General features: G+C 46.4%; 51 protein-coding genes (2 of these 51 cut by a window edge). 27 read left to right on the top strand and 24 right to left on the bottom strand.

Annotated features, from left to right (window positions below):
- The 4 genes from upp to DXN04_RS11470 all read left to right on the top strand — a co-directional run.
- Nucleotides 1-551 carry the 3' portion of a uracil phosphoribosyltransferase gene (gene upp, locus DXN04_RS11485; protein ID WP_116853503.1) on the top strand. It extends 103 nt beyond the left edge of the window, so 551 of the gene's 654 nt are visible here — the last part of the coding sequence; its start codon lies off the left edge, out of view; the stop codon is at nt 549-551.
- A 309-nt stretch (nt 552-860) separates the two neighbouring features.
- Nucleotides 861-1,880, top strand: coding sequence for a PorP/SprF family type IX secretion system membrane protein (locus tag DXN04_RS11480; RefSeq protein WP_116853502.1), 1,020 nt, complete (start codon nt 861-863; stop codon nt 1,878-1,880).
- Nucleotides 1,881-2,167: 287 nt separating this feature from the next.
- Complete coding sequence (locus DXN04_RS11475) at nt 2,168-2,947, top strand: EI24 domain-containing protein (protein WP_116853501.1); 780 nt, start codon at nt 2,168-2,170, stop codon at nt 2,945-2,947.
- Nucleotides 2,931-3,647 carry an SAM-dependent methyltransferase gene (locus tag DXN04_RS11470; protein WP_116853500.1) on the top strand — a complete coding sequence of 239 codons (717 nt, stop codon included), beginning with the start codon at nt 2,931-2,933 and terminating at the stop codon, nt 3,645-3,647. Before DXN04_RS11475 ends, DXN04_RS11470 begins: the two co-directional genes overlap by 17 nt.
- A gap of 37 nt (nt 3,648-3,684) precedes the next feature.
- On the opposite strand, the gene DXN04_RS11465 is transcribed toward DXN04_RS11470, so the two are convergent.
- Entirely contained in the window at nt 3,685-4,065 is a 381-nt protein-coding gene (locus tag DXN04_RS11465) for a hypothetical protein (protein ID WP_116853499.1), read from the bottom strand.
- A 79-nt stretch (nt 4,066-4,144) separates the two neighbouring features.
- Nucleotides 4,145-5,521 carry a M20/M25/M40 family metallo-hydrolase gene (locus tag DXN04_RS11460; protein ID WP_116853498.1) on the bottom strand — a complete coding sequence of 459 codons (1,377 nt, stop codon included), beginning with the start codon at nt 5,519-5,521 and terminating at the stop codon, nt 4,145-4,147.
- Between the two features lie 249 nt (nt 5,522-5,770).
- Here DXN04_RS11460 and bshA point away from each other — a divergent pair, with 249 nt between their 5' ends.
- A complete protein-coding gene (bshA, locus tag DXN04_RS11455) occupies nt 5,771-6,919 on the top strand; it encodes an N-acetyl-alpha-D-glucosaminyl L-malate synthase BshA (protein ID WP_116853605.1) in 1,149 nt (382 codons plus the stop codon).
- A gap of 50 nt (nt 6,920-6,969) precedes the next feature.
- Here the strand turns inward: bshA and DXN04_RS11450 are convergent, their stop codons facing one another.
- The 7 genes from DXN04_RS11450 to porU all read right to left on the bottom strand — a co-directional run bounded on the left by DXN04_RS11450 (nt 6,970) and on the right by porU (nt 16,873).
- Complete coding sequence (locus DXN04_RS11450; protein WP_116853497.1) at nt 6,970-8,454, bottom strand: murein hydrolase activator EnvC family protein; 1,485 nt, start codon at nt 8,452-8,454, stop codon at nt 6,970-6,972.
- 22 nt (nt 8,455-8,476) lie between these two features.
- Complete coding sequence (locus DXN04_RS11445; protein WP_116853496.1) at nt 8,477-9,307, bottom strand: DUF4292 domain-containing protein; 831 nt, start codon at nt 9,305-9,307, stop codon at nt 8,477-8,479.
- Nucleotides 9,308-9,323: 16 nt separating this feature from the next.
- On the bottom strand, nt 9,324-11,144 hold the full coding sequence (locus DXN04_RS11440; protein WP_116853495.1) for a tetratricopeptide repeat protein: 1,821 nt from the start codon (nt 11,142-11,144) through the stop codon (nt 9,324-9,326).
- A 3-nt stretch (nt 11,145-11,147) separates the two neighbouring features.
- Nucleotides 11,148-11,591, bottom strand: coding sequence for a dUTP diphosphatase (dut, locus tag DXN04_RS11435; protein ID WP_116853494.1), 444 nt, complete (start codon nt 11,589-11,591; stop codon nt 11,148-11,150).
- Between the two features lie 28 nt (nt 11,592-11,619).
- A complete protein-coding gene (gene ispF / locus DXN04_RS11430) occupies nt 11,620-12,120 on the bottom strand; it encodes a 2-C-methyl-D-erythritol 2,4-cyclodiphosphate synthase (RefSeq protein WP_116853493.1) in 501 nt (166 codons plus the stop codon).
- Nucleotides 12,121-12,228: 108 nt separating this feature from the next.
- Nucleotides 12,229-13,359 (bottom strand): type IX secretion system outer membrane channel protein PorV, encoded by a 1,131-nt coding sequence (gene porV, locus DXN04_RS11425; protein WP_233525567.1) that lies wholly within the window; start codon nt 13,357-13,359, stop codon nt 12,229-12,231.
- Between the two features lie 166 nt (nt 13,360-13,525).
- Nucleotides 13,526-16,873, bottom strand: a complete 3,348-nt coding sequence (porU, locus tag DXN04_RS11420; protein WP_158568975.1) for a type IX secretion system sortase PorU — start codon at nt 16,871-16,873, stop codon at nt 13,526-13,528.
- Nucleotides 16,874-17,222: 349 nt separating this feature from the next.
- Here porU and DXN04_RS11415 point away from each other — a divergent pair, with 349 nt between their 5' ends.
- On the top strand, nt 17,223-18,773 hold the full coding sequence (locus tag DXN04_RS11415; RefSeq protein WP_116853490.1) for an SUMF1/EgtB/PvdO family nonheme iron enzyme: 1,551 nt from the start codon (nt 17,223-17,225) through the stop codon (nt 18,771-18,773).
- A gap of 56 nt (nt 18,774-18,829) precedes the next feature.
- Here DXN04_RS11415 and bcp read toward each other — a convergent pair whose 3' ends face one another.
- Both bcp and DXN04_RS11405 read right to left on the bottom strand, forming a co-directional pair.
- A complete protein-coding gene (gene bcp, locus DXN04_RS11410) occupies nt 18,830-19,291 on the bottom strand; it encodes a thioredoxin-dependent thiol peroxidase (RefSeq protein ID WP_116853489.1) in 462 nt (153 codons plus the stop codon).
- On the bottom strand, nt 19,288-20,976 hold the full coding sequence (locus tag DXN04_RS11405) for a peptidoglycan DD-metalloendopeptidase family protein (RefSeq protein WP_116853488.1): 1,689 nt from the start codon (nt 20,974-20,976) through the stop codon (nt 19,288-19,290). The genes bcp and DXN04_RS11405 overlap by 4 nt, the downstream gene beginning before the upstream one ends.
- A 54-nt stretch (nt 20,977-21,030) precedes the next feature.
- Between DXN04_RS11405 and DXN04_RS11400 the strand changes: the two genes are divergently transcribed.
- Entirely contained in the window at nt 21,031-22,083 is a 1,053-nt protein-coding gene (locus DXN04_RS11400; protein ID WP_116853487.1) for a sensor histidine kinase, read from the top strand.
- A complete protein-coding gene (locus DXN04_RS11395) occupies nt 22,080-22,772 on the top strand; it encodes a LytR/AlgR family response regulator transcription factor (protein WP_116853486.1) in 693 nt (230 codons plus the stop codon). The genes DXN04_RS11400 and DXN04_RS11395 overlap by 4 nt, the downstream gene beginning before the upstream one ends.
- Nucleotides 22,773-22,826: 54 nt before the next feature.
- On the opposite strand, the gene DXN04_RS11390 is transcribed toward DXN04_RS11395, so the two are convergent.
- The 4 genes from DXN04_RS11390 to DXN04_RS11375 form a co-directional block, all read right to left on the bottom strand.
- Nucleotides 22,827-23,624 (bottom strand): TerC family protein, encoded by a 798-nt coding sequence (locus DXN04_RS11390; RefSeq protein WP_116853485.1) that lies wholly within the window; start codon nt 23,622-23,624, stop codon nt 22,827-22,829.
- Nucleotides 23,625-23,759: 135 nt separating this feature from the next.
- A complete protein-coding gene (locus DXN04_RS11385; protein WP_116853484.1) occupies nt 23,760-24,317 on the bottom strand; it encodes a TerD family protein in 558 nt (185 codons plus the stop codon).
- Nucleotides 24,318-24,325: 8 nt separating this feature from the next.
- Entirely contained in the window at nt 24,326-25,051 is a 726-nt protein-coding gene (locus tag DXN04_RS11380) for an HAD family hydrolase (protein ID WP_116853483.1), read from the bottom strand.
- Nucleotides 25,048-25,722, bottom strand: coding sequence for a TerD family protein (locus DXN04_RS11375; protein WP_116853482.1), 675 nt, complete (start codon nt 25,720-25,722; stop codon nt 25,048-25,050). Before DXN04_RS11375 ends, DXN04_RS11380 begins: the two co-directional genes overlap by 4 nt.
- A gap of 143 nt (nt 25,723-25,865) precedes the next feature.
- On the opposite strand from DXN04_RS11375, the gene DXN04_RS11370 reads away from it, so the two are divergent.
- The 8 genes from DXN04_RS11370 (at nt 25,866) to DXN04_RS11335 (ending at nt 32,880) form a co-directional block, all read left to right on the top strand.
- Nucleotides 25,866-26,783, top strand: coding sequence for an ATP-binding cassette domain-containing protein (locus tag DXN04_RS11370; RefSeq protein ID WP_116853481.1), 918 nt, complete (start codon nt 25,866-25,868; stop codon nt 26,781-26,783).
- Between the two features lie 12 nt (nt 26,784-26,795).
- Nucleotides 26,796-28,088 (top strand): phosphopyruvate hydratase, encoded by a 1,293-nt coding sequence (gene eno, locus DXN04_RS11365; protein ID WP_116853480.1) that lies wholly within the window; start codon nt 26,796-26,798, stop codon nt 28,086-28,088.
- Between the two features lie 186 nt (nt 28,089-28,274).
- Nucleotides 28,275-28,544: an FtsB family cell division protein gene (locus DXN04_RS11360; protein WP_233525566.1), complete on the top strand. Its 270-nt coding sequence runs from the start codon at nt 28,275-28,277 to the stop codon at nt 28,542-28,544.
- Nucleotides 28,545-28,775: 231 nt separating this feature from the next.
- A complete protein-coding gene (locus tag DXN04_RS34765) occupies nt 28,776-28,925 on the top strand; it encodes a hypothetical protein (protein ID WP_158568973.1) in 150 nt (49 codons plus the stop codon).
- 55 nt (nt 28,926-28,980) lie between these two features.
- Nucleotides 28,981-29,628 carry an endonuclease III gene (gene nth / locus DXN04_RS11350; RefSeq protein WP_116853478.1) on the top strand — a complete coding sequence of 216 codons (648 nt, stop codon included), beginning with the start codon at nt 28,981-28,983 and terminating at the stop codon, nt 29,626-29,628.
- A 6-nt stretch (nt 29,629-29,634) separates the two neighbouring features.
- Nucleotides 29,635-30,348, top strand: coding sequence for a YqjF family protein (locus DXN04_RS11345; RefSeq protein ID WP_116853477.1), 714 nt, complete (start codon nt 29,635-29,637; stop codon nt 30,346-30,348).
- A gap of 109 nt (nt 30,349-30,457) precedes the next feature.
- Nucleotides 30,458-31,684, top strand: a complete 1,227-nt coding sequence (locus DXN04_RS11340; protein ID WP_116853476.1) for a nucleoside permease — start codon at nt 30,458-30,460, stop codon at nt 31,682-31,684.
- 2 nt (nt 31,685-31,686) lie between these two features.
- On the top strand, nt 31,687-32,880 hold the full coding sequence (locus tag DXN04_RS11335) for a Gfo/Idh/MocA family protein (protein ID WP_116853475.1): 1,194 nt from the start codon (nt 31,687-31,689) through the stop codon (nt 32,878-32,880).
- Nucleotides 32,881-32,952: 72 nt separating this feature from the next.
- Here the strand turns inward: DXN04_RS11335 and DXN04_RS11330 are convergent, their stop codons facing one another.
- Complete coding sequence (locus tag DXN04_RS11330) at nt 32,953-33,534, bottom strand: DUF6134 family protein (RefSeq protein ID WP_147319900.1); 582 nt, start codon at nt 33,532-33,534, stop codon at nt 32,953-32,955.
- A gap of 87 nt (nt 33,535-33,621) precedes the next feature.
- Nucleotides 33,622-35,475 (bottom strand): 2-oxoacid:acceptor oxidoreductase subunit alpha, encoded by a 1,854-nt coding sequence (locus DXN04_RS11325; RefSeq protein WP_116853473.1) that lies wholly within the window; start codon nt 35,473-35,475, stop codon nt 33,622-33,624.
- Between the two features lie 272 nt (nt 35,476-35,747).
- On the opposite strand from DXN04_RS11325, the gene DXN04_RS11320 reads away from it, so the two are divergent.
- The 4 genes from DXN04_RS11320 to DXN04_RS11305 all read left to right on the top strand — a co-directional run bounded on the left by DXN04_RS11320 (nt 35,748) and on the right by DXN04_RS11305 (nt 38,808).
- Nucleotides 35,748-36,488, top strand: coding sequence for a Bax inhibitor-1/YccA family protein (locus tag DXN04_RS11320; RefSeq protein WP_116853472.1), 741 nt, complete (start codon nt 35,748-35,750; stop codon nt 36,486-36,488).
- Nucleotides 36,489-36,659: 171 nt separating this feature from the next.
- A complete protein-coding gene (locus tag DXN04_RS11315; RefSeq protein WP_116853471.1) occupies nt 36,660-36,971 on the top strand; it encodes a peptidase associated/transthyretin-like domain-containing protein in 312 nt (103 codons plus the stop codon).
- A gap of 182 nt (nt 36,972-37,153) precedes the next feature.
- On the top strand, nt 37,154-37,828 hold the full coding sequence (locus tag DXN04_RS11310) for an RNA polymerase sigma factor (protein ID WP_116853470.1): 675 nt from the start codon (nt 37,154-37,156) through the stop codon (nt 37,826-37,828).
- A 5-nt stretch (nt 37,829-37,833) separates the two neighbouring features.
- Nucleotides 37,834-38,808 carry a FecR family protein gene (locus tag DXN04_RS11305; RefSeq protein WP_158568971.1) on the top strand — a complete coding sequence of 325 codons (975 nt, stop codon included), beginning with the start codon at nt 37,834-37,836 and terminating at the stop codon, nt 38,806-38,808.
- A 55-nt stretch (nt 38,809-38,863) separates the two neighbouring features.
- Here the strand turns inward: DXN04_RS11305 and DXN04_RS35590 are convergent, their stop codons facing one another.
- The 7 genes from DXN04_RS35590 to DXN04_RS11265 all read right to left on the bottom strand — a co-directional run bounded on the left by DXN04_RS35590 (nt 38,864) and on the right by DXN04_RS11265 (nt 49,819).
- The gene (locus DXN04_RS35590) at nt 38,864-40,231 is read right to left on the bottom strand and encodes a 2'-5' RNA ligase family protein (protein WP_262512455.1); all 1,368 of its coding nucleotides are present in this window, start codon (nt 40,229-40,231) and stop codon (nt 38,864-38,866) included.
- Between the two features lie 21 nt (nt 40,232-40,252).
- Nucleotides 40,253-41,509: a kynureninase gene (gene kynU, locus DXN04_RS11290; RefSeq protein ID WP_116853468.1), complete on the bottom strand. Its 1,257-nt coding sequence runs from the start codon at nt 41,507-41,509 to the stop codon at nt 40,253-40,255.
- A gap of 604 nt (nt 41,510-42,113) precedes the next feature.
- Complete coding sequence (locus DXN04_RS11285; protein WP_116853467.1) at nt 42,114-42,899, bottom strand: TIGR00266 family protein; 786 nt, start codon at nt 42,897-42,899, stop codon at nt 42,114-42,116.
- 232 nt (nt 42,900-43,131) lie between these two features.
- Nucleotides 43,132-46,671, bottom strand: coding sequence for an efflux RND transporter permease subunit (locus DXN04_RS11280; RefSeq protein ID WP_116853466.1), 3,540 nt, complete (start codon nt 46,669-46,671; stop codon nt 43,132-43,134).
- 18 nt (nt 46,672-46,689) lie between these two features.
- The gene (locus DXN04_RS11275) at nt 46,690-47,796 is read right to left on the bottom strand and encodes an efflux RND transporter periplasmic adaptor subunit (RefSeq protein WP_116853465.1); all 1,107 of its coding nucleotides are present in this window, start codon (nt 47,794-47,796) and stop codon (nt 46,690-46,692) included.
- Between the two features lie 34 nt (nt 47,797-47,830).
- Nucleotides 47,831-49,195: a TolC family protein gene (locus DXN04_RS11270; protein ID WP_158568969.1), complete on the bottom strand. Its 1,365-nt coding sequence runs from the start codon at nt 49,193-49,195 to the stop codon at nt 47,831-47,833.
- Between the two features lie 15 nt (nt 49,196-49,210).
- Nucleotides 49,211-49,819, bottom strand: a complete 609-nt coding sequence (locus tag DXN04_RS11265) for a TetR/AcrR family transcriptional regulator (protein ID WP_116853463.1) — start codon at nt 49,817-49,819, stop codon at nt 49,211-49,213.
- Nucleotides 49,820-50,106: 287 nt separating this feature from the next.
- On the opposite strand from DXN04_RS11265, the gene DXN04_RS11260 reads away from it, so the two are divergent.
- The 7 genes from DXN04_RS11260 to DXN04_RS11230 form a co-directional block, all read left to right on the top strand.
- Entirely contained in the window at nt 50,107-50,730 is a 624-nt protein-coding gene (locus tag DXN04_RS11260) for a DUF502 domain-containing protein (RefSeq protein WP_116853462.1), read from the top strand.
- Between the two features lie 2 nt (nt 50,731-50,732).
- A complete protein-coding gene (locus DXN04_RS11255) occupies nt 50,733-51,680 on the top strand; it encodes a zinc dependent phospholipase C family protein (protein ID WP_147319899.1) in 948 nt (315 codons plus the stop codon).
- Nucleotides 51,681-51,911: 231 nt separating this feature from the next.
- The gene (gene serC, locus DXN04_RS11250) at nt 51,912-52,982 is read left to right on the top strand and encodes a 3-phosphoserine/phosphohydroxythreonine transaminase (protein WP_116853460.1); all 1,071 of its coding nucleotides are present in this window, start codon (nt 51,912-51,914) and stop codon (nt 52,980-52,982) included.
- A 132-nt stretch (nt 52,983-53,114) separates the two neighbouring features.
- Nucleotides 53,115-54,356, top strand: a complete 1,242-nt coding sequence (locus DXN04_RS11245; RefSeq protein ID WP_116853459.1) for a DUF1015 domain-containing protein — start codon at nt 53,115-53,117, stop codon at nt 54,354-54,356.
- A gap of 148 nt (nt 54,357-54,504) precedes the next feature.
- A complete protein-coding gene (locus tag DXN04_RS11240; protein WP_158568967.1) occupies nt 54,505-55,578 on the top strand; it encodes a tetratricopeptide repeat protein in 1,074 nt (357 codons plus the stop codon).
- Between the two features lie 12 nt (nt 55,579-55,590).
- Nucleotides 55,591-57,324: a phenylacetic acid degradation protein PaaN gene (gene paaN / locus DXN04_RS11235; protein ID WP_233525565.1), complete on the top strand. Its 1,734-nt coding sequence runs from the start codon at nt 55,591-55,593 to the stop codon at nt 57,322-57,324.
- A gap of 19 nt (nt 57,325-57,343) precedes the next feature.
- Nucleotides 57,344-57,671: the 5' portion of a YceI family protein gene (locus DXN04_RS11230; protein WP_116853457.1), read on the top strand. The gene runs 335 nt beyond the window's last position; only the first 328 of its 663 coding nucleotides appear in the window; its start codon is at nt 57,344-57,346; the stop codon falls past the right edge of the window.

The following is a 57,671-nucleotide window of genomic DNA, read 5'->3' as shown; positions in this document are numbered from 1 at the left end:
TGGAACGGGTGGGTGAAGTTGCTGCCTATGAGATCAGCAAGACATTGGAATACGAGGAAAAGGAAGTGCAAACCCCCTTGGGAATTGCCAATTGCCGGGTGCTGAAACAACAGCCAGTACTAGCTACCATCCTGAGAGCGGGTTTAGCCCTGCACCAGGGATTGGTTCATTATTTTGACAAGGCCGACCATGCTTTCATATCGGCATACCGCAAGCATAATCATGATGGTTCATTCGATATCAACCTGGAATATGTATCCAGTCCTGTCATCGAAGACCAGATAGTCATCATATCTGATCCTATGCTGGCTACAGGTGCGTCGCTGGTAAAAACTATCGAACATCTGCAAAGCATTGGAAAACCAAAACACATTCACCTGGTGGTAGCAATCGCCTGCACCGTAGGGATCGAATATGTACAACGATATGCGGACAATAACCTGACCATTTGGGCCGGGGATATTGATGATGAGCTCACCGCCAAGGGATACATTGTACCTGGATTGGGTGATGCAGGTGACCTTGCCTTTGGAAATAAACTACAAAATTAAGATCTTACTAAAAATAGTAACAGAAGAGTAACCGGATCTGCCACTACAGGTCCGGTTAGCATTGATTCGAGCGGCTACAGGAAAGAATTCCGGGCCATCTGGTCCGGGTGTGCAGCAATACAGCCAAAATAAGTCAAACCCCGGTTGCCCGGTAGTTTTGTAAGGGAAAAATAAAGTTAATAAACCAATAATTCTGAACGTCTTAGAGGTTTCTCAGTGTTAAAGTTATATAATTTTAATTTGAGATATGACGAGCTTTGTGTACCTTCACATGTAGGCACGAGAAACCCTATACATAAGTATTGCTCTATGAAAAAAGTGTTGCTGTTTTTAACGATCACCCTTTATCTGATGAACCCCGCCAGGGCGCAGGATCCCCATTTTTCGCAGTTTTTCGCATCTCCAATGACGCTGAATCCTGCAATGACGGGTCTGTTCTCCGGCGACTACAGAGTATCCGGTAACTACCGTGAACAATGGCGAAGCATCTCCACCCCTTTCACTACAGGAACTGCTGCAATCGACTTCGGCATTCTCAAGAATGTGATTTCCTATACTGATATCTGGGGCGTAGGTTTGATGGCTATGTATGACAGAACCGGTGGCGGTGCACTCACCTCTACCTACCTGAGCTTTAGTACTGCTTATCACAAAGGTCTGGATCCGGAAGGAAACCATACCCTCGCCGTAGGTGTACAGGCTACATATGTATCCAAACGCCTGGATCAAAGCAAACTGGTATTCGAAAATCAGATAGACAATAATGGTTATAACCCGTCTATACCCAGCGGTGAAACCATTGCAAACCCGAACATCTCTTATCTGGATCCAAACATTGGGATCCTGTATAACGGTCTGGTCGGTGAATCTTCCAACATTTACGCCGGTGTCTCCTTATACCATATCACACAGCCAACTGAAACGTTCATGCAACAGAACAACAACAGGCTGACATCACGCGTAACTGTACATGGAGGAGGTTCCTTCCCTGTAAATGGTACTAACCGCATTCACGCATCCGCCCTGTATATGAAACAGAGCACTGCAAGCGAGTTTACCTTTGGTGGTGCTTATGGCTTTGACCTGAGCGGCGGTATGGAAGAAAATCCTACTGTATTCTACCTGGGTAGCTGGTACCGTCTGAAAGATGCGATCAATCCTTATGTAGGCCTGGAAATCGGTGGCTTCACCGTAGGTCTGACATACGATATGAACGTATCTTCACTGAAACCCGCTTCCAACTACCGCGGTGGTCTGGAACTGTCAGTGATCTATATTCACAGAAGGAATGATAGTAACAAGTATAAGACCATGTGTCCAAGATTCTAAGTCTGACATAAACCAAAATAAAGAGACCTGCCTGCTATAAACGGGCAGGTTTTTTGTTTTTCAGGACATCCCGTTGATTCATTTTTATGCCATAAATGCTTTTGATTATGGCTACTGGCGACAGCAGCCGATTGGCCGGATTCATCACTATTTTCAGGGATTTTATCCCAATAATCCCCGCTATTTCGCACTCAGCTTAATTTTTTAGGGTTTTTATCGTGATTTTTAGTTATTTACAATCCGATCAATGCGAATAATGCTATAACTAATTCAAAAACACTAGAATTTTGTTTTCATTCAGAGAAGTACTGGCGGCCGTACAGGCTTATGGGAAAGCACATCAGTTTATCATGCAGCACAAGTTATGGAAATGGATACTGATACCTGGTATCGTGTACTGCATACTCTTCATGACGGGGATATATTTTGTGTGGGGATATTCGGGGGACTTTGTTGAATACCTTTTTAACCTGCTTCCGGTGAAAGTCTGGATCCAGGACCTCGAAAGCAGCTGGATCAGTTTCTTCTTTATCCTGCTGGGACTCTCCATCCGGTTCATGATCTTACTACTCTGTTTTTCTTACTACAAATACCTCTTCCTGGTATTGGGTTCTCCCCTGTTTTCGTACCTCTCCGAAAAGACGGAAGCACTCATGGACAGGAAAGAATACCCTTTCAGCTGGCAACAGTTTATGAAAGATATGGTAAGAGGCATCGTGATGTCAATCCGTAATAGCCTTAACCAGACTGTGTGTGTGATAGTACTGATCATCTTGTCCTTTATCCCGATTGTAGGATGGATCACGCCATTGTTTGCCTTCTTTATTGAGGCATATTTCTATGGCTTCTCCATGGTAGATTATAGCTGTGAAAGACACAGGCTCAATACGAAACAAAGTATTCAATTTATACGCGCACACAGAGGTATTGCCCTGGGCAATGGTATGGTGTTTTATTTATTGATGTTCATTCCTGTATTAGGATGGATCATGGCTCCTTCCTACGCGGTGATTGCTGCAACTATTCATTTATCTGATAAACGCCTGTTACATGGAGCAACCTGGTAAAGTATACCTGATTCCCACTGTGCTGAGTCCCGAAGGACTGCACACTATTCCGCCATACGTTACAGCGGCTGTACAAAAGATCAGCGTATTCTTTGTGGAGAATGAACGTACCGCAAGGAGGTACCTGAAGGCACTGGACAGAAGTATTAATATTGACAACCTGCAAATCCTGTTAATGCAGGGTCCTGGTATGAACCAGGTTTCCGATTCAGAACAGGCTAAGAAGTTCCTGCTGGAAGGAAAAGACATAGGTATCATGAGTGAGGCAGGCTGTCCTGCCATTGCAGATCCCGGACACCGGATCGTATTAGCTGCACATAGTATAGATGCTCCCATCATACCAATGGTAGGGCCCAATTCAATGCTGATGGCATTGATTGCATCTGGTATGAACGGACAGAACTTCCAGTTTGTAGGTTACCTGCCAGTGAAGCCAGGCGAGCGTGTAAAAGCGATTAAAGACCTGGAACTGGAATCGATAAAGAAACACCAGACACAGATGTTTATCGAGACACCTTACCGGAATAACCACCTGGTGAGGGATTTGCTGAGTACCTGTAAAGAGACAACGCTCCTGTGCATTGCGGCTGATATAACAGGGCCGGAAGAGTTTATTAAAACGAAGACTGTCAAAGACTGGAAAAAGCAGTTGCCGGAGCTGCATAAGCGACCGGCGATCTTCCTGTTCCTGGCACAATAAAAAAAGCGCTTTTACCTTCGGTAAAAGCGCTTTTTTTCTATTGATAAACGGGATCTTTTATTGACAACACGCTATCCACGATAAAATTGCTAAAACCCCTCCAGGGTAAAGCACCGAGATATTCCTTGTAATGCAGCTCCACAAATTTCCCACTGCTCCGCATTAACTGCTCTGCCACCCTATCATTCGTCACAGAAAACCGGAACTCATTTGACTGTAAAGCGCCTGGCTGCCTGGAGCGATAGCCACTTTGTATGAGCCGGCCTTCATAGGTTTTGAATACATAACCTTTCTCAACAAAGTAGTTCAGCTCACCGGCTTTTACACCCCGGCCAAACACGAAATAATACCTGTAACCTACTACCCCCGCTATCAGCAACACCACCACTGCTATTACAGTAAAAAGGAACCTGCCCATAGTATGTGTTTTTATTAATGAACTTCCGGGCGAAGCACCTGGCGTGCAAATGCCAGCCAGATGATTCGCCTATAGTTATTTAAAGTCCGTACTCATCAATCAGGTATAACAAACCGGCCATGCTGAATGCTCCCAGTTCCAGTTCACGTTTGTTCACCGCAGCGAATACATCGTTTGCTGCGTGATGCAGGTCGAAATATCTTTGTGAATCCGGCAGCAGTTCGCCCATTGGCACACCTATAGCTTCTGCAAGCTGGCCTACATCCACACCACCACCTTCTTCTGTGAAATCAGTCACTTCGTAAGGGCGGAATAAAGGTGCCCATGACTGGATCTTTGCTTTCTTTTCCGCAGGCATGGTAAATGCAAATCCACGGGGTGTAAATCCACCTGCATCGCTCTCTAAAGCGAAGATATGCTGTTCATTTTTCGCTTTGGCTACTTCTGCATATTTTTTACCACCACGGGTACCGTTTTCTTCGTTCGCAAACAATACTACCCTGATCGTGTGCTTTGGACGAATACCCAGCGCCTTGAAAGTTCTCAGTATTTCAATTGCCTGTACACAACCGGTACCATCATCATGTGCGCCTTCATTTACATCCCATGAATCCAGGTGACCACCTACGGTGATAATCTGTTCAGGGTGTTCACTCCCTCTCAGCTCAGCGATCACGTTGTGACCAATGGTATCAGGCAGCATCTTTGCATTTGTGCGGAGGTATACTTTCAGGTCCTTTTCATCTTTCAGGCGGTTGCTGAGCAGGTCTGCATCTTCAAGGCCAATCGCTACTGCAGGGATCTTCGGATAAGCCTCGTCATAGCTCATGGCACCGGTATGAGGGAAATTGTTCGCCCCGTGCGACATAGAGCGAACGATCACCGCCGTAGCACCATATTTAGCTGCAGCACTGGCACCACGACCCCTGTATTTCACCGCATCTCCATAAGATTCGAAGGTGTGGATGAAGGTGGGATTGAAATGATAATTATAAAACACGATCTTTCCTTTCACCTGGTCTTTCTTTGCTTCCAGGTCATCGAAAGATGCGACTTCTATTACAGGAGCAGTGACACCGGCAGGACCGCTGCCTACTGAATTACCAAGGGCCAGTACAGCCAGTGGTGGAATGAAGTCACGGCGACGGCTGATGATACGGGCTTCTTCCTTCGCACCTCTTACCCAGTGAGGCACCATACACTCCTGTAAGTATACGGTATCAGCACCGGCTTCTTTCAGGGCCTTTACACCCCATTTTTCGGCTTTCACCATACCGGGGGAACCGGCCAGGCGGCCACCTACTTCAGAGGTTAATACTTTCAGGTTAGCATATGCCTTACTGTTGGTCAGGATTTCGTTGGCAATATGGCGAAAGGCCAGGGAATCGTCCTCTTTCTGTTGCGCTAGCGCCGGTAAAGTACAGCTAAGCAATACCGGCAAAATGTATCTTCTCATAAACATATAAACACTGTCAATTTAAGGGCTAAAACTAATCATTAGTCCCTGTTAATTCAAAATTAACATAGATGGGCGGCTGTTTCCATGGGAGGAAATACTTCAATATGACCAGCGGCAGACACCGTTAATCCCAAATTCCCGATATGTCATCCTAAAATGTTATAATTTTGTAGACCTGTAATAATGTAAGCCGTGTTCTGCAAGATGCGCTCTGCATTCGGTGTTATCCATTCTAAAAAAACAAACATGCGTATAGGAATAGTATGTTACCCTACTTATGGGGGTAGTGGCGTACTGGCAACGGAACTTGGAAAAGCCCTGGCGGACAAGGGGCATATGGTACATTTTATCACGTATCAGCAACCTGTAAGGCTAAATGCCTTCCATGCCAATATATATTATCATGAGGTGCAGGTACCTACCTACCCTCTTTTTGACTTCCCTCCCTACGAATCAGCATTGAGTAGTACCATGGTGGATGTAATTCTCAATCAGCAGCTGGATCTGCTGCACGTGCATTACGCCATTCCACATGCTTCTACTGCTTACCTCGCTAAGCAGATTGTGAGTAAAACCGGTCGTGTCGTGCCGTTTATCACAACCCTGCATGGTACGGATATCACGCTCGTAGGTAAGGATAAGACCTATGCACCGGTGGTGACCTTCTCTATTAATGAGTCTGATGCCATCACTGCGGTGTCAAATAACCTGAGAGAGGAGACCTATAAATCTTTCCAGATCGAGAAGGATATTGAAGTGATCTACAACTTTGTTGATACTGAGCGCTTTAAGCGCCGGGAAGCGGAACTGAAGCATTTCAGGGATGCGATTGCTCCAAATGGGGAGAAGGTTTTGCTGCATGTGTCGAACTTCAGGAAGGTGAAGAGAGTGCCGGATGTGATCAAGGTGTTTGCCCAGGTTAGGGAGCAGGTGCCGGCTAAGTTGCTGCTGGTGGGTGATGGACCTGACAGGCCAACGATTGAGTGTATGTGCAGGGAGATGGGCCTTTGTGGAGATGTAAGGTTTGTGGGTAAGCAGGAGCAGCTGGAAGACGTGATGTCTATCTCTGACCTGTTTTTACTGCCTTCGGATTATGAGAGTTTTGGATTGGCAGCGCTGGAGGCCATGGCGGCAGAGGTGCCGGTGATTTCTTCCAATGCAGGAGGATTGCCGGAGGTGAATATTCATGGGGAGACGGGGTATTTGAGTCCTGTAGGGGATGTGAATAGTATGGCGAAGCATGCAATAGAGTTGCTGACGGATGAGAAGAAGCTGGCGAGAGTGAGGAAGGGGGCTTTGGAGCAGGCGCAGCGGTTCCATATCAGCAATGTGATACCGCAGTATGAGGCGCTGTATGAAGAGGTGATTAATAAGACGCTTGTATTAGCAAAATAAAGAGCAATAAAAAAGGCCGGCTGTAAAACAGCCGGCCTTTTTTATTGCTTTTATTTCCTTCTGATCCAGGATTCAGGATTCTGCCTTACTACCCCTTTATAGATTTGTAATTCAACTTCTCCCAGGTTCTCCAGTTCATTTGTACCGGCAGTACCAATTACCTGCCCGGTCGTTACCCTATCCCCGGACTTCACGTTTACTGACTGCAGGCGTACATAGTTTGTAAAGTACTGACCATGTCTTACAATGATGAGAGATCCTCCTCCAGGTATCACTGCCACTTTTCTCACTTCACCCGTAAAGATTGCTTTCACCGGCGCTCCTTTGCTACAACCGATGATGACACCATCATTTTCTACTGTGATCCTTTCCATCACCGCATGTTGTTGTTTACCGAAGTGACCGATGATATTGCCGGATGCTACCGGCCATGGTAATTTACCCCTGTTATTTTCAAAGCTTTCTGACAGGGCCAGTGCTTCTGGTGTTGCTTCCAGGACGTTTTCTGTACGAACTGGTTTATCATCATCTGCCGGTGCCGGCGGCGGAGTCTTCACCACTTCCGGCTTAGGTTCCGGTGCGGCAGCTTTAGGTTCTGTCTTTGCCGTATTATTGTCAGCGGCCTTATTGGCGGCAGCTGCTGCAGCGGCAGCGGCGGCGGCTTTACGGGCAGCTTCTTCCCTGCGTTTCTTCTCTTCTGCTGCTTTACGTTTTGCCAGTGCTTCCTCTTCTGCTTTTTTACGCTCCAGTTCTATTTCACGACGGATTACTGCCTGGATAGCAGCCTGCACTTTCTGGGCATCCTTCTTATTCTTGTTGATGTCCGCTACCAGTTCTTTCTCTCTTCCTTTCAGTCCGGTCAGCACCTCATCCTTTTCCTTTTTATCAGCTTCGAGAATGGTGCGTTGTTCCTGCTCTGTCTTCAGGGTACCTGAGCGCTTTTCTTTCTGCTCACGCAGGCTTTCAATCTTCTTGTTCAGCAATACCTGGGTAGACAGGATATTGTCTGCCTGCCGGCGACGATAATCACGGTATTGTTTCAGGTATTGATAGCGCTTGATCGCGTCGTTGAAAGTCTGTGCAGAAAAGATGAAGTTCAGCATGTCGTAAGTGCTACGGTTCTTGTAGGCATATACGACCAGCTGAGCGTATTGTGACTTCAGGGTATCCAGGTCTTTCTCCAGGGTCTTGATGTCACGATAAGCAGTATTGATATCTCCGTTGATGAAGTTGATTTCTTCGTTGATACTATTGATGAGGCGTGAACGCAGGGAAATCTTTTCTTTCAGTGCTCTCAGCTGACTGAGGCTTTCCCTGGTAGATTTCTTCGTTTCTTTCAGGGCCTGGTTGGCTTCATCGATTTCCTTCTGCAGCTCTCTTTTTCTATGCTCAAGTTCTTCCCGCGATTGAGTGGGAGCCTGTGCGTGGAGCAAGGCCGGTAGTAATCCTATTGCTAATACTAATGGGAGAAACTTCTTCAGATTCAGCATGATGGTTTTAAAGATAACTGCAAAATAGCAATTTACAAATTTCATGTACAATACTGCACATTACTAACTATTCCTTTGTATAAGCTGCAGGCATTGAGAACGGATAGCTGACAGGCTGGTCAAAGTCAACTTTGTTAAATTCCATGTTGATCTTCGTTACGCCCTTAGCTTCTACAAAAACGCGGCGGCGGGTTGCAAACTTATGTCCCCCCATGGTTTTATATTCTCCGTAGGTCAGCTCGCATGAGCGCCCTTTCTCCTTATCCTTGTCCATTACCTTGCTTTGCTGCAATACATAGTCATCAGCAAATACGTTGAACAGGCTTGTAAAGACTTCACTTTCACAGCTGAATGAAATCACCGCCGGTGTCTTTACTACCTGGAAGATGGAATCTGTCAGGAAGATCGGATTGCCGACGATCATGTCTTGCAAAGTTTTGAAATCGAACGGGATATTGAGGAGATCCTGTGCGTTTTTCATATCGCGCAGGTATATTTTCTTATCCATTTTATTGACAGCCTTGAGGCTATCCGGAGTAATGATAGCACGTGCTACTTCACCGATGATGGGTGCTGATACAGAGATCCAGATCAGGCTATCCCTGGTCATGCGGATATTGGCAGTTACTTCAGGGGGCGACTTGGTATCTGATTCGTAATCTACTTTCAGCTTAGCGGAGAAAGTTTTGTAGGCAATGACGTTGCTCTGGATTTTACCCAGCAGGTCTTTATTGAATGCCGCAGCTTCAGCGTTGCCCGCGCTATCTGCTACCGGTGTATGTTTTGAAGTATCTGTAACAGGAAACGACGTACCGGCTATCTTCCGCGTATGCCTGCATGAAAACAATCCCGTGCTTACAATACCTAATGCTATAAGTGCTAATGTTTGCTTCATCATGATCTTTTGTTATCCCTTATTCACGTTCTGTTGCCAGTATGTACCGCTTCTCTGCTATTTTGCGGGCAAGGCCTATGGAGTTAGCACCTTTTTCCTTTGCTAAACGCCAGTATTCCAGGGCTTTGTCCACATCGTGGAGGTTAAAAAGTATATCGCCATAGTGCTCCAGCATACCTGGATTATCTTTCCCCTGCGGCGTTTGCAGTGCTTTTTCCATCCATTGCTTAGCCAGTTCGTACCTGCCCATCCTGAACATGACCCAGGCATATGTATCCATGTAGTTAATACTTCCTGGTTCCAGTTCCAGCGAATGGCGGGACATCGATTCTGCTTTCGACAATTGTTCACCTCTCAGTGACAGGTAATAGCTGTAGTTGTTCAAAACGGTGGCATCATCCGGCTTCAGTACCAGCGATCGGTCGTAACTGCTGTCTGAGTCTTCGTGCTGTCCTGTGGCATGATAAGCATCTCCCAGCAGGGAATACACATCCGCCCTCATACTTTTGTCCACATTACCGTTGATCAATGCCTCATTGAGTGCCTCGATGGATGCCGGATAATTCTGTAGCAAAAAGTTGGCCACCCCTTGAAAATAGTGCCCCATAAATTCCTTCGGGAAGCGTTGAGCCACCAGATTACTCACTTTCAGCAAGTTAGCCGGGTCTTCTTTCCGGCTATAAATCCACATCAGCTGGTACCATACGCTATAACGTGTGGAATCGAGTGCCACTGCTCTTTTGTAATCATACAGTGCACTATCCAGCATATTTGCCTGGGAGTACATATCTGCCTGCAGTGCATAGGCTTTGGCCTCTTCGGGGTGAGCTTCTATGACCAGCTGGGCGAGTTGTAATCCTTCCCGCAGTTTGGTGGTGTCTGTACCCTGCATTTGCAGGTATGGATATACGTAAGATACTTTTTCGTCTATGCTGTAGTCCGGATTTGCAAAGGCGCGGGTGAGGTAGTTCCAGTACTGGGCGTGGTCCCCGTTCTTTTTGGCGTTGTTAGCCAGTGCGATCAGTGCCCTGGGGTTTGCTGAGTCCAGTTCAAGGCTGCTTTTGTACAGTGCTATGGCCTCATCCATCCGGTCGTTGGCGTTATAAATATCTGCCAGCAGCAGGTAATATCTTACTTCGCCGGGGTATTGATTGATCAGTTTGTGAATTTCTTCTGCCGCATCGTCTACCCGATCCAGTTTGAGCAGTAACCTTTCCTTCTGGATAGCCAGTTCTTCTACAAGACCGACTTTCTTTTCCAGTTGGTTGAAAACAGCCAGGGCTGCTTCAGGCTGTTCTGCTTTGGTAAGAAACATCCCTTTGTTGTAGAGATACTCATCGTTGTCAGGGTATCGGATAGCCAGCTTGCCGTATACGGCAGATGCGCTGTCGAACTGTCCTGCTATACCAAAGGCATCGGCCAGGGTGATCTGGAACCATTTGTTGGTGGTGTCCATGCTGGCTGCTCTCTTGGCAAAACCCAGCGCATACCCGGGATTGCGGACTTCGATGAACAGTCTTGACAGCTCGTAATAAGCGGTGGGATTGGTCTTGACGAGGCGCAGGTAGTCGGAGAACTGGGTAATAGCGGTACGGTAATCACCTAAGATCTTGGAGCGTTCTGCAGCGAAGAACAGGCTGTCTGCCCGCTGCTGCAGGATCGTAGGATCCTTGATATATACGGTAGTATTCCTGGTAGTAGCAGGTTTACCCGTCTTACAGGCACTTAAAAAGCCCAGCCCCAGCAATAAAAATAACAACGCGCCGCCAAAACGACTAAAGTCTGGCAGGCAGGTTGCGCATTGTGTGGCAGTTGCATTCTTTTTAAGGGACCTGTGCATTTATTATGATTTTCCGGTATGTCCAAAACCACCGGCACCCCGATCTGTTTCAGTAAGCAGCTCTACAGCTTCCAGATTAGCCTGGATGTATGGCGCGATGATCATCTGTGCGATTCTTTCACCGGGGGCTACCACCTGAGGTTCATTGGACAGATTGATGAGGATGATTTTTATTTCACCCCTGTAATCGGCATCTATTGTACCAGGTGTATTCAGGATAGTCAGGCCCTGTTTAAAGGCCAGACCACTGCGGGGTCTGATCTGTGCTTCATAACCTGCGGGCAGTTCCATGAACAGGCCGGTTGGCACCAGGACCCTTTCGAGGGGTTGCAGGGTGATGGCTGTTTCAAGGTTTGCTCTCAGGTCCATGCCCGCCGAATCGGCAGTGGCATATGAAGGGAGTGGATTCGCAGATTTGTTAATTATTTTGACTGTAATAGCTGCCATTGGACAAAGATATTACTAATTATCTGGTTTAACGAGTATAAGGCACTTCCTCCTTCTCCAACAAAACGGTTGCGTAAGCGACTACTCCTTCTTCCCGGCCTACAAAACCCAGCTTTTCAGTGGTGGTTGCCTTGATGGATACCTCCTCGGTAGTCAGTTTCAGGATATTGGCAATTACTTCCTGCATTTGAGGTACATAAGGTTTGATCTTAGGTGCCTGCAGGCAGAGTGTGCTGTCGATATTTACCACCTGGTAGCCTTTCTCAGCAATAAGTTGCTGGGTGCGCTGTAACAGGATCTTGCTGTCTATACCTTTGTATGTATTGTCCGTATCAGGGAAATGAACACCGATATCGCCCAGACTGGCGGCTCCCAGCATGGCATCGCAAATAGCGTGCAGCAGTACATCGGCATCGCTGTGGCCCAGGGCCCCTTTGTGGTGAGGCACTAAAACGCCGCCCAGCCAGAAATCTCTACCTTCCGTTAATTGATGAAAATCAACGCCTAATCCAATTCTCAGTTTTGCCATAGTTGTCGTTAATATAAGTGGTTCTGGGTGCAAATTAAAAATCCCCCGGAAATATCCGAGGGATTTATATATTTTAAAAAAATATTAACTATTTCAATATCAGCTACCTTACCAGGTAGCTTCGTTCGTGTCGGCCTTGAAACCGAGGTCAAACACCAGCGAGAAGCGGAGTGTGTTGGACAATGGGTTACGCTGGATCCCATTTCCTGAAGGTACCAGGTAAGAGAAGTTCAGGCCGAACATATTATACTTTACACCGATACCAGCAGTTACATACTTGCGGTTACCCTTGTTTTTGTTTTCGTAGAAGTAACCGGTACGCACAAAGAACTGATCGTTGTAGGAATATTCACCACCTGCAGATACGCTCACTTCCTGCAGTTCTTCAGACATACCACCCGGCGCATCGCCAAAGGAGGAGAAGATACCGGAAATAACGCTCTTGTTCCTGTAATCGCCGGAACTGTCTGGTGTAGGCACCAGCAGTTTGTTGATGTCGAGGGCAAGCATAATCTTATTCATCTGGTCCAGGCCAAATGTGTAGGAAGTACCCAGGCCCATGTTGGTAGGAATAAAGTCCTTATTGGTCGCAGAAGAGGTGTAAGAGATCTTGGTACCGATGTTGGTAAAGGCCGCACCTACGTTCCAAGTATTTTTCACCCCGTCGTCCTTTTCAAAATCTTTGGTATAGAACAGGGATAAGTCGGTCGCAAAAGCGGTACCGGCCTTGATCACCTGACCGTTTACGTCGCCGCTGGCCAGGTTCGAATAGATATAACGTGCAGCGATGGCCACAGAGAAGTTGTCGGACAACTTACGGGAGTAACCTGCATCCAGGGCATACTCACGGGGGCGGAAATCGGACGTTGGTGTACCGTTAATATCAGTAAAGTTGATGGTACCGAGGGAGAAGTAACGCAGTGAACCGGAAACGGTCTGGAACTCATCCAGCTGGTAATAACCTGCTAAATTGGCAAGAAATACATCGTTCACCAGTTCTTTCAACCAGGGAGTGTAGGTAACAGAAATGGCAGATCTTGTAGTGGCAAAAGGCAGTTTAGCCTGGTTCCAGTAGATTGAGTTAGCATCAGGAGACGTGGCAACACCGACATCACCCATAGCACCAGCCCTCGCATCAGGAGAGATGCGCAGGAACGGCACCGCTGTATTGATGGTGTTGGTACGACCATCCAGCTGGCCGGTGGTAATTTGTGCTGCGGTTGATAAGCTAAGAAACATGCAACAGGTGAAAATTACATTTTTTAGTGTTGCCGTCTTGTTCATGCAATTATACATGCAATAGTGTTTAGAACGAGATGTAAAAATAAATTCAAATTTAGAATAAATCTTAAACAGGGGCCTGGCTAGGGATTTGCGAATCTAGTCTATTCTTTTGATGCATAGGTCAATATAAGATCACTTTTCCACCTAAAATCTTCCTCTTGCCATTAGCATTTACCATGATGTTATAGAAATAGATCCCAGGCGGCATCTTGGCTCCGGCATCGTTCCTGCCGTCCCAATTCGCCCCTAGATAACGGCTACCCGCTGCATTTATTGTATGTCGGATAGTTTTTATTTGCTGCCCTGCCAGCGTAAAGATCCTGATAGTGATATCGAGATCCTCACCCTGCTGATTATGCTCAAGCGTAAATTGTGTCTGGTCATGAAAGGGGTTTGGGTAGCATCCGGCATCCTGGAAGAGCGCCTGCGATGACTGAACCACTTTGAACCGTACCGTGTAAGTACTGGAATTGTTGTAGGTATCCCATACTTTGATTGTAAGCGTATGTGACCCGGCGGTCAATCCATACAGTGGGTAGGTGACAGTACCCGACTGATAGCTGTCCGGCGAAGCCTCAAAAAAGTTGTTCAGTATATAATACTGATTGTTGTCTTCATCAAGGGTGGCTACTATATCATGACCAATACCATTTCCCGTGGTATTTATGCCATGAAGATCGTAAAGCTGTAGGTATAATACCGGGTTTTCACTGGTAATATCTCCGTTGACAAAACCACTGCCATTGAGATAACCACTAACAGTGGGGCCTTCTGTATCAGTATCCGTTTCCGTAGCACTGCCTGTAACCTGGAATGCGGCGTACAGGCCTCCTGCCGTGGTAGTGCTATCCGTGGCGAAATAGCTAATACTTCCTGCCCCTGTGGTATAATCAATATCCAGCGGGACTATAAAGGTACCGGAAATCCTTCCATTTTTTATCGTTTGCTGTCCACTAAATAAAATATGCTGCTGCAAATAAAAGCTGGTTTTCGTACTTCCGGCATCATTTGCAAGGGTATACTGCGCTGATGGTTTATCGTACACAGTGGTGTACATTTTACCATTATAATCATTGACTACATTGCCCTGCGCATCTTCGATGTGTGCCATGAACGTGTATTTTCCCATAGCCTTCATCGTATCGGCGGCATTCCCATTTACATCCAGCAGGGAATCTGTTACAACATGATATTGCGGGAAGGCCAGTGTCAATGCAGGATCTCCTAACAACTGGAACTTCCGGTTATTAGGAATATCGCTATAGGTGCTGTAGGTCAGGTTCTTAGCCTCCATGGCTGCGGTGCCAAGTGTAGGCATCCTGCCATCGATGCCAGGTGTCAGGAGCTTCGTCAGGTAGTTGGCGTTCAATACCTTGTTTGATGCTGCAAATACTGCTCTCGTGGTTGTCATCAATGCGATGCCACCTCCGTTTTCCTGGAGCAGCACCTGCTCTCCCAGGGAATTGTAGGCAGGGTTGTCAAAAGGTGCAAAGTCGCAGGTAGCCGTAATGAACAAAGGTAACTTCGTACTGTTTTTCCAGGCCGAAAGTGAAGATGCATCCATGATCACTTCTTCTGCCAGCCGGGAATAGTTGCCATGACCTGTATAATTCCAGATCAGGGTACCATCGTACATATCCTCCGCAATAGCCGTATTCACCGAAGGATAGCGGCTGCCGGCGGCATCGGATACTTTGGTATATGCATCCAGGTAAATCTTGTTGATGTTGCCCGCAGGCCATTGTTGTGCGGTGATACTGCTCATGCTTTCTGCATCCTGTAAATGCAGGTTATCATCTCCATCGTCTGCTACAAACGTGATATGCTGCTGCCAGCGGCCCAGGCGGGAAGCGCTGTGATAATTAATTATTTTATTGACAACTACATCTGCTTCACTGGTATTCTTTACCGGTAAGCGCCCCACTCCTACGACCATCTGATTGGCCATACCTGCGTCATTGATATCGTCGGCATCAGAAAGAAACCCAAAGAAATCATCGGAAGGGTAAGCATAAATAGGATCAATGGAAATGGTGCTCTGCCAGGTAGGCACCAGATTAGTATTGCCGTTAATACGATATTTATAATCATATGATGCATCACCGAACAGCAATACATATTGCAGGCCACCCCTGTCGTAACACATTTTGATAAAGTCACGGATGGCAGTAGGGTCAGGACTACCGGAACTGAACTCTGTATAGATCTGCGCTACATCTACTACCTGTACGGACAAGCCATCGTGGGAAGTATGCCAGCTGGCAAGGCGTTGGGCTGCTGCAGACAAAGTATTGTTAGTGATGATCAGCATATTCGCAGCACTGCTGCCATGTAAATCCTGGTTGGCAACAGTACCCATATAAGCCGGTGAAAGGATGCCCTGATTTTCGAAAGCTACATATTCATGTAGCGTGGATGATTCGCGGCTGAATGACAAGGTAGTGCCATTCAGGCTGGTAGTTAATTGTATTGGATTGATCGGATCAGTGATATCCCATATCCTGGTTTGTGGGCCTGCACCCTGTAATAGGAACTTTGGTATTTGCCCTATTGAACCTGCATCTCTGAAAAAGAGAGGTGCATTGGTAGTTAATTGTAAAGGAATGCGTGCATTCAGGTTGATATAATCCAACCACCCCGTAGCCCCACTGGCACCCGGTCTAAAAGTAAAGGTGACGGGGCAGGCGGTACCTTCCGGAGTAGTAGTAAAAGTACCGGAAGTAGTTGTGGCAAATGCTTCGAAGATATTGCCGGTGATGGCACCCAGTGTAAGGGTGCCCCCGGTTTTGCCGGCTATAGCCATATCGAACCTGCTGGTACCACCGCTACGGGCACCTACTCTGGTATTGATACTGAGCGAAGTAGGTGTAAACGGCAATGTAAAGGGAATCGTTCTGCTGGTTTGGGCGGTGCTGAAAGCAGCCCCCCACCATTGTTTGCCACTCTGCAGGAGGTTCAGGCTATCATTTTCATAATAGTCATGATAATCAAAGCTCTGCACAGTGGTAGTGGATACAGGCGCAGCGGCATCAGTGGCAATGCGTTTGCCCCCGCTACTTACCTGTAGAAAGTAATAAGCGGTATCACTATATAAATTAAGTGTGTGAGAATAGGTGCTGCCCTGGTAAGTCCAGCTATGAGGTCCGGGGGCATAAAACAACAGGTAATCATCTACGGCCATCAAAGCGAGCTCCGGGAGATCGTCATAACGGCTACTGCTTACAGCCTCCGGGAGCATGCGCCCACCGGTGCCATAGAGGCGAATTCCGGAAGAAGTATTGATGCCCATACTATTAAGCAGGGTCTTATCGATCTTATAGATTCCCTCCCGGGCAATGGCAAGTTTGTACCAGGTACCTGCTGCCAGCACCGAATGGCCTGTATGCGGTACTGTACGGCCTGCTGCCTGGGCTGGTAAAAGCCAGGTCACCACACCTAACAGTATGTAACACAGTCCATAAAATTTCATGCAGGGAATTTGCGCAAACATAACAAAATTACTCTATATTTATCTCCTGAATCGACCAACCAGTAGGCGCTGGAAAAGGAAAAATTGCTTACCATATCACAGCATATCCTGAAAACCGTATATTAGTATACCGAAAGGGAAAAACCTGTTGAACATAAGCACATTCGGGGACGCAGATAATATTAAATTAATACGTATGCCATCCCTCCTTTGAAAATACAAATCATTGATTTAAAACATCATACGTCTGATTATAACGCAAAGGCTTACAGATTAATTATTTTTACTATAAAATAAAATGTGCTAAATTTGCGTTTACCATAAATATCAAATAATAAAGTTGAATCGCATGCATAGATTAACCTCTGTCTCATTCCTCTTAGGCGCCAGTGTCATGCTGTCAATGACTGCCTGTAATAAGAATGGCGGCGGGGCCTTCAGTAAAAAGAAGGAGAAATCCACCGCTACCGGCTGGAACTACAACGACCCAAAAATGGGTGGTTTCAGTGTGGCAAAAAATAAAGATCAGCAAACTGGCCCTGGTCTTGTATTCGTACAGGGTGGTACCTTTGCCATGGGTGCGACCGAACAGGATGTAATGGCTGACTGGAATAACATTCCACGTCGTATCACTGTATCGTCTTTTTATATTGATGAATCAGAGGTAGCCAACGTACACTATCGCGAGTACCTGCACTGGTTACGTCGCATGTACAACGAGTCTTTCCCTGCTGTTTATCGCCAGGCACTGCCAGATACGCTGGTATGGCGTAGCGAGCTGGCTTACAATGAGCCGCTGGTAGAATATTATTTCCGTCACCCTGCCTACAACGATTATCCGGTAGTAGGTGTGAACTGGAAACAAGCTGTTGACTACTGTAAATGGCGCTCTAACCGTGTGAACGAAATGATGCTGATTGAGAAAGGGCTGCTGTCTAAAACAGATATGAACAATCAGGCTGATGACAATACTTTCGATACCAAGGCTTACACAGCTGGTTTGTATGAAGGTATTCCCGGCAAGATGTCAAAACAAACCAAAGAACAGTTCAGAAACGCGGATGGTTCTCCACGTACTGCACAGTTCGAAGACGGTGTAATGTTGCCAAACTACCGCCTCCCGACAGAAGCTGAGTGGGAATATGCGGCACTGGGTTACATCGGTCAGAACCCCGGTCCTTCCAAGAAAGAAGGTAAACGTGGTGAGGAGTTGATCATGAACAAACAGGTGTATTCCTGGGGTACCAACAACAGCGGTTTGAGAGATATCCGCCGTGGTGCATGGCAAGGTCAGTTCCTGGCTAACTTCAAGCGTGGTTCTGGTGATAACATGGGTATGGCCGGTGGTCTGAATGACCGTGCGTCTATCCCTGGTCCGATCACTGCTTACTTCCCGAATACTTTCGGTATCTATAATATGTCTGGTAACGTGAGCGAGTGGGTACTCGACGTTTATCGTCCGCTGAACCCAATCGACGGTGATGACTTCAACTACTTCCGTGGTAACAAGTTCCAGACTACTTATATGAACGGCGAAAATGAGCCTGAAAAGGATAGCCTGGGTCACCTGAAAATGCGTGATGTAACCGATGAGGAAAGTGCTAACCGTCTGAACTACCAGAAAGGTGATGTGATCAACTACCTGGATGGTGATACCCTGTCACAGGTTGAGTATGGTTATGGTGTAACTTCCCTGATCAATGACAAGTCTCACGTAGTGAAGGGTGGTAGCTGGAATGACCGCGCTTATTGGCTGTCTCCTGGTACACGTCGTTACATGCAGGAAGATATGGCGACTAACACTGTTGGTTTCCGTTGTGCAATGGACCGCGTGGGTAGCCCTGAAGGTAATAAGTTTAAGACAGGTAACCTGTTTAAGAAACAACGTCAGAAGAGATAGTTTCAACTTATAATATAGAAAAAGGAAGCCGCGGTCTATGACCGCGGCTTCCTTTTTTACTTCCAGATTTCTAATATCTCTTCCGTGTGATTCTTGGTATCCGGCTTGGAGATGATCTTATCAATCACTCCATTCTCATTGATAAGGAAGGTCGTTCTGTGCGTTCCGTCATACACCTTACCCATAAACTTCTTCTCTCCCCACACACCATATTGTTCTACAATTTTCCTATCCTCATCGGCCAGCAAAGGAAACGGCAGTTCATACTTCTCTGCAAACTTCTGGTGACTCTTTTCACCGTCTGTACTTACACCTACTACCGCATATCCCTTCTTCAACAGGGCGGTGTAATTATCGCGCAGATTACACGCCTGTGCCGTACATCCCGGTGTCATATCCTTCGGATAGAAATACAGTATAACTTTCTTTCCTTTCAGATCGGACAGGGATACTTTATTCCCTGACTGATCTACCCCTTTAAAAATGGGGGCTTTATCTCCTTCTTTCAAATGTGTCATCTTGTAAATTTAAATGTATACACCGATGCATTACCGGCTAAATCTGTAACAGTTAATGTCAGGGTATGGTTGCCTGCAGGGCAGTGATTATCGAAATTATAGGTCAGCACATTGCTCCGGCGGGAGAACATCAGCCACTTGCCGTCCAGCTCAGCACGATAACTCTTGATACCATTTGCATCGCTCATAGCAAAGGACAATTTAGCCGCCTTTGACAGGTTCGCTCCGCTCTTCAAGCCACCGATGATGGTAATCTTAGGGGCAATCGTATCTACTGCCAGGTGGAAGGTGCCAAACTCCCTGAACTTACCTACATACCAGCCATTGTCGACAGTAGTACCGGTAATGGTTTGACCCAGTCCATCCCTGACCATCACCACCTTGTTTGCCAGATGTGCAGGCAAGGGCCTTTCTGGTTTCAGACGCAGGTTGAAGGGTGTGTGTATGGGTACCAGTGGCGTATGCAGCCGGTAAGCCGGGAAACCACCCTTGCCGTCCAGTTCCGCATAGTTGAAACAGATCTTGTCGTACAGTGCGGTCTCGTCTAAGTAAAACTCTACCTGGTTATTTTCAAAGATATTTCTTGACTCCGCATACATGGTATTTGCACAGGCAGCCTCTTTATCGGGCTCACCACTTTGTTGAAGGGTTACTTTGACAACACTGGTATTGCCATAGGCATCCTTTACCTGCATCTTTACCGGGTGTGGCTTGCCATCGGAAAGATCCAGTACGCCATCGCCCTGCATATCCTGGTAGATGCTCAGTTTATTGCCTGGCTCGGTGAACAGGAGCTGGATCCATGGACCACCGCTCTTCTTCGTTTTATAGTCTATATGAGCATTGATGTACAGTGACTCATCAAAGCCGATATTGTCAATGGTAAAGCTGGTATTAGGTACATCTTCATCGAAGAGCACTACCTGGTAAATACCATAGGTATTTGCTGCTGTAGGGCTCATCTTATCCACGGCAGTGAGGCCTAATCCTACACTGGCAGCCTTTACTTTTACTACCGGAGCCGTGGTGACATATTCACCGCCTACTTTCTTTACAGGCAGTATGACAGGTGATTGATCATAAATGCTCCTTTCCATATCGTAGATCGCAATGCGGGATACAACTGGTGCGGTAGCATCTGCGATGTCGAAACCGAATAATAATGGATTCAGTCCGTGTTCAGTTTGCGTGCTTCTGATCTCGAAGTGTACGTGTGGACCTGCGGAACCGCCGGTATTGCCACTCCATGCTATGAGCTCTCCTTTCTTTACAGGAAACTTGCCGGCAGGGATCTTCAGATCCTGCACCCAGCTTTCTGCGGCATATTGCTGTTGCTTCACATATTCTTCCAGTGCCGGAAAGAAACGATTCAGGTGACCATATACGGTAGTATACCCATTAGGGTGGGTAATGTACACCACATTGCCATAGCCGGTATGCGACACGCCTATGCGGCTTACATAACCATCTGCTGCGGCATGTACCAGCAGGTTTTCCCTTTGCTGGGTTTTAATGTCAAGACCCGCATGGAAGTGGTTAGGGCGGAGTTCGCCAAAGTTACCCGCCAGTTGGATAGGTATATCCAGTGGATTGCGGAAATACCCACGGGGATAATTTTTCTCTGGTAATTGCGCATGTAACAGCTGCGGCAAGAGGATGCAAAGTCCAAGGATTCGTTTGATCATGGTACAAAAATAAGGATCAAACGGCAAGGGTATAAAAGTTTATATTTGTAATACATGACTCCAGTACCTACAGGCGATAAAATTAGACAGCTATTGATCCACATAGCCGGCTGCGTTACCTTCCTGGCGCTACCGATCGTCTTCTCGCCTGATGCCAGTAACCTGTACGATCTGCTCAGGTTTCCTCCTGCTATGAGGGAATTTATCGTATATGTGCTCTTACTGTTGTTCTTCTATTTTAATTTCTTCTGGCTCATACCTACATTTTACTTCCGTAGAAAGTATATCAGCTTTTTTGCACTGGCGATCGTCTGCTTTGGACTGATTGTATTGCTGCCCAATGCGCTGATAGCGGGTGACAATGTATTTCATCATCGCCCGGGTCCACCTCATTTCAGGATGCCTCCTGAACCACGTAAACATTTCATACTGGTGGACATGGGGCACCAGATTTTTCTTTTTCTGGCTGTATTCTTTTTCTCTCTTATTCTCAAAATCCGCAATCGATGGAAACAGGCAGAGCAGGAGAAACTCAATGCAGAACTTTCATACCTGAAAGCACAGATTAATCCGCATTTTCTTTTCAATGTGCTCAATAGTATTTACTCACTGGCCGTTGTAAAATCCGATGAAACACCGACTGCTGTGATCAAGCTATCGGGTATGATGCGTTATGTACTCAACGATGCCAGCCACCATATGGTGCCGCTATCCAGGGAGGTGGATTATATCCGTGACTACATCGAGTTGCAGCGCATCCGCTTCGGCGCTTCCCTCCCATTGACATATACTGTCAACGGTACGCCTTCCGGTCAGCTGATTGCGCCCCTGATCCTGATTTCATTTGTAGAAAATGCCTTCAAATATGGCATCAATGCAGCTGAAGATGCAGAGATTAAAATAGACATCAGGATAGATGAACAGACCTTGCAGTTCCAGGTATTCAACAAAAAAGTCAGCTTCAATGACATTCCTGCTGGCAGCAGCGGACTGGGTATAGAGAATACGAAGAAACGCCTGGAACTCCTGTATTCCGGCAGACATACGCTGGATATCACAGATGCTGCCGATCACTTTTCCGTTTCACTCTTATTGCAACTGATATGATCATACAAGCTATTGCCATAGATGATGAATTGCCGGCGCTCACGCTGATCGCCAACTTCTGTGAGCGGATTGATTTTGTGCGCCTGCAGCAGACGTTCAATAAGCCGGAAGAGGCCCTGCAATACATTGCGCAGTCTCCGGTAGACCTGTTATTCCTCGATATCAATATGCCGGGTATAACGGGCACTGATTTCTACAAATCCATCACCCGGCAACCCATGGTGATTTTCACCACTGCACATAGTGAATATGCAGTAGAAGGATTCAACCTGAATGCAGTGGATTACCTGTTGAAACCCTTTACCTTTGAGCGTTTTCAACAGGCAGTACAAAAGGCACAGGCACAGCTGCAATATCAGCAAAGCCTGCAGAAAAATGAGCAGCAACAACTGGTATTACGTGTAGATTATGGATTAACAAGAATAGCGCTGAAGGATATACTTTTTATAGAAGGGCTGGATGATTATCTAAAAATTCACCTGATTAATCAACCTCCACTTGTGATCCGGATGACGATGAAAGTAATGTCAGAAAAATTACCTGCACATGCATTTGTAAGGGTGCACCGATCGTACATCGTACCACTCTCAAAGATTGACCAGGTCAGGAACAAAACAATATTGATAGGCACGCAGGAAATCCCCATTGGCAGTAGCTACGAAGCCAACTTTCATACACAGTTTAAATAGAAAAGGCGCATCTTCCGACACGCCTTTTCCAGTTCATTCAATCTTTATGCAAGACTATTTATGTTCTCCTACTTTATGTGGTTTAGGATACTTGAATATTGTGCTTGTCAGAATAGGAATAACAAAGATGCTTACTGTGATGATGGAAGTTGCCCAGTCAGCTTCATGGCTGCCGAGGAACTTTGCAAATGCCTCGCCTTCGAAGAAATGTTCATACACCGCCAGCAGCAGTTTGATACCCAGTACACCGATCACGAGGAATGCAGCAGTTTCCAGGAAAGGATATTTCTCCATCAGTCTAACGAAGCCCTGTGCTACAAATCGCATAGCCAGGATACCGATGAATACACCTGTCCAAACCAGCACGATATTTTTGCTGAATGCTACTGCAGCAAATACGTTATCCAGGGAGAAAGCCAGGTCCATTACTTCTACCACAGCCACAGTAGCCCAGAATGGGCCCATCCAGCCAATAGTATGTTTGTAAAACCAGTTCTGTGATTTATCTACGGCTTCGGGTTCTTCATTTGATTCAGCTTGTTTTTTCTTAGCGGCTTTCTCTTTGAAGTAATTAAGTGTCAGGTACACCAGGTAGGCACCGCCTATTGGTTTCAGCCACCAGAACTGAATGAGGAAAGCAGCAAATGCGAGGCAGATACCACGGAATACATAAGCTCCGATGATACCATATTTTAAAGCTCTGTTACGATCTTTCGCTGGCAGGTCCATTACCATAGTGGCCAATACTGCGGCATTATCTACAGACAGCAGGCTCTCGATAATGATAAGGTTCCCGATTACCAATAGGGAAGGGATGGGATTATTAATGATCTCCTGGATAAATTCAGTCATGTTGCAAGTCGGTTTAATTTTCTCTTTTAGGTTTGTAAAACTAACTGGTTTCTACGATCCATACAAGTGTTCCAAAAAAATCGCTGATACCTGCGCGGCATCAGCGAGTCCTGTGAATATGATATGATCCGGATATTACCCGGCATAGCGGTCTACGTATTCCTGCAGGCCGCCGCGCTGGCCGGCACCAACAGCTTCGAAGCGCCATTTATTCTCTCTTTTGTAGATACGGCCGAACTCTACTGCAGTTTCTATAGAGAAATCTTCTCCCAGTTCATAACGCAATATTTCCTGGTTAGAGTTGGCATCGTAGATCCTGATAAAACTGTTGCGTACCTGTCCGAAGTTTTGCTTACGGTTAGCAGCATCATGGATGGTCACCACTACACACAGTTCCTGTATGGCAGGATTGATAACGGAAAGGTCAACTGTCAGGGTCTCATCATCGCCATCACCAGCGCCTGTACGATTATCGCCGGAGTGCTTTACAGACTTGTCCGGCGATTCAAGATTATTGTAAAATACAAAATATTCGTCAGCAGGTATCTTCCTGTTATTTCCCAGCATGAATACAGAAGCATCCAGATCAAACTCAGATCCGGAGTGTGATTCATTTACATCCCAGCCCAGTCCGATGGTGAATTTCGGTAATGCCAGGTCTGCTCTTTCACCTTTTTGCAGATTGATTGCCATAATGGATTTTATTTTGCATGATCAAAAGCCGCGAGCTGTAATAGTTCATCCAGCGGCTGTTTATCGAATGTTGTCAATGAGGCCGTCATCCCGGCATTGGTAGCCCCTTCTACATCTGCCAGCGGGTTATCGCCCAGGTGCCAGATCTGGGCCGGGGACAGGCCTGCGTCGTGCAGGTAGCGGGCTTTCTCCAACAGTTGTGCAAAGAACTGCGGGGCTGGTTTGGAATAACCAGTTTCATCTGAAAACAACTGGAAAGAGAAGTATTGATCCCATCCGAATTGCTGCATCATCCTGCGCAATGCAGGGCCCTGTATGAAGCCGGTATTGCTAAGCAAACTGATGGTACGGCCGGTTGCCCTGATACTTTCGAACAGTGCATTCAGATTATTGTATAAAGGCAGGGGCGGATACTGAGTCCACAGTTCTTCCAGTGCAGCATAACAGCCTATCAGTTGTGTCGTTGTTATACCTTTTACCTCTCTGCCCAGTTTATGGAGGCATAAGAGGTAGATTTCGAAAGTGTGCACATTCCTGCCCGTCACTTCGTTCATATTGTTTACCAGTACATCAATCTCACGCATCGCTGCTTCCACGGCGGCCGGGGAATGCTCGTTCAGCTGGAAGTATTGACGGAAGCCCTCTGCGCGCAACTGCTTGTAGGCAGGATTGGAACGAATGAGGGTCATCCATATATCCAGTGAGATGTGCCTGATATTTTCTATCGCGATCAATACACGTAGTTTTTCAGAATTTCCACAAAGCTGTCATTCGGCTTTGGTTCGCCGAGTGCCCTGAACTTCCAGGTACCATCTTTACGGTATACTTCGGCGAAGATCATTCCCTGCATATTATTATATGCTGCATCGCCTGAAAGGCTAAAGCGGGCAATCTCTTTGCCATTTTTGTCTACAGCACGGATGAAGGCGTTGTCCACCATTCCGAAGTGCTGATTGCGCTGGCGGCCCTGATAAATAGTGACCAGGAAAAGGATCCTCTCATACTTCTGATCGAGGCTATCCAGTTTTACAATGATCTGTTCATCATCTCCATCACCGGCACCGGTACGGTTATCGCCAGTGAGCCAGATGTGGCCAGAAGGGTGTTGCTGGCTGTTGAAGAAGATCACATCACCCTGGTGCAGGCTGATGTTACGGCCATCATTTGTTCGAATTGTCCTACCCAGGTCTGCCACTTTTCCATTCTTGTCGAGGAGGAATGCGATTGCATCCAGGTCATATTCTTCTTCTTTACTGCCACCTAACAGTTTTCCCAAAAATCCGCCACTGCCGGATTTGCGGATATCCCATCCCAATCCTATGGTTACAGCAGACAGATCGAAGCTTTCTCCTTTGTCATTCTTGCGCAGGTCAATGGTTTGCCCCTTTACTAAATTAATTGCCATTTTTAAAGCTTGGGTTGATAGTTTATACAATGTGCCCGTGAATATAAAGCATTCGCAGGTATTTTATGTTTATGTTAGGTTAAAATGGGGCTATACAAATTATTAATTTCCGTACTTTAGCCCCGCCAAACCGGAAAAACCTAATGTCAATCATAGTCAAACAACTCAGCAAAGTCTACGGAGAGCAACAGGCAGTCAGCGATATTTCCTTTACGCTGGGTAAGGGAGAGGTAGTTGGTTTTCTGGGGCCCAATGGTGCGGGCAAAAGTACTACCATGAAAATGCTCACTGGTTATGTACCCATTACCAGTGGTGAGGCCACCGTATGTGGTTTCAATGTAGCTACGCATCCGCTGGAAGTTCGTAAACGGGTAGGCTACCTGCCTGAAGCTAATCCTTTATACCTGGACATGTACGTCAGGGAGTTCCTGGGCTTTATGGCGCAGGTACACAACCTGGGCAGCAACAGCCAGCGCAGGATTGACGATATCATAGCCCTGACGGGATTGACACCGGAGGTAAGTAAAAAAATACAGTCCCTTTCCAAAGGATACAAGCAGCGGGTAGGGCTGGCCCAGGCGCTCATTCATGATCCGGAGGTGCTGATCCTGGATGAACCAACGAACGGGTTTGACCCCAACCAGCTGGATGTGATCAGGGATGTGGTAAGGAACCTGGGAAAGGAAAAGACCATCGTACTCAGTACCCATATTATGCAGGAGGTGGAGGCCATGTGTAACAGGGTCATCATTATTAACAAGGGGAAAATAGTGGCTGACGATTCATTGGCCAATTTGCAACAAGGGGGTGCCGATAATGGTTATATCCAAGTGAGCTTTGGTGGCCAGGGGCCAGATGAGACAGAGCTATTGTCAATTGGGGGTGTGACACACGTCAGGCAAACAGATGCGCATGGCTGGCAATTATATACCAATGATCTGGAAATTGTGCGAAAAAACCTACTACAATTTGCTTTGATAAATAACCGGAACATACTTTCTTTGCAGAGCAATTCTCAAAGTCTGGAAACTATCTTCAGGGAATTGACGAATAAATTTTAAAACAACTTAACAATGAGTACCATTTCAGCAATCCATGCCAGGCAAATTCTTGATAGCCGTGGTAATCCGACAGTAGAGGTAGATGTAACAACAGAAGACGGTAACTTTGGCCGTGCCGCTGTACCTTCAGGTGCTTCAACTGGTAAGCACGAAGCGGTAGAGCTGCGTGACAATGATAAATCGGTTTATATGGGTAAGGGCGTTTTGCAGGCAGTAGCCAACATCAACGACATTATCGCTGAAGAACTGATAGGATGGGAAGTATCTGACCAGGCCGGTATCGACAAATACCTGATCGAACTGGATGGTACTGAAAATAAAGGTAAACTGGGTGCAAACGCTACCCTGGCTGTATCTATGGCTGTAGCTAAAGCTGCTGCTGAACAGGCTGAACTGCCTTTATACCGTTACCTGGGTGGTGTAGCTGCTGTTACCCTGCCAGTTCCTCTGATGAACATCATCAACGGTGGCGTTCATGCTGACAACAAGATTGATTTCCAGGAATTTATGATCGTTCCTTTCGGCGCACCTTCTTTCTCTGAAGCACTGCGTTGGGGTACCGAAGTATTCCACCACCTGAAGTCTGTACTGAAGAAGAAAGGTTACAGCACTAACGTAGGTGATGAAGGTGGTTTCGCTCCTGATATCCAGAGCAATGAAGAAGCTATCGAAACTGTACTGCAGGCTATCGAAGCAGCTGGTTACAAACCAGGTGAGCAGATCGGTATCGCACTGGATGCTGCAAGCAGCGAAATGTTCAACGACGCTGACAAAACTTACAAATTCTACAAGAGCTCCGGCAAGGTAATCAGCAGCGATGAAATGGTTGCTTTCTGGGCTGAGTGGTGCAAAAAATATCCTATCGTTTCTATCGAAGACGGTATGGCTGAAGATGATTGGGCTGGTTGGAAAAAACTGACCGAAGCTGTAGGTGATAAAGTACAGCTGGTAGGTGATGACCTGTTTGTAACAAACGTTAAACGTCTGAAAACAGGTATCGACGAGTCTATCGCTAACAGCATCCTGATCAAGGTAAACCAGATCGGTACTGTTACAGAAACTATCGACGCTGTAAACATGGCACACAAAGCTGGTTTCACTTCTATCATGTCTCACCGTTCCGGCGAAACTGAAGACGTTACCATCGCTGACCTGGCTGTTGCCCTGAACTGCGGTCAGATCAAAACCGGTTCTGCTTCCCGTACTGACCGTATGGCGAAATACAACCAGTTACTGCGTATCGAAGAAGAACTGGATACTACCGCTTATTTTCCGGGAAAATCCATTAAATTTGGTAAGAAGTAATCTATCTCACAACTGGAGTTCGTGCAAGTGATTTTTTTATTGCCGACATTTCATTAGTGGTCAATATTCCGGGTTTTGATTTACGTCAAAACCCGGATTTTTTTTGATATGGCATGAATTCTGTACCTTTCCATACCAATGCCAGACATGTTATCTAAAATAAAGTCAATAAAAATACCTGCCTATATGCGGAATAAATATTTCGTATCAGCAGCGGCATTCTTAATATGGCTCGCATTTATAGATAGCAAGAACTTTATCTCCCAGTATGAACTCAGCTCAGAAGTAAATAAACTGGAAAGTCAAAAGTCCTTTTTCATGGAGGAAATTGTTAAAACCCGCAAAGAACAGGAAGAATTATTGTCCAGCCCTGACAAACTGGAAAAATTTGCCCGTGAGAAATACCTCATGAAAAAAGACGATGAGGACCTGTTCATCTTCACTGAAGAAGAATAACAGCCTCTACTATTCAAACCCGCCATTATTGGGCATTTTTACCTTACCGCCCATCCTTTCCTTATCTTATCTTTCGAAATATTTCGTTTATTTTGACAATACATTCTGCATAATCTCCGTTATACTGTTATGAATTAATCATTTGTATTAAAACTAATTTGCATGGGGAATTCTACACATCTATTTTCTACCTTTCTTTCTGTTACTGATAGCGCAAATAAATTGCACACAATGGATAATCAAGATCCCGAACTTTCCCGCGAAGAACAAATTTGCCTGAACCAAACCCGTAAAGCGCTGGACACAATTATTTATTCACCGAGGCCTGAGACTATCAGAGCGATTGCAGAATACGCGAAGAAGACCCAGCCGATTAAATAAGAGGCCCTTTCAGCACCTTTATTTTTGAGACCTTTTTTGCCCTACCTTTACAGGTATGACAAAGAAAGAGCGGTTTGCCTTTGTACTCAATTATTTCGAGCAACACGCTCCCAATGCGGAGACTGAACTGCTCTACGACAATCCTTATCAATTACTGGTGGCCGTCATCCTGTCTGCGCAATGCACAGACAAAAGGGTGAATATGACCACACCGGCGATCTTCAAAAAGTACCCGGATGCAGAGAGTCTGAGCCATGCCACATTTGATGAATTGTTTCCACTGATCCGCAGCATCAGCTATCCCAATAACAAGACGAAACATCTGATCGGGATGGCACAGATGCTCATGGAAGACTATAACGGGGAGATACCTGATTCTGTATCAGAGCTGGTCAAACTACCAGGGGTGGGACGTAAGACAGCCAATGTAATTACTTCTGTAATACATCATCAGCCTAATATGGCTGTAGATACCCACGTATTCCGCGTATCAGCGCGCATAGGCCTGACTACAAATGCAAAAACACCTTTGCAAACGGAACTGCAATTGCTGAAATACATTCCTGAAGAGAAAGTACATATTGCACATCACTGGCTCATACTTCATGGCCGTTATGTCTGTATTGCCAGAAGCCCTAAGTGCGGGGAATGTGGCATCAGGCCTGCCTGTAAGTACTACAAAACGTTGATAAAAGGACAATAAGCGCTTATGCAAAACCCTTTTCTTTCCGCTGAATGGCGCAATCTGCTCATGATCAATTTTCAGGCAGATCCTGTAGTGCTGCGACCTTACCTACCTTATCGTACGGAACTGGATACCTGGAACGATACACATTATGTAAGCCTTGTAGGTTTTATGTTTCAGAATACCCGTGTACGGGGATTGTCTATTCCCTTTCACAGGCATTTTGAAGAGGTGAACCTGAGGTTCTATGTGCGGTATAAGGACGGTTTGGAGTGGAAAAGAGGAGTGGTTTTTATCAAAGAACTGGTGCCCAAGCACGCGATTACTTTTGTTGCCAATACGATCTATAAAGAGAAATATTCCACGCACCGCATGCGCCATAGATGGTCGCCAACGGAGGAAGCGCTGGAAGTAAGTTATGAATGGAAGGTGGGTATGCACTGGAACCATCTTACTGCTAAAGTAGACCAAGCGCCATTGCCTATTGTACAAGGCAGCGAAGCCGAATTCATTACCGATCATTACTGGGGATATACCCACATGGGGCCTGATAAAACCGGGGAATACCAGGTAACACATCCCCAGTGGAGAACCCATCGCATGATAGATTATAGCTACCAGGTGGATACCGCCGCCCTGTATGGAGCGGCATTTGTGCCCATGCTGAGTCAGCAGCCGATCTCCGCATTACTGGCCGAAGGGTCGGCCATAACCGTACTACCCAAAAGAATATTATAGGTTTTCCGCGGGCTGCCGACCGCGTTTTTTGCGCCCTATTGCATTTTCGATTTTATTTTACTTATCTTATACGGGTAAAGTCATCGTTATTGTTAAGTATAAAATCGTTATGAAAGCAAGTACCAGTATCCGGCTATCCGTTATGATGTTCCTTGAGTTTTTTATCTGGGGGTCATGGTTTGTTACATTAGGAACATATTTAAGTGCGAACCTTCATGCATCCGGTATCGCCACGGCTAATGTATTTTCAACCCAGTCATACGGTGCTATTATCGCTCCTTTTATCATCGGTATGATCGCCGATAAGTTCTTCAATGCAGAGCGTATCCTGGGCGTATTGCACCTTGCAGGCGCTGTATTGATGTTCCAGATGTTCCGCTCAGAAGATGTAAGCGTGTTCTATCCTTATGTATTTGCTTACATGGTACTCTTCATGCCTACACTGGCACTGGTCAATTCTGTTTCTTTCCGCCAGATGAACAATCCTGAAAAAGAATTCTCCGTGATCCGTATGTTCGGTACCATCGGCTGGATTATAGCAGGTGTGCTGGTATCTGTAATGGCCTGGGACAGTCCTGATGGCGTAAGTGCAGGCTTGCTGAGAAACACCTTTGCAATGGCAGGTATCGCATCTCTGATCTTAGGTATCTACAGCTTTAGTCTGCCTAAGACACCACCGGTAAAAGACAAGAATCAGAAAGAAAGTATTGGTGAAATTTTAGGTCTCGACGCTATTAAATTATTAAAGAACGGGAATTTCCTCGTCTTCTTCATTTCATCAATTCTGATCTGTATTCCGCTCGCATTTTACTACCAGAATGCGCACCGTTTCTTCGAAGAAATGAAAATGCCGAATGTAACTGTGATGATGACCATTGGTCAGCTTTCAGAAACCTTCCTCATCCTGCTGATTCCGGTATTCTTCAAGAAATATGGTTTCAAAAAAACCATCATGGCCGGGATGCTGGCATGGGCCGTTCGTTATGCACTGTTCGCATATGGTGATGCAAACGGGCTTTTGTTCATGCTGATTATTGGTATTGCACTGCATGGCATCTGTTATGATTTCTTCTTCGTGTCTGGTCAGATTTATACAGATCAGCAGGCAGGTGAAAAATATAAAAGTGCTGCACAGGGCCTGATTACACTGGCTACCTATGGTGTAGGTATGCTGATTGGGTTCTGGATAGCAGGTCTCATTTCTGATCATTACAAGGATCTGCCTTTAGCAGAATCCTGGCGTCATGTGTGGATCATTCCTGCTGGTATTGCGCTGGCAGTATGTCTCCTCTTCCTCGCATTGTTTAAGGATAAACAAACCAAACCCGTTCTGTAAGTATGCAACGTATTTCCATGTTAGGCTCAGGCTTTATAGGCCGCTTCTATGCTGATTCCCTGCAGGGACAGCGTAGCCGTGATAAGATTGTGAGTATTTATTCCCGCAGGGAAGAGAGTGCACAAAAGTTCGCAGCAGACTATCAGGTACCTCACTGGACAACCGATATGGAGGCATCTATTGCCCATCCTGATGTAGACGTAGTATGCATCTCTCTGCCCAATAACCTCCATGAGGCTGCGGTATTGCTTTGTTGTAAACATAAGAAAGGTGTGATCTGCACCAAGCCCCTGGGCCGTAATGCAGAAGAAGCCAAACGGATGCTGGAAGCCGTGGAAAAGGCAGGCATCTTCAATGGTTACCTCGAAGACCTGGTATACACGCCAAAGTTCCTGAAGGCACTGGATAGTGTGAAGAACGGAGCACTGGGCAGAATACTCTGGGCGAAGTCCAGAGAAACACATCCTGGTCCCCATAGCGAATGGTTCTGGGACAAGGAACAGGCAGGTGGTGGCTGTATCCTGGATCTGGGTTGCCACTGCGTGGAAATAGCCAGGTCATTTATCGGCAAAGACATCAAACCCGTAGAGGTAATGTGCTGGGCAGATACACAGGTAAAACCCATCGATGCCGAAGACCATGCCATCGGCCTTGTAAAATATGAGAACGGTGCGATCGGCCAGTTCGAAGTAAGCTGGACTTTCAGAGGTGGTTTGGACCTGCGCGATGAGGTGATGGGAACAGAAGGTACTATCTGGATCAACAACTTCCTGCGTACAGGTTTGGATATGTTCACCACCGGCAAGGGGGCTGACTACGTAGCTGAAAAAGCGGAAAGCAACACAGGCTGGTTATTCCCTGTAGGCGATGAATTGAATGACCTGGGCTACAACCATATGTTCACAGATATGTTTGCAGCGATGGAACAAAACAGGGCACCACAGGAATCCTTCTACGATGGATATGTAGTGAATGCCATCCTCGATGCCGCCTATCGCAGCGCTGCTTCCAAACAATGGGAGCCGGTGAAACTGGAGATCTGGCGGGGTCGTGAGCATGTAGGAAAAGATTTCTCTCAGCAGGAATATGATGCACAGTACTATCTGGTCAAAGAAGAAATGACGCATTATGGTACGAAGAAGCTAATCCTGAAAGACAAAGAGAGTGGAGCAATAATTGAAAAAATTATAGACTAAAGAAAACTAAAAATTCAATCTCTTCAGTTGTAGAGGGTAGCGTAAGTTACCCTCTGCTTATTTATACTCTTTTTAACTGATTTTAACCACAAGGGCTTTCCCGAATGCCTGCGGAATCTCTACCTGTACCAATGTTCCTTTTTCGTATTTATACACGTTTTTTTTGCCCTCTGGCAGTGTCAGCTCATATAACCCATTGCCCAATGATTTGAGTGGCAGGAAGGCCCCTTGTAGCTCCGAGAAGATGCTGGTGATGTGATGTGGTTCGAAGAAGTATAATTCTGCTACCGTATGTATAATATCTGTATTGTTGAGTACTGAGCGTTCTCCATTGTGATTGATGCTGTAATTCTTCCCATCTCTTTTGGTAATACTGTACTTATTGTCGCCCTCCTTTCCGGTAGTACGTTTTGCATTTGCGAGCAACAGCACATTGTTGTCATAATCACAGTCGATATTGAGATTGAATTTGGCAAGGGGCTTCATGTCCACATTACTCTGAATGGCAATTTTTCGGGTAGTGCCTGTGATTTTCTGCACAGCCGTGATATTACCAATCACATGACTGCCATAGCGGATTTCGTAACTATAACTCTGAGCGGCAAGTGCTAAGCTGATGTACGAAAGCAATAAAAACAATACGAGGCTTTTCATAATAAACATTTGGCGATAATTGAATATACAAAAAAAATCCTGCCCCGGGGGGCAGGATCTTTTGCCAATATGCTAGTTAGCTGATTATCATGCCTGCAGCATCTCCCTGATTTTATTAACCAGTTCGCTCTTGGTGATAGGTACACCCATGATCTTGTTATAACCCTGTGCATCGATCAGGAATTGCTCACGGATAATCTTGATGAGCTGACCGTTGTTGATTTCAGGAATCAATACTTTATCATAGTTGTGCAGGATCTCACCCAGGTTCTTAGGGAAAGGACGCAGGTAGCGGATGTGTGCATGCGCTACTTCGTGGCCTTCGGCCAGCAGTTCCAGTACGGCGCTCTTGATAGCACCATAGGTAGAGCCCCAGCCCAGTACCAGTACCTTACCCTTTTCAGGACCCAGTTCAATTGTCTGGGGAGGAATATGATCTGCGATCTTATCTACTTTCTCCTGGCGGATGCGCACCATTACCTGGTGGTTTTCAGGGTCGTAGCTGACGTTACCGGTGATGTTCTGTTTTTCGAGACCACCAATACGGTGTTCCAGGCCCGGGGTACCAGGTACTGCCCATGGACGCACCAGGTTTTCATCACGGTGATAAGGGAGGTAGCTTTCTTCACCTTCTTCCAGTGCTGTCTTGAACTTCACCGGAATCGGTTTCAGGTCGTCGGCCTTCGGGAAACGCCATGGTTCTGCACCATTTGCGATATAACCATCACTCAGCAGGATCACTGGTGTCATGTGTGCGATGGAGAGACGGAATGCTTCGTATGCCGCATCGAAACAGTCAGATGGTGTGGATGCAGAGATCACAGGCATCGGACATTCACCGTTACGGCCATAATATGCTTGTAAGAGGTCAGATTGTTCGGTTTTGGTAGGCAAACCAGTGGAAGGACCACCACGCTGAATATTGATAATCAGCAGGGGAATTTCCAGCATAACTGCCAGGCCGATTGCTTCACCTTTCAGTGCCATACCAGGACCGGAGGTAGTAGTTACCCCCATATGGCCCCCATAGGATGCACCGATCGCGGAAGTGATACCTGCAATTTCGTCTTCAGCCTGGAAAGTGCGGATGCCGAAGTTTTTGTAACGGCTCAGCTCATGCAGGATATCAGAAGCCGGTGTGATTGGGTAGGTACCCAGGAACACGGGCAGGTTTGCCTTCTGGCTGGCGGCGATGAGGCCGTAAGACAGGGCGGTGTTACCTGTAATGCTGCGGTAGGTACCTGGCTCCATTCTGGCTTTTTCCACGCGGTAGCGGGTGGTAAATGCTTCAACGGTATCACCGAGGTTATAACCTGCTTTCAGCGCTTTCAGGTTGCTTTCCAGGATTTCAGGTTTCTTACCGAATTTCTCGTTGAGGAAGTTTTCAGTGCTTTCCAGGCTACGGTCGTACAACCAGTAGAGGAATCCAAGCACAAACATATTCTTGGCCCGGTCTTTTTCTTTCATACCCAGGGTACTTTCCTTGAGCGCTTCACGCGTCATCTTGGTCACGTCCATGGTATGGAGCTGGTAGTTAACCAGGGAGCCATCTTCGAGTGGGTTTACGCCATCAGGGTAGTTGGCCAGGCGCAGGTTTTTTGCATCAAAACCGTCAGTATTTGCGATGATGATACCGCCTTTTTTCAGGGATTTGAGGTTGGCTTTCAGCGCTGCTGCGTTCATAGCCACCAGTACATCACAGGCATCACCAGGGGTAAATATACGGTTGGAGGAGAAGTGGAGCTGGAATCCGCTCACACCGGCCAGGGTACCCTGAGGGGCACGGATTTCGGCCGGGAAGTCAGGAAAAGTGCTGAGGTCATTACCCACCAGGGCTGTATTATTGGAGAACTGAGTTCCCGTCAACTGCATACCGTCACCACTATCCCCAGCGAACTTGATCACGACATCCTCTATCTGTTGAACCGAAGTATTTGACATTTAAGATCTTATTTAACGACTGATATTTTTTCAGGCTGTAAATTTAACGATTCGGAGGGTAGTATTTACTGTTTTAAATCATATTACTTCCGGAAGGCTGAATTTTAGCAAAAGTACACAAACTCAGTAGACTTTGTCATGCCCGAAGCATAGCTAAAAGTTATGAGCCATAACTTTAAGTAATAGTTACTGAGTTTAACAACGAATTCGCATTTGGATGACGGTAATTATGAGTGAAAATCGTAATTTAGCTATTAAATTATTATAACATCATGGCATTATTCCAACCCAATAATCCCGTCCTGAATGAGAAGACATTTAGGGAAGCTGCCCTGAAATCTACAGACAACTCAATGACTGTGAAGGGTACTGCCAACAAGACTGCTTTTTTATTAGCCCTGGTAATCTGTGCGGCTGTTTACTCCTGGGGAGTACTGGCAAGAGAAGGCAACGTGATGCCTTTCCTGCTGTTAGGTGGTATCGGTGGCTTTGTACTGGCTATTATCATTAGTTTTAAGAAAGAATGGGCACCTTACCTGTCCCCTGCTTATGCACTGGCAGAAGGTTTGTTCCTCGGTGTAATTTCCGCAATGTATTCCAGCTTATATGATGGTATCGTTCTGCAGGCTGTAGGTCTGACATTTGGTACTGCTGTAGCAATGCTGGTACTGTATAGAACCGGTGTACTCCGTGCAACGGCTAAATTCCGTGCTATTGTATATACAGCGACTGCTGGTATCGCAGTGTTTTATCTGATTGCACTGGTACTGCGTCTTTTCTCCGTGGATATTCCTTTCCTGCACGAAGGTAGCATGATCGGTATTATATTCTCCCTGGTAGTAGTAGCCATCGCTGCACTGAACCTGATCCTGAATTTCGATATGATTGAGCAGGGTGCTGCACAGGGTGCACCTAAATATTTTGAGTGGTATGCTGCGTTTGGTCTTTTGGTAGTACTGGTATGGTTGTATCTGGAGATCCTGCGCCTGCTGTCTAAACTGAACAGAAGATAGTCTTCTTTATAAATTACTTTTAAAAGGGTTTGCCGTAGGGCAAACCCTTTTTTTATGCCTATAGCAGACTCTGGCAGTACCTTATAAAGTAATGTTAAAGCATTTTGGCCCATCCTGCCTTGGCATACTAATTGTTTTTATTCCAGCATAACCATATCAATTGAAACGACCATGAAAAAGATAATGTTAGTCCTTGCTGTTGCCGTGACAGGTGCGTTTGCCTTCAGGACAAGTGATGAGGGAAGTATCTCAGGTAAGGTAACTCCTGCAGATGGTGCGAGTACAGCATGGGCGATTATGGGAACAGATACTTTAAAGGCTCCTGTAAATGACGGGACATTTTCCCTTCAGCAGGCTAAAGCCGGCACATATACCGTGATCGTAACAGCTAAGAGTCCATTCCAGGATGTGACCATAGCTAATGTGAGAGTAGAGGATGGTAAGGCAACAGATCTCGGAGAAATTAAACTGGCAGAGAAATAATTTAAGATAGCAATAGTTGGTTTTCATAGGGGTTAATCAAAAAGCCGGTTCCATACTTCAGTATGGCCGGCTCCATTTTTTTTAAAAGGGGGCGCTCGCCCCCTTTTTTATTTTTCCTTCACATAGGGGTACAAGCTGTGACAGCCGTTATCTATAATATCACAGCAAATTAATTGTCACATATGCAAGCTGTACTCAGGACATTTTCCAGTGCCGCCCCTTCTTATACAAAAGGGAATACGGACAAAGGTTATTTTTGTACCATGCCGGAAAATGCTGCATTGCAAAAACTATTACGGGAAAATGAGCAGTTGTTCATGGAAACACTGTTCAGGAACTGGTTTCCCTTCGTCTGCAAGACGATCTACCGCATTGTTCAGGACACTGCCACAGCGGAAGACCTTGCACAGGATGTATTTGTTAAGATCTGGAATCGTCGGGCTGAACTACAGGAAGTATATTTTAAGGCTTATCTGCACAAGGCCGCGATCAATATGGCATTGGATTATGTTGATAAACAAAAGCGCAGAGGTGTACATATGGAATTAGGCGAACAGCACGAACCGGTAAGGATTGAAAACCCTGGAGCAGGCATGAGTCTGCAGCAGACCACACGCCATATACAGCAGGCGGTAGACCAGCTGCCGGAAAAGTGCAGAGAGATCTTTATTCTTAGCCGATATGAAGAACTATCATACAAAGAGATTGCTGCCACACTGAATATCTCTGTAAAAACAGTAGAGAACCAGATGGTGACAGCCCTTAAAAAATTACGAATCTCCCTGCAGGACTATTTGCAGGTGACTATCCTGTTCGTAGCAGGAGCGGCGCTTTATCCTTTACTTTTACAATGTTGATAGGTATGTCTGAGCAATTTGAAAATATTGATACGCTGATCGTACGCTCGCTGGAGAATTCACTCTCTCCTTCAGAGCAAACCATGCTGCAAACGTGGTTGGACGAGGATGCCACACATCGCCGTTACTTTGATGAAATCAGGCGTACGTGGGCCATCACCGGTGAACACGATACCCAATTTATCCCTGATACAGAAGCTAACTGGCAGCGCTTCAAAGACCGTGTGTATACAGGTAATACACCCGAACTCAAGGTAGTGAGCAACAGGAAGATGTACCTGCGTATTGCAGCCAGCATTACCGGTATTGCAGTAGCCACACTGCTCTATTTCACCCTGCGTGGACCTAATGAAATATCAGAGCTGACTGCGGCGAATGAGAAGAAAACCATCACCCTGCCTGACGGTAGTAAAGTATATATGAACCAGAACAGCCGTTTACGTTATGACAAACAACTGGCTGGGGCAGAAAGGGCTATTCACCTGGACGGAGAAGCATTCTTTGAAGTCAGGAACCAGCCGGGACGGCCATTTGTGGTATATGCGAATGAAACACAGACGCAGGTATTGGGTACTTCCTTCGATGTGCGGGCATATGCTGCCACACCTGTGGAAGTTGTGGTAATGACTGGGAAAGTAGCAGTATCATACGACACACATAAACTGGTGGTAACACCCGGACGAAAGGTAACTTTTGCTGCTGGCAAGCAACCTGAAGAAGATGCGAATAATGATGTGAATTACATTGCCTGGAAGGAGAATAAGTTTGTATTTGAGAACACGCAGGTACATGATGTAGTGAAAACGCTGGAGAAATTTTATGGCGTAAAGATCATTGTAACAGACCCTGGTATCGACTCTATGCATCCCTCCTGGTCTCCTGAAATTTCAAATTTACCGAAGTTGCTGGACCAGCTTTCATACATGACAAATGCAGGCTGGACGCAGGAAGGAGATACTTACAAAATATATAAGAGATAAAAAAAGAGGAAGGTAATCACCTTCCTCTTTTTTATTAATGTTAAGATCTTTCCGATTAGGCACCACCCAGTTTGCACTTCTGCAGTACTTCCCAGGATTTACCATTATGACGGAGGAAATACAGGTTGTTCACTTTAAATGAAGCTTTGTATTCCTTGTTTTCGTACTCTGGCCATGCCTTTTCGAACTGTGCATCTTCCAGGTCTTTGAATGCCACGGTAACGTGAGGTGTGAAACCTGTACGGGCCAGCATGGTACTGAAGCCAAACTCCTTACGCAGGAAGTTGATCAGTTGTCTGTGCAGGGCGCTCATAGTTTCGCTCTTCTCAACGTTGATGAACAGAACGCGGTTCTGCTTGTTCGGGAATGTACCAAAACCATTCAGGGACACTTCGAAAGGAGCCTGGGTTTTAGCGAATTCAGCCAGTTCATCGCAGAAAGCTTTTTCCAATGCCGGATCAGCTGTAAAAGGAACCTGGAGTGTGATATGCGGCAGTACTTTCAGCGCATATACAGGACCGAAGTTCTCAGCAAAATCCTGCTTTATTTTGATAATCTCTTTTCCTACCTCAGCTGTAGGCAGCAGGGCGATAAAGTAGATTTTGTTATCTGGTTTAGGAGTGAACGGACGTCGCATGCCGCCGCCACCTGGTCTTGGGCCTCCTCTGAAGCCACCACCACCGCCGCCGCCGCGATTGTAACCACCGCCGCCACCGCCGCGATTGTAACCACCGCCGCCACCGCCGCGATCGTAACCACCACCGCCGCCGCCGCGATTGTAACCACCGCCGCCACCGCCGCGATCGTAACCACCGCCGCCACCGCCGCGATCGTAACCACCACCGCCGCCGCCGCGATTGTAACCACCGCCGCCACCGCCGCGATCGTAACCACCGCCGCCACCGCCGCGATCGTAACCACCACCGCCGCCGCCGCGATTGTAACCACCGCCGCCACCGCCGCGATCGTAACCACCGCCGCCACCGCCGCGATCGTAACCACCACCGCCGCCACGATTGTAGCCGCCACCACCGCCATCGCGGTCGCCATAGCCACCACCACGGTTGTAACCACCACCACCGCCTTCACGGTTGAAATCACGGTCTCCGCCGCCACCATAGCCACCGTTGCCGCCGCGATCGTAACCGCCGCCACCGCCATAGCCACCGTTGTCACGTGGACGATATCCACCGCCGCCACCATCGCGATCACCGCGATTATAGCCACCGCCGCCTTCACCACGGTCACGGTTAAAATTAGGTCTGTCATTGTCCTGGTTGTATCCACCAGGTCTGCCCTCCCTTTCGTTGTTAAAATCGGGTTTGAAGTAACCGCCTGGTCTCTCCTTATTGGGATCTTGGTCTTTTTCTGCACCAGGAGGAGAGTAGGGCCTGCGGGGGCGTTCGTTTCTCTCAAAATTCATCGTACTTACTAATTAAGCGTTTTAAGCAATATTTGCTATGATTTCATAAAAATGAAATACGTCTCCATAAGAGTTATATAAGGGCGCCGGTGAAATCCGAATGACTCCGGGCTCTCGCCAGTCCACAATGATACCGGCTTCCGTCATCTTTTGTTGGATTTCTTTACCTCTGTCATGGAATAGCAAAGATAACTGGGCGCCGCGTTCCTTACAATTTTTAGGCGTAATTATTTCAAATTTTATGTTTTCTATATGTTTTAACAGGAATTCAAGATAATTGGTAAGTTGTATACTCTTATCTCTCAAAGCTGCCATACCAGCTGATTCAAACAGTTCCAGTGAGGCTTTTAATGCTACCATGTTAAATACCTGTGCCGTGCTTATTTGCCAGCCTTCTGCACGGTCTTTAGGCTCAAAGCCTTTTTCCATTTTAAAACGGATGGTTTCCTCGTTGCCCCACCAGCCGCCTAATCTTGGCCGGTTTCTGTCTCGGGCATGTCTTTCATGTATAAATGCTCCACCTACTGCGCCCGGGCCTCCATTTAAATACTTATAGGAGCACCACACGGCAAAATCTACTTCCCAGTCGTGTAACTTCACAGGTACGTTTCCTACTACGTGTGCCAGGTCGAACCCGACTACAGCCCCTGCTCTATGGGCTGCTTTCGTAATGGACTGCATATTAAACAATTGGCCGGTATAATAGTTTATTCCCCCCAACAATATAAGCGCTAAGCTACTACTTTCCTGATCAATAATCTGAAAAATATCTTCCTCGCGTATTAAAAATTCTCCTTCACGGGGAGCTACTTCTATTATAGCCGTAGCCGGATCCAGGCCATGCAGTTTCACCTGCGTCTCCACAGCGTACTGATCGCTGGGAAACGCACCTGCTTCCATTAGTATCTTGAATCTTTCCTTTGTCGGTTTGTAAAAACTCATCATCATCAAGTGCAGGTTGACAGTTAGTGTATTCATTACTGTCAGTTCCTCCTGGCTGGCACCTACTATCTCCATCATCGGCCTGCTGCAATATTGCTGATAATACAACCATGGATTCCTGGCTCCCCAATACCCCTCTACCGCACATTGCTGCCAATCTTCCAATTCCTGCATAACTGCCTGTTGCACATTTCTGGCCTGCAAACCCAGTGAATTACCACAAAAATAGATCGCATCCTTTCCATTCCGCTGTGGGAAATAAAACTGATTCTTATAGTTTTTCAATGTGTCTTTCTGGTCCTGCTCCTCGGCGAAAGCCCTTGATAGATCAAACATAATTCAAATTCCATTGTTTCCCGGCAGATTCTGCTTTTTACGAAGACTCTACTTAAAAAAATTGAGTATTCATCAGCCCTTTTGGTGTATTACAGAATCCGTAACGTGTACAATTTTTTAAATGGTCTATAATGCCCGTCACTAACATGCAGGACGCAATACCGCCATGCAATAGCGCCAGTTAATTCTATTATTTATTTTGCTAAATTTTGCTTTTGTTAATTGCTAATGCTGCCTGTTAATAATATCAGTTTATTTAAAATTACCGGTTAGTCAATATTCCTTTCTGTTAATAGTATTTCCGTTTGATAATATAGTTTTCAATAAACAAATTTTGTGATCATAGGTCTTCTTCCTGAGGAAGGTACCACGCTTGTTTCACTGTCAATCAGTATGCAATACGCAATGACCGGTTTATTAATTTTTCCTCTGCCAGTTACAACAGTTATTTGGCGCTATTTGTCAGCCTGATTATGTCAACTTCTATAAAAATACCTGCTAATAACGGTTATTCAATAAGGCGGTTTTTTAATGATACCAGTTTTTATATACTTCTGATTCTGCCAGTTATAACAGTTAATATGCTGTTTCAGTTTAATTATTATCAATCTCCGTCAAGGATATTTCCCAATCCGCCTAATATGCTTCCTTCCTCTTTACGACGAACTGTTCCATATGATACTATTCTGCTTGCTAAACGGCTGATAGGTAAGGATTGTACCCACACTTTTCCAGGTCCTCTCAAAGTGGCAAAAAATAATCCCTCACCACCAAATACCATATTCTTAATTCCTCGTACAAATTCAACGTCAAAATCTACTCCGGCAGTATATGCTACTAAACATCCCGTATCTATCTTTAATACCTGCCCGGGCAGTAACTCTTTCTCTAATACCAATCCTCCTGCGTGCACAAAAGCCATACCATCACCCTCCAGCTTTTCCATGATGAATCCCTCACCACCAAAAATACCTGTCCCTAACTTGCGCTGCCACTCTATCCCGATACTTACCCCCTTCGCCGCACACAGAAAGGCATCTTTCTGACATATTACCTTGCCACCCATTAAAGACAAATCCATGGGGATTATCTTTCCCGGGTAGGGTGCTGCGAAACTCACACGCTTCTTCCCCTGCCCCATATTCGTAAATGCGGTCATGAAAAGACTCTCCCCGGTCAGCATACGCTTACCCGCAGACATCAATTTTCCTAAAATACCTTGATTAGACTGTGAACCGTCACCAAACATGGTTTGCATCTGTATCTCCTGGTCCATCATCATGAAACTCCCACTCTCGGCCACGGCAGTCTCCTGTGGATCGAGTTCTATTTCGACAATCTGTATTTCTTCACCATAGATACGGTAATCTATTTCATGGTTGCGTCGCATAGCGTTGTTGTTACCCGGATTAACAAAAAATGGCGCTTTTGGTCCAAAAATAAGGATTTGCTACAGTTGATAATTGTTAAAGTTTGTTAAGATACATAAAAAAGTGGAAATATGGCGATTTTTAATATAAAAAAACCGTCCCGGACAAAACGGGACGGTATGCTGTTAAACCTACAACTGTTACACTGTATTTGTGTACACTTACTTAAAATATCTGCTACAAGCTCTTCGCCTACTTCACCTGCACCCCGTTTTCATGTGGTACATCATCCTCGTCTTTTCCCCTGAAAAACCTGTACGGCTTATCTGATACATAATCCGGCTCATGCAACTTCCTCACTGTTTCCTTCCTCATAAACAGCTTCACCAACACCACAAAGAAAGGAATGTACTTCAAGCCCCTCGGCCATCCCTTGTAATCCAGCACATCGATCGAACGCTTGTTCATCGCATACATTACCGGCACCAAGATCAATGTCAGGAAAGTTGCAAATACCAACCCGTATACCATGGTCCAGGCCAGTGGCCCCCAGAACGCCACGTTATCCCCACCAAAGAAGAGATGCGGCTTGAACTCGGAAAACAGTGTCTCAAAGTCTATATTCAGGCCCACCGCCAACGGAATCAAACCAAGAATCGCCGCTATCGCCGTAAGTAACACCGGTGTCATACGGGTTCTGCCTGCTTCAACCACCGCTTCATACACCGGCATATTCTGTTGTACCAACAGGTCCGTAAACTCCACCAGTACAATACCATTACGCACCACAATACCCGCCAGCGCCATGATACCTACCCCCGTCATTACAATAGAGATATCCATCCCGAAAACGGAGAAACCAAGGAATACCCCTATGATACTAAAGAGAATTTCCATAAAAATCACCAGCGGACGACCTATTGAATTGAATTGCGTCACCATGATCATCAGGATCAATCCAAACGCTCCCACCATAGCCAGCAACAGGAAGTTCATCGTCTCTGCCTGGTCCTCCTGCTCACCCGTCATCTTTACCTGGATCCCTGAAGGCTTTACAAAATCGCCCAGCGCTGTCTGGATCTGCTGTACCACCTCGTTTGTATTATATCCGGTAAGTACATTGGAGTATAAAGTCACCACACGCTTCTGATCTATACGTTTGATACTAGCATAAGTATTAGAGTAACGAATATCTGCTACTGCACTCAGCGGCACCTGCCTGATCGCTCCTCCCATATTCATATCCCGGTACACCAGGTTCAGGTTCATGAGCGTGTTGATATTGTTACGCTGATTTTCCTGGAACCTTACCATGATCGGATAATCATCCTCCGGATCTCTGAACTTGGACACCTCTGCGCCATACAAAGCAGTACGCAACGCCATACCAATTGTATAAGTCGATATACCCTCCCTGTTCGCCCGCTCACGATCTATATTCACTAAAATCTCGGGCTTGTTACTCTGGAAGTCTGTACGCAACTCTTCCACTCCACCAATTTCCAGTGAATCCAGATAGCGTTTCAGCTTTTCAGCTGTTGATGTCAGCTCGTCAAATTCATCACCCGCTATTTCTATATTGATGGGTTTACCTGTTGGAGGCCCACCCTGCTCCTGCTCCACCGTGATATCCGTACCCGGTATCCCTCTCACCGCCTGCCTGATCTTGTCCAGGTATTGTTTGGTACCATGTCCGTCACGTTTTCCAAACTCTACGAAGGCTACTGTTACTTTCCCTTTATTAGGCTGTACACTCATATCCATCTGTGACGGATCTCCTGCCCCTACCGCTACATTGGAGATAATTGATTCCACGATCGGGTTATCCGGCCCCACCACTTTTGTAATCCTGTTTTCTACTATGTGCGTGATACTGTCAGTGTACTTCTGATCTGTACCCATTGGCAGCTCTATGTATGCATAGATGAAGTTCGGATCTGCCTGTGGAAAGAATACTACTTTAGGATTTCTGATCATGGTGAGCATAATACTAAAGAACAGCAAACCGAATGTGCCAATCAAAATCCAGATAGGTCTCCATCCAATCAGGCACCATTTTAACACACGTTTATATCGTTCCTGTACCTTTGGCCAGAAGTTGCTCTGGAAGCGGCGTGCCACGCCCCCCAGGTAAAACTTCTCCAGTAAGATCAAAAGGAATATAAAAATGACAAAGTTACCCAGGCCCACACTGCCATTCGCATAACCCAACAATGCAATCACACCAAACACGATGGCCATATAAGTGAACTTCTTATTCCACTTAGGCTTCGGATGATTCTCCCCTTCGTGCCTGTCCATGAAATCTACGGCAAACACAGGGTTGATAATATACGCCACCACCAGTGATGCTCCCAGTGTAGTGATCAACGTTACCGGCAGGAAGAACATAAACTTACCTATTATACCCGGCCAGAAAAGCAATGGTACAAATGGTGCCAGCACCGTAAGCGTACCTGAGAATACAGGTAGAAATACTTCTCCCGCCGCTATCTTGGCAGCCTTGACTATCCCCAGGTCCTTTCGTTCATAAAAAATACGGTGCACGTTTTCTATCACCACGATCGCATCATCCACCACGATCCCCAATGCCAGCAGGAACGAGAACAGCACCATCATATTCAGGGTAAAATGATAGGCCGGCATCAGCAGGAAGGCAATGAACATTGAGATCGGCACTGATGCCGCCACAAAGATGGCATTCACCGCCCCCATGAAAAACATGAGGATCACTGTCACCAACAGGAAACCAATGATGATGGTATTGATCAGGTCATGCAGTGTTACACGCGTGGAGTTCGACTGATCACCTGTTATCACTACATTCAGACCCTTTGGCAAATAATCCTTCTTCATTTCTTCGATGATCACCCTGATCTTGTCAGAGGCATCAATCAGGTTCTTACCACTCTGTTTGATGACGTTCAGTGTGATTACATTCTGCCCACCCAGTCGTGCATAGCTCTCCTGTTCCTCAAATCCATCTACCACATCAGCAATATCGCGCAGGTAAACGGTGGCACCGGATGCACTCCGGATCACGATATTGCGCAACTTCAACGGATCCTTATATTCTCCCTTTACACTCAGTGTGCGTTTCTGGCCATCCATAGAAACCTGACCACCAGAGATGGTCATGTTTTCAGCAGCTATCGCATTGCCAATATCATCAAAGCTCACCTGCGCTGCATCCATCTTGTATTTATCTACATTGATCTGGATTTCACGATCCAGTGCACCAACAATATCCACACGGGTGATCTCGTTCAGCGCTTCAATCCTATCCTGCATTTCGTCCGCATACTTCTTCAATGACTGCAGGTCAAAGTCGCCGGACAGGTTGATGTTCATGATCGGAATCTGCGATACATCTATCTTGATGATCTGGGGTTCCTGTGTGAGTTTTTGCGGCAGGTCTTTCTTGGCATCATCTACTTTTTCTCTTACCTCCTGACGCGCTGTTTCCAGGTCCTCCCCTGCTTCAAACTCAATGGTGATAGCAGAGTAATCCTGCATACTCGTACTCTTGATAGACTTCACACCAGAGATACCACCCAGTTGTTTTTCAATAGGCTTGGTCACAAGCGTTTCCATATCTTCAGGAGAAGTACCGGTATTGATCGTACTGATATAGAACTGCGGAAACACTACCTCCGGGTATTGCTCCTTCGGCAGATTTTGATAGGATAGTATACCAGCTATAGCTATGATAATAGTGGCGACATACACGCTCACCTTATTATCAATCGCCCAGCTGGTAGGCTTAAATTCTTTGTTCAGATTATCTTGCATACAACAGTATTTTTAAGATCATAACTGGATCAGGTCATTGTCATTCAATCCCTGATAACCTGTTGTTACTACATTATCCCCTACCTGTAATCCGCTTTTTATTTCAGCTTTGTCATTGTAGGTACGACCTACTTCCACTTCTCTTCTCTTTGCAATCAATCCATCTTTGGAATTCTCAGCAACGATTACATAGGATTTGCCTAATGCATACTGGATCACATTGACAGGTATCACCAGTGCATGAGGAGTAGAATAGTCTATGATCTTGATCTGTGCAATCATATTGGGTCTCAGTGCAGCATCATTGGGCATGGGTACTTCTATTTTGATAGTACGGCTTACCGGATCAATTGCTTTGGCTGCAAATCCGATTTTGGTACGGAGTTCCTTATCGATATCCGGGAACCTGACTACGACCGCATCACCTGTTTTTACCACACCGGCATAAGCTTCTGCTACATTAGCCAGTACCCTTAAGTTAGCACTGTTCACAACCCTGAATGAAGCTGCACCAGGTGCTGCATTGTCTCCCAGTTTAGAGATCACCGCATCCACAGTACCGTTGATCGGAGAAACGATCTTAGCCTGAGAGAGCTGATCGTTCAGCGTAGCCATTTTCCTTTCCAGTGATTCCTTTTGGTTTTTAGCATTCAGGTATTGCACTTCGGACCCAATCTGTTGTTTCCACAGGTTCTGTTGTTTTTGATACAGGGTTGTTGCCAGGTCCAGCTGGGTGCGGAGTTCAGCCACATTAGCCCTAAGAATCTGATCATCTACCTGTGCCAGTGTCTGGCCTTTGGAAACCTGCTGTCCTTCCTTTACATAAATAGCGGTGATCACACCGGGTACTTTGGAACTGACGTTCACGTTTTCGCGTGCATCTACTGCACCTTGTATATCTATATAGTGTTCGAACACGGAATCTTTTACAGCGGTCACTACTACTGACTTCATCTTCTTTGCAGCCGTATCAGTTTTACTCACTTCTTTTTCCAGCTGTGCAATTTCTTTTTTCAGGTCCGCTTCCTTTTGTTTCAGCTGCTTCAGTTTTTCTTCAGCTGTAGGTTGACCGCATGCCACGAGAACGAGCAGGAACAGTAATGCGGATGAATGTTTGTAAGACATATAGAATGAATTAGAATTAGAAATAATGCAGCTACTACAACTTGCCGTAAGCTTTCAGGTAATCAATTTTTGACACACTGGCATTGTAAAGTGCTGTGAAATAATTGTTCTGGGCGGTGAGCAGGTCATTTTCCGCATTACTCATTTCCACGCTGGAACCTACACCCTCCCTGTATTTGATCTGGGTCATATTGTATACCTCCTGTGCCAGTTGCATATTGCTTTCCTGAGCTTCGAGCGCCACGATATTGTTGCGCAGGTTGGAAGTAGATTGTGTTTGTTCCAGGTCAATACCAAGCTTGGTATCCTCTATTGTAATTTCTGTTTTCTTTACCTGCAGGAAAGCCTGGTCTACCTTGCGTCTCCGCTGGAAGCCGCTGAAGATGTTGAAGCTCAGGTTTACACCATAGCCTACATAGCCGTACCAGGTCTGCTTGTCGAAGTAGTTGAACACATCGCTCGCGCGGCTCACACCTCCTGTACCAAACAGGGAAAGTACAGGCAGGGCATTGTATTTATACCGCTTCAGATCGTATTCGTATGCTTTCTTTTGTGACTGAAGTAATTGATATTCTATACGCTGAGAGTAGTCGAATTTTTCCACGGCTACTGCTGATTTTATTTCTGCGGTAGAGAGAGTATCGGTAAGTGTCAGCTCTGTACGCATGGGCATACCCATGTAATATTTGAGGGCTGCCATCCCGACTTCTGACAGGTTCTGTAATTTGGTCTCCTCGGTACGAAGGTTGGTTACCTGTACCACCAGCCTGTCTACATCCAGTTTTTCTACGAGACCGTTTTTGTAGGTTTCCCTTGTTTCACCCAGCAGTTTTTCAAGCGTAGTCAGGTTGCCCCTGAGGATACTCAGGGCTTTACGGGCGGAGAGCACGTTGTAATAAGCTTTGTAAACATTCACTTTGACATCGATCTCCGCCTTCTGTACTCCTCTGTGGGAGAGCTCTTCCAGTGTTTTGCGGGCCTGGAGGGCTACGAGTACGCTGGGGTCGAAGAGAACCTGGTTGAATTTCACTTCGCCAAGTACGTTGAATTTCAATCCAAAGGCGAAGGGTACCAGTGTTCCTTTGGGAACAGTGTCGGAAAAGTTAGAAGCATCGATCAGTTGTTTCTGGACAATTGGATTGTGCTGGAAGGATCCTGCACCGCTGAGTTGGGGAAGCGCCATACCGCTCACTTCTTTGTTTTTCGCCAGCTGAATGAGTTCATCCAGTTTAGCATTTCGCACGGTCGCCTGGTTGGCCAGGGCATAGTCTACCGCTTCTTTCGCAGAGAGCGACATGGGCGCTAACTGCGTATTGGCGGGGGACTGGGCCATTCCCGTGTGAAAAATCAGCAGCAGCAAGGCTCCTATCCATCCTGTCCGCTTTTTGTTCGCTTGCATAAAGGTCATTTGGTTTTACGATAGTTGTAGTTTGTAGGCTTCGATCTTTTCATATCCTTTACCCGAAACAAGTCCATAAAGAAAATGTTCCAGTAAAATGCGTTGTACCTTATTCATCTCGTAGAGCCCGGGTGCGAATACATCTGGCTGAAAACAGAGCATAGCAGTGGCCAGGCGGTATTTGGTGAGCACATCCACATCGAGGTTGGGGCGGTAAAGCCCTTCCCTGATCCCCCTTTCCAGGTTCTCGCGGATAGTGTTTTGCAGGCTGTTATCCCTGTAAGAGAGGAAAGCCTGGTAAGCGGTAGCATGATATCTTTGCAGGTCGAGGAGGACAAAGGGCTTCATATTCCTGAACTGCTTGTCCAGCATCTGCATGACAAGGAATAGTTCCCCTATGGCATCGTCAGCCTCAGTCTGATTTGCTTTGCAGTCTTTTTCTATCGTGAGCAGATGGCGGGAAATCGCATGGGTGACCAGCTCGTCTTTGTCAGCGAAGTGGGCGTAAAGGGTCTTTTTGGAGACTCCCATCTTTTGGGCGATGTCGTCCATCGTAATGGATCTGGTGCCAAACTGGCTGAACAAATTGAATGCGGTATCCAGAATACGTTCCTGTATTTCCATTGGATAGTTGTTTTGCAGGGGCAAAAAATCTCAAATCTCTTCTCAGAATATAGTAGTGACTCATTGTTGAATGCACCCTTTTTGAAATAAAGGCAGTATAGCCGGGCTTGTGGCCAGCTTTAGTAATGAAAATGAGTCATTACCCAGAATAAGGTTGTGGTAAAACTATGGAAACTTTTTAAACTTCAAAAGTTTCCAGAACAATTTTATTTAATGTAGATAAGTTGAAGTTAAAAAACACATTCCCCCATTTATAGTACCTTTGCCCCAGTTATTACAACAACTATATGTCTCCAAAAATTCGATTTAAAGTTCTGGCATCGAAGATATTAAGGTATTTCTTCCAGGGTCTGTTGGTCCTGGCACCTATCGGTGTGACCGCCTTTACTTTGTACTACCTGTTTGTAACCATCGACAATATCTTCCCAAAGGAACTCATCCCCCTGGGAGCTCCTTTCAGCTACCTCAGGTTCAAGGGAGTGGGCTTTACGCTGGTTTTGCTGCTGGTAGTGGTAGTGGGTTACCTGAGTTCCTCCTTTATCCTGGGAAGGATCTTCGCCCTTTTTGACAGCATCCTGGAAAAGACACCTTTCATTAAATATATCTACTCATCTGTCAAAGACGTTTTTGACGCTTTTGTCGGGGAGAAGAAGAAGTTCGACCATCCTGTACTTGTCCAGATCTATGGTGTGGATGTATGGGAAATGGGCTTCATCACCCAGCCGGATGTAAGCTCCCTCGGCCTGGAAGGCTACATGGCAGTATATGTACCGCACGCTTACGCCATCACAGGCAAGGTATTCATGGTGCCAGCCCACAAGGTAAAACCCCTCACGAATATCTCTGCAGGGGAAGCCATGAAGTTTGCCGTGAGCGGTGGGGTGACCTCCCTGGAACACCACCATAAATAATTATGTTTTTAAAAAGACTGTTTCCCATTGTTGTTTGCACCACCCTCCCATTCTCTGTCATGGGTTGGGGATTCTTTGCCCATCAACGAATCAACGAACTGGCGGTGTTCTCCCTCCCTCCTGCTATGCTGGTGCTCTATAAGTCACAGCAGGCCTACCTGAAAGTCCATGCTACAGATGCAGATAAAAGAAGATATATCGTAGCCGCCGAAGGCCCCCGTCATTACATAGATCTTGATCGCTATGGCCCTCCGCCTTACGATTGGATACCCCGTAGCTGGCAGGCAGCCCTGCAACAGTTTGGGGAAGATAGCCTGCTACAAAATGGGATCGTACCATGGTACATTCCCCAAATGATGAAGCAGCTCACCAAAGCATTTCAGGAAAAAGACCTTGACAAAATATTACACCTCAGTGCTGACCTGGGGCATTACGTGGCCGATGCCCATGTGCCACTGCATGCCTGCTCCAATCATAACGGACAGTTCACCGGCCAGGAAGGAATCCATGGCTTATGGGAATCCCGCATCCCCGAACTGCTCGCCGATGCCGGTTTTAATTACTGGTGTGGGAAAGCCGCCTATATCCGGGATGTGCCCGCATTTGTATGGCAAATAGTATGTACCAGTGCGCTGGCGGCAGACACGGTACTAAGAGCAGAAAAATCCCTGAGCCTGCGTACGCCCGCAGATGCCCGCTATGCCTGGGAAAACAGGAAAGGTAAATTGGTACGTACTTACGCTGCTTCCTATACGAAAGCGTACCAGCAATTGCTGGGCAATATGGTAGAACGCCGTATGCGGGCTGCTATTCACGCCGTAGCCTGCTGCTGGTATACCGCCTGGGTCGATGCAGGCCAGCCACCACTTACTGCGCTGGTACAGAAAAGGCCAAAAGAAAATACCATACTGCCAGATACAGGCAAAATGATCGGCCGTGTGGAGGAATAGCTGGCACAAGCTTTGTGCAAAAGAGGTGATTATGTAACCAACGGGCGTTTCAATTAATTTCGATTTTAAAAAAATATAAATTATCTTTGTTAATACTATCTTTTTAGCCTTATCCTACACAACATCAGCATCTGATTTGAAATGCCATTATCTATTTTTTAATCCATTCCTCTGACAAAACCAAGAAGCAAAGTGGAACAAGCTAACAATTTATTTAATTTAGATCGACCTATGAAGGTGCACAATTTTAACGCGGGACCTTCCGTATTACCAAATGAGGTTCTGTACAAGGCTAGTAAAGCTTTGATTGACTTTGAGGGGTCAGGAATGTCCATATTGGAAATAGGGCATAGGACTCCACTGTTTCAGGCTGTCATGGATGAGGCACGTAATCTCGTACGCGAACTGATGCAACTGGAAGATGACTTCGAAGTACTCTACCTTCACGGTGGTGCTACGCAGCAATTCCTGCAGGTTCCGATGAACTTACTTGAAAATGATGGTACGGCATCTTACATTGATACCGGTGTATGGAGCAATAAGGCGATTAAAGAAGCAAAACAGTTTGGTTTCGTAGACGTAGCTGGTAGTTCAAAAGAAAGCAACTACAATTACATTCCCAAACAATTCAATGTTTCCCCCAAATCAACTTACCTGCATATCACTACCAACAATACCATCTATGGTACTCAATGGCAGCAATTACCAGAGGTAGATGTACCGCTGGTAGGCGACATGAGCAGTGATATCCTGAGCAGGCAAATGGACTTCAACAAGTTCTCCCTCATCTACGCTGGTGTACAGAAAAACATGGGCGCTGCCGGCGTAACCATGGTAGCTGTACGCAAAAGCATTCTCGGTAAGGTAACCCGCAAAATTCCAACGATTCTGGACTACCGTAATCACGTTGAGAACGGATCAATGTTGAATACCCCTCCCGTATTTTCAATTTACATTTCCATGCTCACCCTTCGCTGGCTGAGAGACCAGGGCGGTGCAGCAGCTATGGAAAAATTAAATGAGAAAAAAGCAGCACTCCTATACGATGAGATCGACCAGAACCCATTGTTCCGTGGTACTGTCGCGAAGGAAGACCGTAGCCGTATGAACGTTTGCTTTATCATGGATAAACCTGAACTGGAAGATGAATTCCTGAAATTTACCAAGAAGGAAGACATCGTAGGTATCAAGGGACACCGCAGTGTAGGTGGTTTCCGTGCTTCCCTGTACAATGCATTGCCATACGAAAGCGTGGAAGTACTGGTAGAAGCCATGAAGTATTTCAGCCTGAAGAAAGCCTAATCTTACTCTTAATAAAATTTAAAAAGCTCCTGTCGGAAAGCAGGAGCTTTTTGCATTTTAACCCTGTTGGCCTTGTATTTGCTCATCTGCCTATTTGCATTTACATTTACCTGACTAACAATACCTTTCATTATGGCAATCATCAGACCGTTCAGAGGATTAAGACCCACGCCGGCGCTGGCTGATAAAGTTGCAGCCAGACCATATGATGTGTTAGGCGCTCCAGAAGCTAAGTTAGAAGCAGCCGGCAACCCCTACTCTTTTTACCACGTTTCCAAATCAGAAATCGACCTCCCCGAAGGCACTGACGTATACAGCCAGCCCGTATATGATAAAGCCGCCGAAAATCTCCAACGCTTTATCAGTGAAGGCACCCTCTTCCAGGACGATACCCCCTGCTATTACATCTATCGCCTGGTCATGAACGGTCGCAGCCAGACAGGCCTCGTTTGCATCTCCTCGATCTCCGACTACAACAGCGGGATAATTAAAAAACATGAATTCACCCGCCCCGACAAGGAAAAGGACAGGATCAACAATATCAAAACCACCAACGCGCAGACAGGCAATGTATTCCTTGCCTACAACGATGTACCTGCCATCAATTCACTCATTGATCAATGGACTGTTCATCATTCCCCTGCGTACGACTTTACAGCAACAGACGGTATTCAACACACCATCTGGGTCGTGGATGACAATGCTACCAACGACAATATCACAGCACTCTTCGACACCAAAGTGCCGCATACATATATCGCAGACGGCCACCATCGCGCCGCCTCCGCATCAATGGTGCAAAAGGAACTGGAAGAACAGCAGCGCATCGGCCTCGATGATCCTGCTAACTATTTCCTGACTACCATCTTCCCCGCCAGCCAGCTGGTGATCCTCGATTATAACAGGGTCGTCAAAGACCTGAATGGCCTGAGCAAAGAAGACCTGCTCTCCAAACTGGAATACGACTTTGTCGTGGAACCTATCGGTCATCTGCCACAAGCCCCTTCCATGCTCCATGAGTTCAGTATGTACCTGGATGGCAGCTGGTATCGCCTGGTCGCACAGGAAGGCACTTTTAGCTATGATCCCATCGGCATACTCGATGTAACCATCCTTTCCAACAATGTGCTGGATAAACTGCTTGGCATCAAAGACCAGCGTACAGACAAGCGCATCGACTTCGTAGGTGGCATCCGTGGCCTGCAGGAACTGGTAAAGCGGGTGGACAGCGGGGAGCATAAGGTAGCCTTTGCACTATACCCGGTGACTATCCAGCAATTATTTGACATAGCAGATAGTGGTAATGTAATGCCGCCCAAGAGTACCTGGTTCGAGCCAAAACTGCGGGATGGACTGGTTTCACACCTGCTCTGACCGTAACAGCTGCATTTTGCCTGGGCAAACGTAGTAATGCAGCTGATTCTGAAAAGAAATTCAAATTGCCCCAGGACCTTTCTCCGCTACAGCAAGGTTTGGCACATTTTTCACTATTTTTACAGCAAACGAAAGATCAAGGATGTACATGAGGGCTTCTTTATTGAAAATAGCTATATGCATTGGCTTCTTTTTCGCGACCATACCGGTTTTCGCACAGGATGCCAATGAATTATTTAACACTGCCACCGGCTTCATTCGCAGCGGAGATTATTCCAACGCCATATTGGTACTGAACCAGGCCATCACCATGGAGCCTGACAATACCCAATATAAAAAACAACTTGGCTTCGCTTACTGGCTGCAGGGCGATATGAGCAAAGCCAAGAGCACCATCGAGCCCCTGCTGAATAAAAAGGATGCCGATGCGCAACTCTACCAGATAGCCGGCAACATCTACCAGGCAAAACAGGAATGGAAAACAGCCCAGAAATTGTACGAAAAAGGCCTGAAACGCTTCCCTGAAAGCGGAGAGCTGTATAATGACAATGGCCAGCTGCTCATGTTCCTGAAAATATACGAAGGTGGTATGGCCAACTGGCTGAAGGGAATCGAGAAAGATCCCAGCTTCCCTGGCAACTACTACAACGCCTGCAGGGCTTACTCCTACGTGAAAGATCCTTCCTGGATCATCATCTACGGCGAAATCTTCGTGAACCTGGAAAGCTATACAGAACGTACTGCCGAAGTACGTACCATGCTGATAGATGCTTATAAAAAATTATATAACGATCCGACACTCATGACCCAGGCCCTCGCGGATCTGGAAAACGAGCGGAAAAGCAAAAAGACTTCAGCCTCTGAATTTGCAGATGCCTACAAAGCCTCTATGGGCAAACAGACATCTGTGGTAATGACAGGTATAGATCCTGAGAGCCTGGTAATGGTAAGGACACGCTTCCTGCTGGACTGGTTCAACTTCTCAGGTGTGAAGTTCCCCTACGCATTATTTGACTACCAGCGCAACCTGCTGAAAGAAGGTTTATTTGATGCTTACACACAATGGATCTTTGGTCCCGTAAGCAACCAATCTGCTTTCAAAGCCTGGACAAATATGCATAAAGCTGAATACGACGCGTTTTTACAATACCAGCGCACCCATCCCCTGAAGGTGAGACCCGATGAGTATTACAACGACAATCGCTTCTCTCTGGCCAGGTAAGACCCAAAAAGGATGGTAAAGATCTCGACCGGGGCCTGCAACGATGCAGGCCCCGGTTATGAAAAGCTAATTATTCAAATTCCACATATGCTTACCATCAAACACCAAAGCACCATCGAAAAAGCCGTAAAGGCAAATCACGAGCGGGCCTTTTATTCGCAATACCCTGAGCACCCCAAAGCTTATGGCGAACAAGCCCCCGAAGAAGGCCACAACAGGTTCAAAGCACAGCTCAACACCCCCTTTTCCCAACTCTTACAAAGCGGCGAATCCGGATGGGCCGGCGAGGAAGTATCTCCATACACCATGGAGCCACTCGGCATTACCTATCCACTCTTCACTGCGGACGATCTTGTAGAAAAAGCTGTTGCTGCCGCTCCCCAATGGCGTAATACAACTGTGGATATACGGGCCGATATTCTGGTAGAAACCCTGGAGCGTATCCAGTCGTATTTTTTCGACATTGCTTACGCGACCATGCACACCACCGGGCAGAGCTTTATGATGAGCTTTCAGGCATCCGGCCCACATGCCAATGACCGCGCACTTGAAGCTATTGCAATGGGCTATCATGAACTGAACCGCTATCCTGCCGAACAGTTGTGGGAGAAACCAATGGGAAAATTCGCCCTCCAACTCAAAAAGAATTTCAGGGCCATGCCCAAAGGTCCTGGCCTTGTAATCGGTTGCTCTACATTCCCGGTATGGAATTCGCTACCTGGTATCTATGCAGATCTTGTAACAGGCAACCCTGTGATCGTGAAACCTCATCCCAGGGCCATACTGCCTATCGCCATCGCGGTAAGCGCTATACAGCAGGTTTTGCAGGAGAAGGGCTTTAACCCTAACCTGTGCCAGCTGGCGGCCGATACATCTGCAACACCAATCACCAAAACCTTGTGTGAACATCCAGGTATCAAACTCATTGATTATACAGGAGGCAGCCAGTTTGGGAACTATGTAGAATCCCTGCCCGGCAAATCTGTATTTACAGAAAAAGCGGGTGTCAACTCCGTGATCCTGGATAGCGTAACAGATATAGATGCGGTGATGCAAAATCTGGCATTCTCTGTCTCCCTGTACTCAGGACAAATGTGCACCGCGCCGCAGAACTTCTTTATACCTGCAGGAGGCATACAAACTCCTAATGGCACGCTCTCTTTTGATGAAGTAGTAGAGAAATTCAAAAATGCGGTTACCGCCCTGGTTACTAATCCTAAAATGGGAGCCGGCACGCTGGGTGCCTTACAAAACGATACCACCCTGCAAAGGGCACACAATGCAGGTAAACTGGGTGCAAAGGTGATCCTGGAAGGACAACCGCTGGTGAACGAAGAGTTTACACATGCCCGGGGCTTTACGCCAGCCATTCTGCAGGTAGATAGTGCCGATAGGCACATCTTCGAACAGGAATTATTTGGCCCGGTTTTGTTGCTTGTAAAAACAAAGGATACAGACGAGTCTATTCAACTGGCCCGCCAAATGGCACAGCAGCACGGGGCTATCACCTGTGCAGCATACGCCATAAGCCCGGACACAAAAGAAAAGATCACGGAAGCAATGAATAGCGTGTTCACCCCGGTTTCTTTCAATTTTACCGGCTTTATCTGGGTGAATCAACACGCCGCCTTCTCCGATTTTCATGTGACCGGAGGCAACCCTGCCGGAAATGCAAGTTTTACTAACCCGGAATTTATTCTCAGACGATTCGTCTGGGTAGGCAACCGGGAAGTAACCGGCAGCTGAGATGCGAATAATGTAGTTTATGAAATATATAGTTCCTATCATTTTGCTTACGCTCATGGCAGCCTGCGAACAGGCACCAAAGGCAGATAAAGCAACGATCCAAGATGCCCAGTCCGTAAAAGAAGGAGAAGGGAGATCATACCATGTAGATACTACCGTGAGCGTGGTGCAATTTATCGGTACAAAACCTACAGGCAAACATACCGGCATTTTCAGACTGCTGGAAAGTAAATTGTATGTACAGGATACACTGGTCACAGGTGGTAGTATCAGGATCAATATGAGTACCCTGCAGGACATAGACCTCGCACCTACTGATTCCATGCTGCAACATAAGCTGGAAGCCG

Origin of the sequence: Chitinophaga silvisoli, assembly GCF_003412465.1 — a bacterium.
GTDB lineage: Bacteria > Bacteroidota > Bacteroidia > Chitinophagales > Chitinophagaceae > Chitinophaga > Chitinophaga silvisoli.
This window is presented reverse-complemented; position numbering and strand designations above follow the sequence as displayed.

Bases quoted from the DNA above. Each gene is read 5' to 3' on its own strand.
- DXN04_RS11480 (WP_116853502.1), top strand. From the start codon at position 861: ATGAAAAAAGTGTTGCTGTTTTTAACGATCACCCTTTATCTGATGAAC.
- DXN04_RS11470 (WP_116853500.1), top strand. From the start codon at position 2,931: ATGGAGCAACCTGGTAAAGTATACCTGATTCCCACTGTGCTGAGTCCC.
- DXN04_RS11465 (WP_116853499.1), bottom strand. From the start codon at position 4,065: ATGGGCAGGTTCCTTTTTACTGTAATAGCAGTGGTGGTGTTGCTGATA.
- DXN04_RS11460 (WP_116853498.1), bottom strand. From the start codon at position 5,521: ATGAGAAGATACATTTTGCCGGTATTGCTTAGCTGTACTTTACCGGCG.
- bshA (WP_116853605.1), top strand. From the start codon at position 5,771: ATGCGTATAGGAATAGTATGTTACCCTACTTATGGGGGTAGTGGCGTA.
- DXN04_RS11450 (WP_116853497.1), bottom strand. From the start codon at position 8,454: ATGAAATTTGTAAATTGCTATTTTGCAGTTATCTTTAAAACCATCATG.
- DXN04_RS11445 (WP_116853496.1), bottom strand. From the start codon at position 9,307: ATGATGAAGCAAACATTAGCACTTATAGCATTAGGTATTGTAAGCACG.
- DXN04_RS11440 (WP_116853495.1), bottom strand. From the start codon at position 11,144: ATGCACAGGTCCCTTAAAAAGAATGCAACTGCCACACAATGCGCAACC.
- dut (WP_116853494.1), bottom strand. From the start codon at position 11,591: ATGGCAGCTATTACAGTCAAAATAATTAACAAATCTGCGAATCCACTC.
- ispF (WP_116853493.1), bottom strand. From the start codon at position 12,120: ATGGCAAAACTGAGAATTGGATTAGGCGTTGATTTTCATCAATTAACG.
- porV (WP_233525567.1), bottom strand. From the start codon at position 13,359: ATGTTTCTTAGCTTATCAACCGCAGCACAAATTACCACCGGCCAGCTG.
- porU (WP_158568975.1), bottom strand. From the start codon at position 16,873: ATGAAATTTTATGGACTGTGTTACATACTGTTAGGTGTGGTGACCTGG.
- DXN04_RS11415 (WP_116853490.1), top strand. From the start codon at position 17,223: ATGCATAGATTAACCTCTGTCTCATTCCTCTTAGGCGCCAGTGTCATG.
- bcp (WP_116853489.1), bottom strand. From the start codon at position 19,291: ATGACACATTTGAAAGAAGGAGATAAAGCCCCCATTTTTAAAGGGGTA.
- DXN04_RS11405 (WP_116853488.1), bottom strand. From the start codon at position 20,976: ATGATCAAACGAATCCTTGGACTTTGCATCCTCTTGCCGCAGCTGTTA.
- DXN04_RS11400 (WP_116853487.1), top strand. From the start codon at position 21,031: ATGACTCCAGTACCTACAGGCGATAAAATTAGACAGCTATTGATCCAC.
- DXN04_RS11395 (WP_116853486.1), top strand. From the start codon at position 22,080: ATGATCATACAAGCTATTGCCATAGATGATGAATTGCCGGCGCTCACG.
- DXN04_RS11390 (WP_116853485.1), bottom strand. From the start codon at position 23,624: ATGACTGAATTTATCCAGGAGATCATTAATAATCCCATCCCTTCCCTA.
- DXN04_RS11385 (WP_116853484.1), bottom strand. From the start codon at position 24,317: ATGGCAATCAATCTGCAAAAAGGTGAAAGAGCAGACCTGGCATTACCG.
- DXN04_RS11375 (WP_116853482.1), bottom strand. From the start codon at position 25,722: ATGGCAATTAATTTAGTAAAGGGGCAAACCATTGACCTGCGCAAGAAT.
- DXN04_RS11370 (WP_116853481.1), top strand. From the start codon at position 25,866: ATGTCAATCATAGTCAAACAACTCAGCAAAGTCTACGGAGAGCAACAG.
- eno (WP_116853480.1), top strand. From the start codon at position 26,796: ATGAGTACCATTTCAGCAATCCATGCCAGGCAAATTCTTGATAGCCGT.
- DXN04_RS11360 (WP_233525566.1), top strand. From the start codon at position 28,275: ATGCGGAATAAATATTTCGTATCAGCAGCGGCATTCTTAATATGGCTC.
- DXN04_RS34765 (WP_158568973.1), top strand. From the start codon at position 28,776: ATGGATAATCAAGATCCCGAACTTTCCCGCGAAGAACAAATTTGCCTG.
- nth (WP_116853478.1), top strand. From the start codon at position 28,981: ATGACAAAGAAAGAGCGGTTTGCCTTTGTACTCAATTATTTCGAGCAA.
- DXN04_RS11345 (WP_116853477.1), top strand. From the start codon at position 29,635: ATGCAAAACCCTTTTCTTTCCGCTGAATGGCGCAATCTGCTCATGATC.
- DXN04_RS11340 (WP_116853476.1), top strand. From the start codon at position 30,458: ATGAAAGCAAGTACCAGTATCCGGCTATCCGTTATGATGTTCCTTGAG.
- DXN04_RS11335 (WP_116853475.1), top strand. From the start codon at position 31,687: ATGCAACGTATTTCCATGTTAGGCTCAGGCTTTATAGGCCGCTTCTAT.
- DXN04_RS11330 (WP_147319900.1), bottom strand. From the start codon at position 33,534: ATGAAAAGCCTCGTATTGTTTTTATTGCTTTCGTACATCAGCTTAGCA.
- DXN04_RS11325 (WP_116853473.1), bottom strand. From the start codon at position 35,475: ATGTCAAATACTTCGGTTCAACAGATAGAGGATGTCGTGATCAAGTTC.
- DXN04_RS11320 (WP_116853472.1), top strand. From the start codon at position 35,748: ATGGCATTATTCCAACCCAATAATCCCGTCCTGAATGAGAAGACATTT.
- DXN04_RS11315 (WP_116853471.1), top strand. From the start codon at position 36,660: ATGAAAAAGATAATGTTAGTCCTTGCTGTTGCCGTGACAGGTGCGTTT.
- DXN04_RS11310 (WP_116853470.1), top strand. From the start codon at position 37,154: ATGCAAGCTGTACTCAGGACATTTTCCAGTGCCGCCCCTTCTTATACA.
- DXN04_RS11305 (WP_158568971.1), top strand. From the start codon at position 37,834: ATGTCTGAGCAATTTGAAAATATTGATACGCTGATCGTACGCTCGCTG.
- DXN04_RS35590 (WP_262512455.1), bottom strand. From the start codon at position 40,231: ATGAATTTTGAGAGAAACGAACGCCCCCGCAGGCCCTACTCTCCTCCT.
- kynU (WP_116853468.1), bottom strand. From the start codon at position 41,509: ATGTTTGATCTATCAAGGGCTTTCGCCGAGGAGCAGGACCAGAAAGAC.
- DXN04_RS11285 (WP_116853467.1), bottom strand. From the start codon at position 42,899: ATGCGACGCAACCATGAAATAGATTACCGTATCTATGGTGAAGAAATA.
- DXN04_RS11280 (WP_116853466.1), bottom strand. From the start codon at position 46,671: ATGCAAGATAATCTGAACAAAGAATTTAAGCCTACCAGCTGGGCGATT.
- DXN04_RS11275 (WP_116853465.1), bottom strand. From the start codon at position 47,796: ATGTCTTACAAACATTCATCCGCATTACTGTTCCTGCTCGTTCTCGTG.
- DXN04_RS11270 (WP_158568969.1), bottom strand. From the start codon at position 49,195: ATGCAAGCGAACAAAAAGCGGACAGGATGGATAGGAGCCTTGCTGCTG.
- DXN04_RS11265 (WP_116853463.1), bottom strand. From the start codon at position 49,819: ATGGAAATACAGGAACGTATTCTGGATACCGCATTCAATTTGTTCAGC.
- DXN04_RS11260 (WP_116853462.1), top strand. From the start codon at position 50,107: ATGTCTCCAAAAATTCGATTTAAAGTTCTGGCATCGAAGATATTAAGG.
- DXN04_RS11255 (WP_147319899.1), top strand. From the start codon at position 50,733: ATGTTTTTAAAAAGACTGTTTCCCATTGTTGTTTGCACCACCCTCCCA.
- serC (WP_116853460.1), top strand. From the start codon at position 51,912: ATGAAGGTGCACAATTTTAACGCGGGACCTTCCGTATTACCAAATGAG.
- DXN04_RS11245 (WP_116853459.1), top strand. From the start codon at position 53,115: ATGGCAATCATCAGACCGTTCAGAGGATTAAGACCCACGCCGGCGCTG.
- DXN04_RS11240 (WP_158568967.1), top strand. From the start codon at position 54,505: ATGAGGGCTTCTTTATTGAAAATAGCTATATGCATTGGCTTCTTTTTC.
- paaN (WP_233525565.1), top strand. From the start codon at position 55,591: ATGGTAAAGATCTCGACCGGGGCCTGCAACGATGCAGGCCCCGGTTAT.